Raw genomic sequence first — 57,671 nt, 5'->3', positions numbered from 1 at the left:
GATCTCCGCACCAGAGGTGCCGATGTTGATGTTGGCGATGCCGCAGTCGCTGCCGGCGGCCGACAGGAATTTCTCGGCGGTTTTCAGGTTCTGGGTGAAGATCGACGACGACAGGCCCTGCGGCACGCCGTTCTGCATGTCGATGGCTTCATCGATGCTGTCGTACGGCATCACGTACAGGATCGGCGCGAAGGTCTCGTGCTGGACCACGGCGTCGCTGTTCTTCAGGCCGGAGACAATCGCCGGCAGCACGAAGTTGCCGGCGCGGTCGATGCGGGTGCCACCGGCTTCGATGGTGCCGCCGGCGGCCTTGGCCTGGGCGATGGCATCGAGGAACTGCTGCACGGCGGTGTCGCTGTTCAGCGGACCCATCAGGTTGGCAGCGTCGGTCGGGTCGCCGATCTTGCCTTCCACCTGCTTGTACGCCTTGACCAGGGTGGCCAGCACGTCGGCGTAGATCGAGCGGTGCACGATCAGGCGGCGGGTGGTGGTGCAGCGCTGGCCGGCGGTACCGACCGCACCGAACACGATGCCCGGCACGGCCAGCTTCAGGTCGGCGCTTTCGTCAAGGATGATGGCGTTGTTGCCACCCAGTTCCAGCAGGCAGCGGCCCAGGCGACGGGCGACCTTCTCGTTGACGGTGCGGCCGACCTGGGTCGAGCCGGTGAAGCTGATCAGCGGCACGCGGCGGTCATCGACCATTTTTTCCGACAGCGCGGTGCCGGCGTCGTTGATCAGGAAGAAGATGTCCGGGAAGCCTGCTTCGCGGAGGGCATCGTTGCAGATCTTCAGCGAGGCGAGGGCGGTCAGCGGCGTCTTGTTGGACGGCTTCCAGATGCAGACGTCGCCACAGATGGCGGCCAGGAACGAATTCCAGCTCCACACCGCGACCGGGAAGTTGAATGCCGAGATGATGCCGACCAGGCCCAGCGGGTGGTACTGCTCGTACATGCGGTGGCCGGGGCGCTCGGAATGCATGGTGTAGCCGTACAGCATGCGGCTCTGGCCCACGGCGAAATCGGCGATGTCGATCATCTCCTGCACTTCGCCATCGCCTTCGGGCTTGCTCTTGCCCATTTCCAGGGCGACCAGCGAACCCAGGGCGTCCTTGTGCCTGCGCAGCGCTTCGCCGCACAGGCGCACGGCTTCGCCGCGGCGCGGCGCCGGCGTGGTGCGCCAGACCTTGAAGGCTTCCTGGGCGCGGGTGACGACGGTCTCGTACTCGGCCTCGGTGGTCGCGCGGACCTGCGCGATCGGCTCGCCGGTGGTCGGGTTGACCGGGGTGATCAGCTCACCGCTGGTCGCGCTCGACCACTCCCCGTTGCCCAGGTACGTGCCAGCGTTGATCGCGTCCAGGCCAAGGGATTTGAGCAGCTCGGAAGACATGCAGACTCCTGTGTTTCGTTACGTTGTTTGGCGCCATCGCAGGCAGGTGGGGGACGCGATGAACTGAATCGCCGATGGTAGCAGAGCGCCCCGTCGGGCCATGGTGCAACGCGCCAGCGGAGCCGGGCTGAACATGAATGCTTGGAGGGTAGGGTGCGTTGGCTGTAAACTTCCCGGCTGCATGGCCCCGTAGCTCAGCTGGATAGAGCGTCCCCCTCCTAAGGGGAAGGTCGCCCGTTCGAATCGGGCCGGGGTCACCATGAATCAAAGACTTGTGCGCGCATCTCGTGTTCTCCAAGCGAGAATGCCAGATGACCTGCCGCAATAGATCCGCGCTTACATAGACCTGGCGTCCCCGTAACGGACACCTCGAAGGTGCCCGAGGGACGCTCAGGGTAGCGCTGCCAAGTGTTCTTTCTCGATCGGTCGCCCGCACCCGGCACGTCGCCCATTTCCCTGGGTGGGCCAAATGTGCAGCCTGCTAACGGTCCCGTTGTGGCAGAAGTGTCTGTGCTGGAGCATCCAGGCGGATGGCGTGGATTGTGAACTGTTCATTTGGTTCATCCGCCTGGAGGGGCGCCACTCGGAGGATACTCGTCGGGATGAATCAGAGGACATGCTCTTGAACGCCTCCATGCTTCCCAGAATTATTGGCTTCGATGTCCCGCCGCTACATGAGCATGTTGACTCGTCTGCGGACGAGGCAATCACTGTTCTGTTGGATTCGGAGCCAGGTGCGCACTGGGCTGAATTGTTCGTCATCAAGTGCGAGGCCCTTGCCTCTCAGCTCTCTCTGGCCGAGGTTCGCATTGAGGGCTCGAAAATCTACTTCTTCGGATCAATCAGCGATGCACGGGAGCTCGCTGATGCCGTCATATCCATCGTTAACGTGCTGAACGATCAGTTGATGCGGGAAGGGAATGACGCCGCCAGTCGAGATCGTGGCTCTTGAACGCGTAATGCATCTGCATCTGCTAAAGGTCAGAAAGAATGGTCCAGCATTGGCGGGCAATCTCCTCTGCGCCAGGGTGACCGCGGAGGCTTGGCCGGGTCGCAAGTCTTTCCTTCAAATCATCCAGCCAGGCTCCGCGTGCTCCGTGGGGATCTCTGACATAGATGTCACAGGCTAGTCGGATGACCGGTGCCACTTCGTGTCGAAAGCTGATTGCAGGGAGTTGTCCCAGATTGAACGCGATCTGCCAGTGAGCCAGTTCGCGATCGACATCGACAAAGTGCTTGCATCTTCCGCGCTCCACTACCGTTCTCCTATCTGGAGATCCACTGTACACGGTTCTTCCTGTGTGCCTGTTCATGGCGTCCGTTCACGTTGGAGGGATCCCCGCACGTCTGCGTAACACAGGAAGGGCCACTGTCGATTGGCAGCACACTCGCTGCGATGGAGCAACGAAATGAACATCACTTCCGAACAGAACAAGAATGATCGCTCCAACTCTTTCGCCGACGTGAAGCAGCCTGTGCAGCAGGGGCCGGTTGATGGGGATGAGCAGGGCGGCAAGGAGCCCGGCAAGCAAGGACAGCAACAGCAGCAGGACGACAAGGATCGTGGGCAGCCGAAGCCGGGGCAGGATCAAAAGAGCGGCCCCGGCGGCGATCCCCGCCGCTGAGGCATGAGAAGAGGCCGCGCCTGGCGCGGCTCCTTCGGACCATGAAAGGGAATTGGCATGTCGTCCAGATCCCAGGCTGTAAGCCTGATGGCGAAGATCATGTATCAATGTCGTCCGGAGAAGACCACAACAATGGCTCAGTGTCGTTCCTGCCATGCGGCAAGTCCTGGTGGAATGGAATGCGCGCGGTGCCTGACGGAGACGCTGGGCAAAGCAATTGGAAATCGAGGGGCAGCGCTGAGCTGGCTTGAGTCGTTTCGAAGAGTTCAGCAGGACGAAGCGCATGTGTTCTTCTGTGCGAAGAAGATGGACACTTCGAGCCGGTAACGGTCGCATCCTGTCCTGACATCGGCTTGGCGTACGCTCGGACAATTCAGGAGCCGGCGCCATGTCTCTCAATGTATGCATCTACGATAGAACGGGAGCCGATCTCCGTCCTCCACTTGGGTGGTGGATTGATCTCCAATCCGACCTGCCCGCATGGGTGAATGGGGTCACCCGCATCGATCTTCCTCGCTCCTCCGTTGATGAGCACCCGTGCCTGGATCCTGCGGTTCGCAGGGATCTTTCTACGCGTATTGGAGGATCGCAATGGCTCGTCTAGATCAGATTCGACCGTTGGGTGTGCGGTGGCTTTTTTTTCGCCTCCGGAATGGGCAGTCAATTGGCCCCGCCAGGTTGATGTCTGTGTGGTGCGAAGCTACCGAGTCAAGCGAATGCGCTGTGCGGCGAGAGATCATTGACGGCGCCGGCTACGTCTATGCCCTGTATGCTCCGAACGGCCTGCGCTCGCCTCGCCGTGTGGAGCTGCGTATGAGGGCGCTTCTGGAAGAGGCCGGGTACGCCTTCACAATGGGGACGTTGGCCGGCAGGCATCCGGGCGACGACTGATGCCTCTTGCCGGGGCGGGTCCATCTGGTCCACGAGTCATGAAATAGTGTCCCCGCTCTCGCGGGGACGGTTGGACCAGTAATGTCCAGGCGCGGATCAGTGGCCGCAGAAGTAAACCAGCTCTGCACGCCGCATGTGGCTGATGGCGTAGGTCCCAGGCGTGCTACATGTCGCTGGTTCTGCGCCCGTGTACGTCTGGCCGCTGAGCGTGTGCAAGTACCCGGTGCAGCGGTGGCCGCCACCCAGATGTTCGGGTTCGGGTCTGCAGTAGCCAATGCTACCGACCATGTTTGCTGCCCAGCCCGTGTTCGCATCAGACGGGCATGAGCCAAGTCCCTCCGGACCCCAATCCCCGTAGGTGTAGAGACCCGAGGGTGCCTCCACTCCGCCTTGGGTTGCGCATCATCCGAGCCTGCCTGCCTGGATGATTGCATTGCGTTTGCAACTGCGCCGAAGGTGGAGACACGGGCGCTGTACCTGGCTTCGAGGCTCAGACCGCCGAGCCCGTCATATTCACCGCCGGGCGGGCTGGGTAGACTCGGGCGGCACGCATGATGCGTGCACTACGCCAATTCCGAGGACGATAGTCATGTTGAAAGGATTGAACTCTCTCACCGCAGCCGCACTGTGCCTGCTCGGTCTTTCCGCCTTCGCCCAAGACGCCTCCGCCGCGCAATGGGTCGAGAGCGGTCGTACCGCGTACTTCAGATACAGCGCCTACGTCGGTGTCAACGAACACACCTGTAGCGCCGGCGCCGCGCCGATTGCGGGCTTTCCGGGCAGCTGTGCCAACGATCCGTTCAGTGGCTGGACGGCCAACTACAGTGCCGCCAGCGCACAGTCCAACGATCAGCTCCTGGCCTGTCCCCACAATCCGCACCAGATCGGCTCGGCCTGCTACGGCCTGGCATATGCGATCAACGGGCATGCCTATGCTGGCGGGCTGCCAGCCGCGTGCAGCGTCGGTGCGCGCGCGGTGCTCAGTTCGAGCCGCGTGGAAACCGTTGAGATCGAACACGAAGAGCTTGACGTAGATCAGGTCCAGTGGGCGAGCGAGTACGTCTGCCAGTAAACCTGTTGCAGGACGCCGCCGCCGAGTGTGGCGGCGTCCTGCATATTCCTTGTTGCGGCCGTGCACTAAACCTTTTGGCCGAGTGGAGCATCCAAGGCATGCCGCCCGCATGCCCACCTCAATGGAAGGATTCGATGCCCATGCCTTATCGTGCCCCGCTTGCCGTTTCCGTGGTACTGGCGATCCTCACCAGCGTTCCCTGCGTTGCCGCCGAGACGATTGCCATCCCGTTCGAGCAGGGGAAGGACCATCGGATATACGTCGAAGGCACAATCAATCAGTCGCGTCCCCTCCGCTTCCTCGTGGATACAGGGGCGGATGCGATGGCTGTGTCATTTGCCACGCGTGAGGCGGCCTCGATGAAGATCGACGATACATCCGAGAACACCGGTGCCGATGGCGTAACGTCGGTGAACTACAGCACGAACAATACTGTCACTGTGGGCGGCGTGCGCAGAGCGCTGGGGGCAGCAGTCATCGATTACCGCAATCGACCGTTCGACGCAGTACTGGGCTGGAAGTTTTTCGAAGGGCGTGTTGTCGAGATCGACTACGACAAGAAGACCCTGTTCGTTCACGATCGCTTGCCGAGTACCGCCGGCTACACCCGATTGAACACGCGATGGATTGACAACACGCCCGCCATCGAAGTGATCATGCGTACCGGATCGGCCGCACAACGGGCGTGGCTTTGCCTGGATACGGGAAGCAACGGCACCATCGATCTGACCTACGCCTACAGTTCCCGCCACCGGCTCAAGGACGTGTTCACCGAGACTATCGGAACGTCGCAGTTCAGTGGTAGCGCGGGCAAGAAGATTCGCGCGATCGACGCTCGCATTTCTTCGGTGGAGTTCCAAGGGCTGCAGTTGAACGGGCCCAAAGTGTCTTTCACCATTGATGAAGATGGCTCCAGCGGTGACGGCACCATCGGAAGCGAAACCCTCCAGAACTTCAACATCCTGCTGGACACGAAGACCGGCGACGTATACCTGCGCCCGAATGGAAATTCCAGTGGGGGTTGATGCCACCGTGCCGGGGCTACCGCAGCCCGAGCTCGCCCAGCACCTGCGCCACCTGCGCCCGGTCTTCGCCGCGCAGCCCCAACAGGGGCCGTGGCAGGCAATCTTCGCCACACACGCCCAGCAGCGATGCCGCGCATGCCACGACGCGGACGCCGCCGAAACGTTCATACAGCGCCCAGAGCGGTGCCAGCCGTTCCGACAGCACCTGCGCCGTGGCCATGTCCCCGTTGCGTGCCGCGCCGATGATCTGCAGCGCGACCTCGGGGAACAGGCCGGCGGTGCCCGAGTACCAGCCGTCACAACCGGCGGCCAGCCCGCGCGCGGCCCCGGCATCGCCACTGATGCCCAGCGTGATGTGCGCCGGAATGCAGGCGCGCAGGGCGGCGATACGTGCGGTCGCTTCGGCCGGATTGTCGGAGAGGCGGGGAAGTTTGATCGACGCGATGTTGGGCAGTGCGGCGATCCGTGCATGCAGTGCATCGGAGAACCGGAAGTGGGTAGTGCCCGGGTTGTCATAGACGCAGATCGGCGTGCGCACTGCGCTGCAGACCGATTCGAAGAGCGTGTAGACCTCATGCTCCATCAATGGCTGATAGGACACCGGAGCCAGCAGCAGGCCGGCTGCACCTGCATCTTCAGCATCCCTTGCCAGTTCCAGCACATCGCGGGTGCGTAGCGCACCGATGCCGACGATGACCGGTACCGCACCCGAATGGGCCAACGCTTCGCGCAACACGCGCTTGCGTTCGGCCTTTTCGAGGTAGGCGTAGCTGCCGGTGGAGCCGAGAATGCCCATCGACTCCACACCGGCCGTCGCGAGGCGTTCAATCAGGCCGGCGAAGGCGTGCAGGTCCACGCTGGATTCGGTAAGCGGTGTGAGCGGGAAGGCGCTGAGACCGTGGATCATGGTGAACCCCGAAGTCGAAGAGCGGAGTCGAGCGCCTGGCGTGGCGACCGTGGACGGTTGGCATTGTTTATTGTCCTAGGACAAAATTCAAGCGTCGTCCTCCAGCGTGATCCAGGCGTCGGGATCGCGCATCATGGAGGGCATGCCCGAACCCATGGTGTGCCGTGACCGAACACCTGCAGCCCGTACAGCCCGAGCACCACGCAGCCATCGCCGCGTGGCTGGATTCGAGCGACGCGACCCTGCGCTGGGCCGGGCCCGGCGTGGCGTTTCCACTGCCGCCGGGCCAGTTCGCGCAGGCGTTGCAGCTGGCCGAACGCCCGGGCTGGGTGCTGCTGGATGAGCACGGTCAGTGTGTTGGCTTCGGCCAGTTCTGGCCCACGACATCCGGCACGATGCACCTGGGCCGCATCATCGTTTCGCCGCAGGTGCGTGGGCGTGGCCTGGGGCGGGCACTGATGCAGGCGCTGGCCGCGCAAGCGTCGGGGTCGGCTGCGGTCGAGCGGCTGACCCTGCGTGTCTACCGGGACAACACCGCCGCCATCGCGCTCTACAGCGGCCTGGGCTTCCAGCCGGTCGATGCGGATTCAACCGGTGAATTGCTGTTCATGGCGTGCAGCCGCCCCTGAGCGCACATCGGGCTGAGCCTTGATGATTCCGGTACTTTTCACAACCCACCCCGGGTGCCCGCTATGCTGTGAGGGCAAACCCAGGCGGAAAACAGTCCGATGGACCGTGTGCCCCAGCTTCTGGACCAGGACGAATCGATGCGGCTTGAGGTCAGTACGCTTGCCGAAGGGCTGGGCGTGCCGCTGTCGTTCGGCCATGCGTACATGGTGGTACTGGTGTGCGTGGCCGGCTGTGCACGCTTCGCACTCAACTTCCGCGAGGTGGCCGTGCAGCGGCACGACGTGCTGGTGCTGGCCCAGGACACCCTGGCGCTGCTGCGGCGGCGCTCGCGCGGATTCGCGATGGTGGCCTGCCTGATGCCGAAGGCGCTGGCCTCGGAGGTGGCGTATGTGTTGCCCAATGCGTTGTTCTCGTTCCTGCACGCGCAGCCGCACAACGTGCCGTCGCCGTTGGACGTGCCCTTGCTGCAGGGCTGGCTGCAGCAGGTGATGGATGCCGAGCACAACGGCGGGCGCCATCGTCATGTAATGCAGCGCAACCTGTTGCAGACCTTCTTCCTGAAGTTCGCCACGCTGCTGCCGACGAAGCAAGCCGTCGCAACGCAGGTCAGCCGGCATGAGCGCCTGGCCTGGAATTTCTGGGAACTGGTCGGCCAGCGCAGTGCACGCCAACGCGATGTGCAGTCGTATGCCGAGGCACTGTGCATTTCGCCGTTCTATCTTTCACAGTTGACCCGCGAGTGCTTCGACCAGACCCCCAAGGCGCTGATCGACCGCCAGGTGGTGCTGCAGATCAAGGCACTCCTGACCTATAGCGAGCTGCCGATCGGAGGCATCGCCGAACGCCTGCAGTTCGAGGATGCGTCCTACCTGTGCCGCTACTTCCGGCGCCACACCGGGCAATCACTGACCGGTTACCGTCGCGCAGGGCAGGGCGGTGCTAGTGGGAAACGAACAGCGGAGCCGGCACCTCGGCCAGCAGATCCTCGGTGACGCCACCCAGCACGCGCTCGACCACCCGGCTGCGGCTGTAAGGGCCCAGCACAAGCAGGTCGGCCTCCGCATCCAGCACGTGCTTGCGGATCGCGCTGGCGACGCCGCCCTGGCTGGAGGTGATCGCTTGGATGTCCACATCCACGCCATGCCGCGCCAGGTGCTGTGCCATCTCCGCGCCGGGGGCCGCCTCGGCCTTGGGCGTATCGACCATCAGCAGGTGCACCGCCTGGGCGCGCGCCAGCAGGGGCAACGCATCCGCCACGGCGCGGCGAGCCTGCTTGCTAGCGTTCCAGGCCACCACGATGCGCCGGCCGACCTGCTCGCCCCGCCAGTGCGGTGGCACCAGCAGCATCGGCACGCCGGTCTGGCGGAGCGTGCCCAGCGGATGCCAGCCGGTGGGGGCGCCGGGTGTATGTGGATAGCCGGCGATGATCAGATCGCAGTACAACGATTGCAGTGCCAGATCGGCGCCGCCCAGGTAGTCGGAGACGATGCGCAGTTCGCTGCTGACCTGCAGCGGTTCGGACAGCGTGCGCAGCGTCTGCATCAGCTGGGCGGTGCAGGCGGCGTCGGCACGTGCCTGTTGATCGAGCGCCGCGGCAATGCCGGCGCCGCGTGCGAAACCGTTGGCGATGTCGGTGGGGTGCTGGGCGGTGGAGACCGCGACCAGGTGTGCTTGCTGCGCCTGCGCCAGGTGGGCGGCGATGCGCAGGACGCGCTCGCCGATGTCACTGGCATCGAACAGTACGGCGATATCCCGCAGTGGATGCAGCATGGCACTCCTCCTTCGATGCCTGTGACGCGTTCCCTGGCATGCACCGACCCGGGTGCACCGGACGCAGGTCTGTTGTAACGGATCTTCGATTCCAATGAATCATTTTTGATTCAGTTTATTAATTGATGATTCATGCTAGCGTGGCAGGACCCCGTTCCCAGGCCCATCCATGCGACCTGCTGCTGCACGCACGCGCCGCGATCTGCACCACGCCTTGGCGGCCACTCTGGTCAGTCACCCGCGCTGCACGCTCAGTGAGCTGGCCGGTGGCGCCGGTATCAGCCGGGCCACGCTGTACCGGTTCGCGCCAACCCGCGAAGCGATCAACGAGGCATTGTTTGCTGCAGGCTTCGAACGCTTGGAAGCCGCTGCCAGGTGGTTCGACGCGGATGCCGATGCGATACAGGTCTTGGAGCAGGTGACGCGGGCCCTGCTGGCCGATTGGGAGCTGGTGACGCTGGTCTTCGCGCGCATGATGGAAGAGCAGCAGCGCCAGGGTGACCTTCATCTGCTGCCTGAGCGCTGGGCGCCGATCGGTGAGCGTTTCGAGGCGTTTTTCCTGCGCGGCCAGAGGGTGGGCGAGTTCAACGTCGAGTTCACCGCGGTGTGGTTGGCTGACTTCTACTGGACCTGCTTCTACGGCATCACCTGGTCGCTGGCACGTGGCCGTCTTGCCCCGGCAATGGCGGCGTCCACGCTGTTGGCCTCGTTCCGACATGGGGCGATGAAGGGGTGATCGTGGGGCCCATGGCGCATTTCATGCCGACGCAGGGCACACGAAAACGCGCGCCGAATTCGCTTGACGTCTTGCCGGAAAGGGCGTTCGCGCTGCCGGAATCGTGCACGGTGTCGCACTTCCGGATTGCTACAACTGTGGTCGTCGAACAACGCCGAAATCGGCATAACTAAATGAGACGTTCATCACACTTTTGTTGCAGTGCGGTATCTTAGTCGCTGAACTTCATACCTGACCAACGAGGTCCAGGGACGGTTGTAGTGGCCATCGAGCCCGCAGGACGTGCTTCGCGCGCGTTGCGAGGCTGATGAGTTCGTCCCAGGCGACCTACTGAACAGCGGCTCCTGCGCGGGCCGCCCGGGGAAATCACCATGTGGCAGTCGACGACGTCGCGCATTCGCGCGGGCGGTGGATGCGTTCATCCCAAGAAAAACACCCGCTGCGTGCGGCCTGGCCGCTGGAGCGCGGTTGCCCTGATCCTGCTGCTGTCGATGGTTGCGCCATCGCTGGCCTGGGCAGCCGCCTACGCCACCGGTGGCAGCAGCCCGTACCGCAATACGGTGTTGTGGTTGACCTGGGGAGGCGGTGCCAACGGCGTCGACAACGTCGTGCTCAATGATGGGGCGCTGTCGTCCATCGACATGCCGATTGCTGCGGGTATCAACCTGCGCGTCGATTGCCGCTTGAATACGCCCGAAACCGGTGTGCTGCGCAGCTACCGTCCCGGCAACTTCAGCGGCGACAGTCTCGACGATCTGTACAACATCGGCGGAACCGGCACCAGCAACCAGCTGATTGCCGGCATCGCGCGCGCCAGTGGCACCTCCAGTTTCAGCATCACCTGTACGTCGACCCTGGGCGGTGCACCGTACCGCCTGCGTGGCGTGGTGATGGCCGACGCCGAGTCGATCAACAACAGCGGTGAATTCGTCGAAGCCAGCGCGCAGGGCACCTGGAACGTGGTCGAGGTCCGCAAGAACCTGTCCAATGCCACGCCCTATCTGGTGAACAAGACGACCAGCGGCGCCAATCAGGTGATCCGCTTCGGTCCCGGCAACGACGACAACACGGCCGCCGTCACCTTCCTCGCCTTCGACAACGCTGCGCACGCGCCGGGTAACCTGGCGGTGAACATGGGCTTCTCGATGCGTGGCGGCGGTACCACCGCCATTGCCATCGGCCTGCTGGTGCCCTACGCCGACTTCGGTGACGCGCCGCAGAGCTATGGGGACGCCATGCATGTGGTGGACGACCTGCAGTTCCGCTCCGATGGCATTCCGCAGGGCGCCAGCAACTTCAACATCAACACCGCCGGCTACACGCCCGGCGGTCTGGCGCCACCGCTGACCGATTTCCTCGGCAGCCTGGGCCCGGACACCGAGCAGAGGAGCAGCTACAGCGCGGACGCGCTGGGCGATGACAATTTCCCGCAGGCCGGCAGTCGCGAGGAAGACGCCTGGCCGACCAGTTACCGGCTGACGGTGATGCAGGCCGGCACGCAGATCAGCCAGCCAGTAGCCTGCGTGGGCAATGGCAGCGTTGCTGGCTGGATCGACTTCAACCGCAACGGCCAGTTCGATGCCAATGAGCGCAGCAATACCGCGCTGTGCAGTGGCGGCCAGGCCAATCTGAGCTGGACCGTACCGGCAGTCGTCAGCGCTGGCACCAGCTACGTGCGCCTGCGCTATGCCACCATCGCCACGCAGATCCAGAACCCGACCGGCGTAGCCGATGATGGCGAGGTGGAAGACCACCGGATCACCATCACCGCACCGGCGCTGAAGGTGGTCAAGAGCAACAACGCCACCGGCGGCATCTGGAACTACGGCCAGGCGGGCACGACGTACACCCTGTCCGTGAGCAACACCACCGATGTGCCGACCGGCAATCCGCCGAATGTGCCGGCGGGTGTGATCACGGTTCGCGACCAGTTGCCGGCCGGCATCGTGCCGAACTGGACGGGCACTCATGTGAGCGGCAGTTGGAGTTGCACCGCCAGCGGCCAGGATGTCACCTGTACCAGCAGCACGGTGCTGGCGGCGACCGGCAGCCCGGCGGCCACTTCAGTGTTCACGCTGCCGGTGACGGTCACCGCAACAGCAACCGGTGTGCTGACCAACCATGCCAGCGTGGGTGGCGGCTACGATCCGTTCAATGGCGGCAATCCGCCTGCGCCCGGCACCGCCTGCACCGACACCAACCACTGCACGCGCAGCGATGTGACCGTGCCGGCAACGCAGGTGCGCTACAGCAAGCGCTCCAACACCACTGGCCCGGTTGCGGTGGGTGCGACCGTCAGCTACACCGTGGATGTCACGGTGGCCGATGGCAACAGCCGCGATGTGCTGACCCTGACCGATACCCTGGGCACCGGCCTGGATTTCGCCAGCGTCAGCAGCCCCGGCGCATTCACCTGCAACGCAGCCAACCCGCTGGTGTGCACGCTGCCGGCCGGCACCGTGCCCGGCACTTACAGCCTGAGCTACACGGCCACGGTCAATGCACAGGCCAGCGGCCAGGTGGTCAATACCGTGGTCGGCACCGGTACCGATACGCCCACCTGCAGCAGCACCTGCACCACCACCACGCCGGTGGCGGTGCCGCGCGTCTCGGTGTCGAAGGCCAGCAGCACCGCCGGTCCGGTTGCCATCGGTGACAGCGTCGCCTACACCGTGACGGTGCTGGTGGCCGACTCGCGGACCACGGCGGTGACTACGCTGACCGATACGCTGGGCACCGGCCTGGACTTCGGCAGCGTCACCAGCGCCGGCAGCTTCAGCTGCGTGCCGGGCAATCCGCTGGTCTGCACGCTGCCGGCCGGCACCGTTCCAGGCAGCTATGCGTTCTCCTACACCGGCGTGGTCAATGCACAGGCCAGCGGGCAGGTGCGTAATGCCGTGGTGCCCAGTGGCACGGACAATCCGTCCTGCGTGGGTGCGTGCGATACCACCACGCCGATGGCCGCCGCGCAGGTGGTCTATGCCAAGCAGGCCTCCACCGGTGGTCCGGTGCGGGTGGGTGACCGCATCGACTACACCTTGACTGCAACGGTGGCGCGCGCGCGCACCAGCGCCGTGGTGACGCTGACCGATACCCTGGGCAGCGGTCTCGATTTCACCGGCGTCAGCAGCGCGGGCGTCTTCACCTGCAACGCCGCCAATCCGCTGGTGTGCACGCTGCCGGCCGGCACCGTGCCGGGTACCTACAGCCTCACCTATGGCGCCATCGTCAACGCGCAGGCCAGCGGAAGCGTGCGCAACGCCGTGCTCGGCAGCGGCACCGACAACCCATCGTGCAGCGTGAACTGTGACACCACCACCCCGGTGGCGACGCCGGGCGTGAGCTATGCCAAGTCGGTGAACAGCGCCGGTCCGGTCGCGGTGGGCGATCGCCTGACCTACACGTTGACGACGGTGGTGACCAACTCGCGCACCACCGATGTAGTAACCCTGACCGACACCCTCGGTACCGGCCTGGACTTCGGTGCGGTCACCAGCGCGGGCGCCTACACCTGCAACGCCGCCAACCCGCTGAGGTGCACCCTGCCGGCCGGGATCGTACCAGGCAGCTACAGCCTGACCTACACCGCGGTGGTGAACGCACAGGCCAGTGGACAGGTCACCAATGCCGTGCTCGGCAGCGGTGGTGACAATCCGTCGTGTACCGCCAACTGTGGTACCAGCACGCCGGTGACCGGCAGTGCGATTGACTACCACAAGACTTCGGCCGCGGCCGGTTCGGTGAAGGTGGGTGACAGCATCGCCTACACACTGACCGCCGTGGTCAGCAACTCGCGCACCACGGCGGTGTTCACCCTCACCGATACGATGGGCCCCGGCCTCGATTTCGGTGCGGTGACTGCCAGCCAGGGCTTCAGCTGCAACGCCGCCAATCCGCTGGTCTGCACGCTGCCGGCCGGCACGGTGCCGGGCACCTACACGGTGAACTACACCGCACGGGTGAACGCGCAGGCCAAGGGTAGTGTCAGCAATGCGGTGCTGGGTAGTGGCACCGGCACCAACACCTGCACTGCCAACTGCGGCACCACCACGCCGGTGCAGGCCGCCGTGGTGACCTATCGCAAGCGGTCTCCCACCGTCGCGCCGGTGGGGGTTGGTGATGCAGTCGACTACAGCGTGGAAGTGACCGTTGCGAACTCGCAGACCGTCGATACGCTGACCTTGACCGATACCCTGGGCGTCGGCCTTGACCTGCAGTCGGTGACCCAGCCGGGGCCGTTCACGTGCAACGCCAGCAATCCGCTTGTCTGCACGCTGCCGGCCGGCACTGCGCCGGGGACCTATACGCTGGGCTATCGCGCGCTGGTGAATGCACAGGCCAGTGGCAGCGTGCGCAATGCGGTGCTTGGCAGTGGCGGTGATACGCCCACCTGCAGTGGCGATTGCAGCACCGAGCATGCGCTGGCCGAGCCGCGCGTGGTGCTGGAAAAGCAGGCCGGCCCGGCCAGTGGCACCGAAGTGCGGCCGGGCGACCGCCTGCGTTACACGCTGGTAGCCACCGTCGAGCGCGCGGCGCTGCGCCGCCCGCTGCAGCTGGTCGATACGCCCGATGCTGGCCTGAGCATCGAGAGCCTGCCGGCCGGGTGCGTCCAGCAGGGTCCTGAAATTGTCTGCACGGTGCCGGCGGGTACCGCTATCGGTCGCCACGAGTTCGCCTACCAGGCCGTGGTCAACCAGGAAGCACGTACCGAAGTGCTGAACCGGCTGCGCGGGCAGTATCCGGACGGCTCGCCGCCGCCGGAGTGCACGACCTGCGAGACGCGCCACAAGGTAGTGTCCGACTTCGCGCTGCGTATCACCAAGACCGCCAGCCCGCGCCGGGTGAAGGTCGGCGATCTGGTGCGCTACCAGTTGGTGGTGGAGAACGTGGGCAGCAGCCATTGGCGTAACGGCGTGGTGGTCGATACGCCGCCGCCGGGGTTCAGCTATGTCGACGGTTCGATGCGGGTGGCGGACGACGACGGTGCGTTCGCGCTGGCCAGCAGCCAGTCGCCGTTGCGCATTGGCGCAGTGGATATCGCGGTGGGCCGCAGCGCGACCATCACCTACCTGTTGAGGGTGGGCGCCGGCGTGCGCGCGGGCAACCACGTGAACCAGGCCGTGGCGACGGCCGACGACGGCAGCCCGCTGTCGAACATCGCTACCGCCGAAGTGGCCATGGACACCGACCCGCTGCTGGAAGACAGCCTGGTGTTCGGTACCGTGTTCGATGACCGCGACGGTGATGGCTGGCAGGACAGTGCCGAGCTGAGCGGCGTGCGCGTGCAGGGTGGTTTCGCGGCTTCGGCCTACGTGCCCGGCTCGACCACGCTGGACCGCGGTGACGGCCCGCAGCCGCTGGCCGATGCCAGCGCGCCGCTGCTGCACGGAGTGCAGATCGGCGTGGTGCATGGCCGTGCGTCGACATCCGACACCGCCGAAGCGCATCAGGTGGTACTGCGCCAGCGCCTGCGCGAGCTGTCCTTCACTGATGAGTTCGTGCTGGAAAGCGCCCAGGGCCATCAGCTGCGCATGGATGCACAGGGCGCCACCCGGGTGCAGCGCAGTGGCGAGGCCGGCAAGGGCCTGACCGCAGCCGAACCGAGCGTGCGTCGCGAGATCGCCCGTGTCGCCGAGGGTTATGAAGTGGCCTATGTGATCGGCAACGAGGGCATCCAGGAGCAGGGCATCCCGGGTGTACGCCTGGCCACGGTGGAAGGCCTGCTGGTCGAGACCGACCCGTTCGGCCGTTACCACCTGGCTGACGTGCACGGCGGAGACGCGCGCCTGGGCCGCAATTTCATCATCAAGCTGGATCCGGCGACGTTGCCGGGCGGTGCCGAACTGACCACCGAAAATCCGTTGCTGCGGCGGGTCACCCAGGGCGTGCCTACCCGCTTCAGCTTCGGTGTGCGCCTGCCGCCGTCGCCGCAGGCCGCCGCTGAGCGCATGGAGATCGCGTTGGGCGAGGTGCTGTTCGCGCCGGGCAGCAGCGAGCTGCAGGCCAGCTACCACCCGGTGTTGAAGAAGATGGCCGAGGTGGTGGACCGCTACCAGGGCGGTGACGTGGTGATCGCTGCCAATGGCGAGAGCCAGGCGCTGGCCTTCGCCCGCGCCGGGGTAGTGCGCGATGCACTGCAGGCCGAGGTCGCTGAAAGTGCGCGCGCTGGCCTGACCGTGCAGCTGCGCACCGACGTGCGCGATCCGCACTCGCTGCTGGCCGGTGTGGATGCCGAGGGCGCGCTGCTGGGCAACGTACTGTTCGACACCGACAAGGCCACTGTGCGCGAGGAGTTCAAGCCGCTGCTGGCGGCCATCGCCGCACGCCTGGAAAAGCTGGGCGGCGGCCAGGTCAGCCTGGTCGGTCACACCGATGTGCGTGGCAGCCATGCCTACAACCAGGCGCTGGGCCTGCGCCGTGCCAACGCCGTGTTCGAGGCGCTGCGCAGCCAGCTCAGCCCCGCCGTGCAGCAGCGCCTGCGCGTCCGCAACGAGGAGAGCCCCGCCACCCGTGCGGCCGCTCGCCAACAGGAGGCCCGCCGATGAGCGCGCATCACTCTGCCGCCCGCCGTGCAGCCCGCCTGCCGCGCGCCGTGCTGTATCAGGCACTGCTGCTCGGCCTGGCCGGCACCGCCCAGGCCGCGCCGCCCGCCGCCGAGCCTGCACCGATCCGTTGTGACGGCAACCAGTGCGACGCCGAGGGCGAACTGCTGTTCAGCCTGCGCTCGCGCAGCTACGACGAACCCGTCACCGAAGGCACCTCGACGCGTTCCGGCTCGCAGGCGCTGCAACCGGATCGCCGGGTCAGCCTGGCGATCGATGCGCCGGGCAAGGCCACGGTGCGCGGCGAGTTCATGATCCGTCTACCGGAGGGCGGCGCGATCTGGGCCACCGAAGATCCAGCGATGGGCCAGCCCGAGCTGTCGGTGTCGGCGCCGGGGATGGTGGCCTTCGACGAAGGGCGCATCGTGCGGCCGGTCGAGTTCTACGTGCGCGGCAATTACACCGCGTTCATCCAGCGCCTTGAAGTCAGCGTCTACCGCGGCAGCGACACGGATCGTGTGGCAGCACTGGCAACGTTCGAACTGCCGGTGGCCGCCGTTGCCCAGGGCGTGTGGGATGGCGCACTGCCGGCCTCGACGCCGCTGCGCCGGGGTGACCGCCTGGTCTATGTGCTGCGCGCCTTCGATGCCGAAGGCAATGTCGATGAAACCACCGCGCAGTCGATGCAGCTGGTGACGCCGGCGGAATTCGAGCGCGGCAACCAGCAGTTGCGTGACGCGCTTGAAGACCGTCGCGGCACCTCGGTGGATGCCAGCCAGGCCGCCTCGCTGTCGCTGCTGCAGCAGGTGTTCGATGGCAATGGCCTGCGCCAGCAGAACATCCCGGTGTATGGCTCGCGCGTCCGCCTGCGCGGCCGTGACCTGCCGCTGGGGGCGTCGCTGAAGATCAATGGCGACAGCTACCCGCTGGACCAGGATCGCAAGTTCGCCGCCGAGTACCTGATGCCGATCGGCCACCATGCCTTTGACGTGCGCGTGGAGCGGCCGGATGCGCCGGCCATCGCGCGTACGCTGGAGGTCGATGTCACTGGCCAGTACCTGTTCGGGGTCGGCCTGGCCGATATCACCGTGTACCAGAACAAGGCCAGTGGGGCAGGGCAGGACCTGGCCCGTGGCGAGCGCAACGATGATGTGCTCAGCGACGGCCGCCTGGCCTTCTACCTGAAGGCCAAGACCCGCGGCCGCTACCTGCTGACCGCGCAGGCCGATACCCAGAACCGACCGCTGGACGAACTGTTCACCGGCTTCACCACGGCCGACCCGCGCGACCTGTTCCGCAGCCTGGACCCGGACCTGTACTACCCCACCTATGGTGATGACTCGCTGACCCAGCGCGATGTCGACAGCATGGGCCGGTTCTACCTGCGCATGGACTGGGACAAGAACCAGGCGCTCTGGGGCAACTACAACACCGGCCTGACCGGCACCGAGTACGCGCAGTACGTGCGTTCGCTGTACGGTGCGGCGCTGTCGTGGCGCTCGCGCGGCGCCAACGCCTGGGGTGATGCCAGCAGCGAGCTGCGCCTGTTCGGCTCACAGGCCGAGACGGCGCCAGGTCATAGTGAGTTCATCGGCACCGGCGGCAGCCTGTATTACCTGCGCCACGCCAGCATCCTCAGTGGCTCGGACCAGGTGGTGCTGGAAATCCGTGACCGCACCACCGGCCGTGTAGAGCAGCGCGTGCCGATGGTGCGCGGTGCCGACTACGAGATCGACGCCTTGCAGGGTCGCATCCTGCTGACCCGGCCACTGGCCCAGGTCAGCCGCGAGAACCTGCGCCGGATCAGTCGCGACGTGCCGCTGGACGGCTACGAGCAGCGACTGATCGTCGACTACGAATGGGTGCCGACCGGCTTCGACAGCGACGACATCACCGCCGGCGTGCGTGGCAAGCACTGGTTCGGCGACCACGTGGCAGTGGGCGCTACCTACGTGGACGAGCAGCGTGCCGGCCAGGACTACTCGCTGAAGGGCGCCGACCTGACCCTGCAGGCCGGACGCGGCACTTACCTGAAGGTCGAGCACAGCCGCAGCGAGGCCACCAGTGCGCCGGTGTTCTTCTCCGACAATGGCGGCCTCAGCTTCAGCCGCCTCAACCCGGACGGGCCGCGCGAAGGCGAGGCGACCGCCGTGGAAGCGCGCGTCAACCTGCGTGAGCTGGGCTGGACCCAGCGTGATTGGAGCGCGGGCGCCTGGTGGCGCCAGGTTGATGGGGGTTACTCGGTGGGCCGCTTCGATACCGGTCAGCGCGTACGCGAACAGGGTGCCGAACTGCTCGGTTACGTGACCGACGACTTCAGCCTGTACGCCCGTTACAGCGAGGCCCGCCGTGGCAGCGAGTCGTTGATCCAGGCACAGGCCACCGCCGAATGGCGGATTGGCGAGAACGACCGCCTGTCGGCCGAGCTGCGTCGTGTGCAGGAAGATCGTGGGGCTGGAAGCAACGTGGCCGGCGTGCTGGCGGCGGCGCGCTACACCCATCGCATCGGCACCTCGCTGGATGTCTACGGTGGCGGCCAGCTGACGGTGGACGACGACCATGGCCGCTATGCCGACAATGATGCGGTGGTGGCGGGCGGCACATGGACCTTCGCCAACCTGTCCACCGTCGGTGCCGAGGTGAGCGATGGCGACCGTGGCACCGCTGCGCAGGTCAATGCCGAGTATCGGCTGACCCCGCAGCACAGCTTCTATGGTGCGTTCACCCAGTCCACTGATCGCAGCGAGTACGACCCCCTGTTCAGCCCCAATGCGCAGGATGGTTGGACGCTCGGCCAGCGCTGGCGGTTGTCCGACCAGGTGAACGTGTTCAATGAAAGCCAGTTCCTCAAGTCCGGGCAGGAGTCCGGGCTGGCGCATACCTTCGGCATGGACTTCTATCCGGCGGTGGGCTGGAACGCGGGCTTCACCCTGAGCAACGGCAAGCTCGATGCCAGCAGTGGCCAGGTGGATCGCAAGGCGGTCAGCCTGTCCGGCGGCCGCACTGCGCCGGGCACCGAGTGGCAGAGCAAGCTGGAATGGCGTCGCGATACCGGCGCCGAGCGGCGCACGCAGTGGGTCAGTACCAACCGCCTTAGCCATCGCCTCAACGACAGCTGGCGCATCGCGGCGCGCTTGAACTACGCCGACACCGACGATGCGATCAATCCGGTGGCGGGTGCGCGCTTCATTGAAGGCAACCTGGGCTTTGCCTATCGCCCGTGGCACAACGACCGCTGGGCGCTGTTCGGTCGCTACAGCTATCTGTACGACCTGTCGACGATGGGCCAGGTCAACGGCGTGGACTACGACCAGCGCACCCAAGTGCTTTCGCTGGAAGGTGTGTACCGCATCGACCAGCGCTGGGAAGTGGCGGCCAAGGCGGCCCGTCGCGAGGGTGAGGTGCGCTATGGGCGTGGCACCGGGCCCTGGTTTGACTCAGCCACCAACTTCGCTGCGGGACAGCTGCGCTATGACCTCTACTACCAATGGCATGGTCTGCTGGAGTACCGCCTGCTGGACGTGCGCGATGGCGGCAGCAGGCAAGGCTGGCTGGCCGGTGTCGACCGTGATCTCGGGCGCAATTTCCGCGTCGGCGTGGGCTACAACTTCACCGACTTCAGCGATGACCTGACCAAGTTCGATTACACCCACCGCGGCTGGTACCTGAACCTGGTGGGGCGCTATTGAAGGGGCGGCCGGGCAGGGGGAGCGGCGCTACACAGGCGAAACGCCGGGCCAGCCCCAGCGTTTCGTCAATCCTGCTTCAACAGCTCCACCAGCTGGCGCAGGCGGTAGGGCTTGGGCAGGAATTCCACCTGCTCCGGCAGTGGGGGCAACTGCGAACGGGCATAGCCGGACGACAGGATCATGCGTGCCTGTGGCTGCTCGCGGGCGACGTGCTCGCTCAGCTCGATGCCCGACATGCCATTGGGCATGCTGATGTCACTGAATACCACGTCGAAGCGTGCATCGCCCTTCAGCAGTGCGGCGGCTTCATGCGCGTCGGCCGTCGTGGCCACCTCGATGCCGAAATCGCGCAGGGCCAGGCCGATCATCTCGCGCAGATCGGTCTGGTCCTCCACCATCAGTACGCGGATCGGTTCATCGGTCATGGGCGGGGTCCTCTAATGCAGGGAGCAGCAGGCTGACCGTGGTGCCGACACCGGGCGTGGTGGACACATCGACGAAGCCGCCGCTCTGGGTGGTGAATCCGAACACCTGGCTCAGGCCCAGGCCGCTGCCCTTGCCGATGTCCTTGGTGGTGAAAAACGGTTCGGTCGCGCGCTCGGCAATGTCGGCCGCCATGCCATGGCCCTCGTCGCAGACGCGGAGGGTGACATAGCCGCGTTGCAGTGCGGTGTCCGCATCCGGGTCGAGGCGATGCTCGAGCGTGGTGCCGATCTGGATGCGGCCGCCGTCCAGGGTCGCCTCCACCGCATTGGCGACCAGGTTGGCCAGCGCGGTCTGCAACTGCATCGCATCGGTGCTCACCTCCGGCAGGCCGGGGGCCAGGCTGGCCTCCAGCACCACCTGCGGCGGGCAGGCGCGTTGCAGGTCCGGCAGCCATTGCACCAGTAGCGCATTGAGGTCCAGCGGTTCACGGATGAGGGTCTGGCCGGTGCTGAATGCCAGCAGCTGGCGGGTCAGCAGGGCGCCGCGATCGGTGGCGGACTGTGCTGCGTCCAGCAGCTCGGTTGCGCGCGCATCAGCGGTGACGCGCAGCGACAGCAGGTCCAGCGCATTGCCGATCGTGGTCAGCAGATTGTTGAACTCATGCGAGAGGCCGCGGCTGAGGCGGCCGACCGTTTCGAACTGCTGGGTATGACGCAGCGCACGCTGGGCGTCGCGCAGCAGCCGCTGCGCCTGCCATTGTTCGGTGATGTCGCGGGTGATTTTGACAAAGCCCAGCAGCTCACCACTCTCGACCACCGGCTCGATGACGATGCTGGCGCGGAACGTCGAGCCGTCACGGCGCATGCGCCAACCTTCACTGGCGTACTGGCCCTGCTGCGACGCCAGTCGCAACAGGCGCTGAGGCTCGCCGGCCTCACGATCAGCGGGCAGATAGAAGCGGCCGAAATGAGTGCCGATGACGTCCTCGGCCGAATATCCCTTGATCCGCTGCGCTCCGGGATTCCAGCTGCAGACAATGCCATCAGGATCAAGCAGGTACAGCGCGTGGTCGCGCACGCTGTCGATCAGCAGCCGCAGCTGGCGGGAAGGGTCCGTCAGCACGGACGTCGTAGATGCGGCTGCGTCCACCTGGAAATGAGCGTTACCCCTGAGAGGGACGAGAAGCTAGGCATTGAAGTGTGAAGATCATGTGCAGACGCGGCGCGTGCCATTTGTCCTGTGCGGCTGAATACGACAGCGAGTACCATCACCCACCCTATTGTGCTCTGGAACCGACCTGCATGCGTCCTGGTGCGACCACGCGTGACCGCTGGATCTGGATGACCTCCGCTGTATTGCTGGCCTCGACCATCGCGCTGGAACTGGTGGTTCCGCTCGGTTATGCGGTCTGGCTGGCCTACTTCCTGGCCGTCGGTGTGACGGTGTTCCAGCGTAGTGCGCGGGCCCCATTCATTGTGGCCGTCATTGCCTGTGTGCTGCTGGTGGTCGGCTTCAACGTGGCACCGGCCAGCAACAATTCATCGTTCTCGCTGGTGAACCGGAGCATCGGTGGCTGCGCGTTCCTGATGATCGCCCTGATCGTCTCCCGTGCCATCCAGGCGCGGCGCGAGGCGATGCGCGCGCTGTGGCTGCAGGAGGCGGAGAATGCCGTGGCGATGAGTCTGCGCGGTGATCTTGGCCCGGAACAGATCGCCGAGGCGGCGATGTCCAGCATCTGCGAGCAGCTGCAGGCAGACGTCGGCACCCTTTATCGCCTGGAAGGCGGCCGGTTGCAGCTTACGGGTGGTCTGGCGCTGCCTGCGGGCACGCCGGCCTCGCTGGCGATGCAGGAGGGCGTGCCGGGACAGGTCGCCCGCGACCAGCGCATCCGCCATCTGCTCGGCGCCGACGCCGCCGTGCTGGAACTGCAGACGAGTCTGGGCCGGCTGCCGGTGCGCGAACGCATCCTGGCGCCGATCAGCAGCGATGGCGTAGTGGTCGGTGTGATCGAGCTGGGCCGGGCCGCCCTCGGCGACCAGCGCAGCCTCGATGAAGAACTGCTGGAACGCTGTGCCGAGACGATCGGCATGGCACTGCGTACTGCGCTGCTACGCGCGCAGCTGATGGCGCTGCTGGAGGAATCGCAGCGCCAGGGCGAGGAATTGCAGGCCCAGCAGGAAGAATTGCGGGTGGCCAACGAGGAGCTGGAAGAACAGAGCCGCAGCCTGATGCAGTCGCAGGCGCATCTGGAGCAGCAGCAGGCCGAGCTGGAACAAAGCAATGTGCAGCTGGAAGAACGTACCCACGAGCTGGAGGCACAGAAGCAGGCGCTGCTGGTGGCGCAGGGCCAGCTGGTGCGCAACAGCAACGAGCTGGCGGCGACCTCGCGCTACAAGTCCGAGTTCCTGGCCAACATGTCGCACGAGCTGCGCACGCCACTCAACAGTTCGCTGATCCTGGCCAAGCTGCTGGCCGACAACAAGGACGGCACGCTCACCGAAGAACAGGTGAAGTACGCACGCGCGATCCTGTCGTCCAACAACGATCTGCTGGCGTTGATCAACGACATCCTGGACCTGTCACGCATCGAGGCCGGCCATGTCGAACTGGCCGATGAAGTGGTGGTGGTGGACAGTGTGCTGCAACGCCTGCGCGAGACCTTCGAGCCGATGGCGCGGCAGAAGGGGCTGACGCTGCAGATCGAAGCCGATGCGTTGGCACCGAGCCAACTGGTGGCCGACAACCAGCGCCTGCAGCAGATTCTGAAGAACCTGTTGGCCAACGCGGTGAAATTCACCGAACACGGCAAGGTCAGCCTGCAGGTGAGCGCCGCAGGTGCTGGACGTGTGCGCTTCGAGGTCTGCGATACCGGCATCGGCATCGCCCGCGAGCAATTGCCGGTCATCTTCGAGGCCTTCCGCCAGGCTGATGGCAGCACCCGGCGCCGTTATGGCGGCACCGGCCTGGGTCTGTCGATCTCGCGTGACCTGGCCGAACGCATGGGTGGCGACATCCGGGTCGACAGTGAGCCGGGCCGCGGCAGTTGTTTCATCCTCGAGCTGCCGTTGCAGGGCGCACCGGCCGCGGAAGCGGCTGATGTCGCCGGTGTCGCAGTGATGCCGTCGATCGCCGCGGCACCCGCTGCGGTGCCTACCGTGGCGTCCATGGCTGCGGCGGCGCCTGTGACGGCTGCCTCCCGCGTGACCGACGATCGCAGTCGCCGCGAGCGCGCCGGCCGTCTGATCCTGGCCGTGGAGGATGACGCCACCTTCGCCGAGGCACTGGTGACGCTGGCTCACGAGCTGGATTTTGACTGCGTGGTGGCCGGCACGGCGGAAGAGGCCCTGGCATTGGCCACTGAGCTGCGCCCGAACGGGATCCTGCTCGACATCGGCCTGCCCGATGTCTCCGGCCTGAGTGTGCTGGAGCGGCTGAAGCGCAATCCGGAGACCCGGCATATCCCGGTGCATGTGGTCTCGGCGATGGACCGAAGCCAGGTCGCGCGCGAACTGGGCGCGATTGGCTTTGCGATCAAGCCTACCACCCGTGAGCGGCTGGTGGCCGCCATCGAGCAGCTGGAACAGACCAGCCAGCGCGACGTGCGCCGCCTGCTCATCGTCGAGGACGACAACGAACTGCGGCACAACCTGGAGCTGCTGCTCGGCCGCGATCAGCTGCAGATCGTGGCGGTGGGCACCCAGGCTGGAGCGCTGGAACAGCTCAGCACGGTCACCTTCGACTGCATGGTGATGGACCTGTCGCTGCCTGACGGCAGCGGCTATGACCTGCTCGAGCACATGGCCGGCAACGATGACGTCGGCTTCCCGCCGGTGATCGTCTATACCGGCCGCGCGCTCAGCCGCGAGGAAGAGCAGCGCCTGCGCCGCTATTCGAAGAGCATCATCATCAAGGGCGCACGCTCGCCCGAACGCCTGCTGGACGAAGTGACCCTGTTCCTGCACAGCGTGGAGGCCAGCCTGCCCAGCGACCAGCAGCGCCTGCTGCGCGAGGCACGCCGCCGCGACACGGTGCTTGATGGCCGTACCGTGCTGCTGGCCGAAGACGATGTGCGCAACATCTTCGCGCTGTCCAGCGTGCTCGAACCGCTGGGTGTGACTCTGGAAATCGCCCGCAATGGCCAGGAAGCCGTGGACCGGCTGGCCGAGCGCAGCGTCGACCTGGTGCTGATGGACATCATGATGCCGGAGAAGGACGGCCTGGCCGCGATGCGCGAGATCCGTGCACAACGCCACCTGCAGGACCTGCCGATCATCGCGCTGACGGCCAAGGCCATGCCGGATGATCGTGAGCGCTGCCTGCAGGCCGGCGCCAATGATTACATCGCCAAGCCCATCGACGTCGACAAGCTCGTCTCGCTGTGCCGGGTCTGGTGTTCGCGGCAATGAACGAGCAGGCGCTGTTCGATCTGGAACTGAAGGTGTTGCTGGAAGCGCTGTACCAGCGCTACCACTATGACTTCCGCAGCTACGCGGTGTCGTCGCTGCGGCGGCGCATCCGTCAGGCCATGCAGCGTTACGAGTGCGAGCGCCTGGCCGACCTGCAGCACCGCCTGCTGCATGAGCCGGACCTTTTCGCACAGGCGATGCAGTTCTTCACCGTACAGGTGTCGGAGATGTTCCGGGACCCGGCCTATTTCCGTGAGCTGCGCGAACAGGTGGTACCGGTACTGCGAACCTATCCCTCGGTGAAGCTGTGGGTGGCCGGTTGCAGTACGGGGGAGGAGGTCTGGTCGCTGGCGATCCTGCTGCACGAGGAAGGGCTGCTCGAGCGCAGCATCGTCTATGCCACCGACATCAATCCAGCGGCGCTGGCCACGGCCGAAGCCGGGGCCTATGGCATCGATCGGATGGCCCAGTTCAGCCGCAACTACCTGGCAGCGGGCGGCACCGCTTCGCTGTCCGACTACTACGCCACCGCCTACGATGGCGCGGTGTTTGATCGCCAGCTGCGCCGCAACGTGGTGTTCGCCGACCACAGCCTGGCCACCGATACCGTGTTCTCCGAAGTGCAGCTGGTGTCCTGCCGCAACGTGCTGATCTATTTCAACCGCGACCTGCAGGATCGCGCGGTGGGCCTGTTCCGCGAGGCGCTGGTGCACCGTGGGTTCCTCGGCCTGGGCAGCAAGGAGTCGCTGCAGTTCGGGCGCCATCACGATGCCTTCGAGGTCTGCTCGCGTGAGCATCGTCTGTACCGGAAGGTTGCCTGATGGCAACGTTGATACGCCCGGGGCTGGTGGTGGTGGGAGCATCGGCCGGGGGCGTTGCCGCCCTGCAGGCCGTGCTGGGTGCACTGCCTGCGACGCTGCCGGCGCCGGTGCTGGCGGTGCTGCACCTGCCGCGCGACCGCTCCAGCCGTATTGCCGAAGTGCTGGCACCCTATTGCGCGCTGCCGGTGCGCGAGGCCGAGGACAAGCAGCCGTTGCAACCGGGCACGGTGACCTTCGCGCCCCCCGATTACCACCTGCTGGTGGAGGACGCCGGCTCGGTGGCTCTGTCGGTTGATGCGCCGGTGCTGTTCTCGCGCCCGGCCATCGATCCATTGTTTGAATCTGCCGCCGCGGTGTTCGGCCGGCAGGTGCTGGCGCTGTTGCTGACCGGGGCCAGCAGCGATGGCAGCGATGGCGTTGCCGCGGTGCGCGCCGCCGGCGGCCGCGCATGGCTGCAATGCCCCGAGGAGGCCGAGGCATCGATGATGCCGGCCTCCGCCCTGCAGCACGCTGGCGCCGACGCCGTGCTGCCCCTTGAACTGATGTGTCGTCGCCTGAAGGAGTTGTTTGCATGAACCTGCTGCCACCGGACCCTGCACAGTCGCAGACCCCGGTCAACCTGCTGATCGTCGATGACGTGCCGCAGAACCTGGTAGCCATGCAGGCGCTGTTGCAGCGCGAAGGCGTGACGCTGCTGCTGGCCGGCTCGGGCGCACAGGCGCTGGAGCTGCTGCTCGAGCACGAGGTCGCGCTGGCGCTGCTGGATGTGCACATGCCGGAGATCGATGGTTTCACCCTGGCCGAGCTGATGCGTGGTTCGCACCGCAGCCGCGATGTGCCGATCATCTTCCTGACCGCTTCGCCGGACGACCCGGTGCGTGCGTTCAAGGGCTATGAAACCGGTGCGGTGGATTTCCTCCACAAGCCGGTGGCGCCGCAGGTGATCCTGAGCAAGGTCAACGTTTTTATCGAGCTCTACCAGCAGCGCCAGCTGCTGAAAGCACGCAACGAAGCGCTGGAACGTTCGCTCAAGCTCAACGAGACGATGGCGGCCGTGCTCACCCACGACCTGCGCACGCCGCTGTCGGCGATCCTGCTGTGTGCCGACAAGCTGGCACTGGAGCTGCCGGGCGACAACGCCGGTGCCCAGCAGACCCTGAAGTATCTGGAGGCCAGCACCCTGCGCATGGCGCGCATGGTCGAACAGCTGCTGGATTTCTCGCGGATCCGCAGCGGTGGCCTGCGCCTGCAGGCCAGTGCCTGCGATCTGGCCGAAGTGACCCGCGCGGTCATCGCCGAGGCCGGCGGTGCCCGCGGCGGCGCCACGATCAATCTGCACACGCACGGCGATACTGGCCTGCAGGGGGATCTGGATCGTCTTGGCCAGGTGGCGGCGAACCTGGTCGGCAATGCGCTGACCCATGGCGGCGAGGCGAAGGTGGAGGTGGATGGTCGTGATCCGCGCAGCGTGCTGTTGCGGGTGAGCAACGCCGGCCATATCGATGCGGCATTGCTGCCGCGGTTGTTCGAGCCGTTCAAGGCCAGCTTCCATCCCAGCAACGGGCTGGGCTTGGGCCTGTACATCGTCGATCAGTTCGTCCGCGCCCATGGCGGCCACATCGGCGCACGCAACGAGGCAGGGCAGGTGGTGTTCGAGGCGCGGTTGCCGCGACGTTGCGACGGGCCGGCGGCAGCCTCAAACTGAACTCTTCAGCAAGTGCCCCGGGGTTCTGAGACGGGCTCGTCCGCAACTGCTACCGTGGCCGCACATACTGCCAAGGAAGCACCATGCCACTGCGTGCCATCGCCTACGTCAGCCAGGCGCTGCCGGGTCTTTCTGCCGAACGCGAGCGCGCGCTGGTCGACGACGCGGCCCGCTTCAACAAGCTGGCTGGCGTGACCGGCGTGCTGCTGCACGATGGCGGGCGCTTCCTGCAGTACATCGAAGGCCCGCCGGACGGCATCGACTCGGTGTACGAGCGCATCCTGCAGGCCGGCAGCCACGTCGACATCGTCGAGCTGGCACGTGGCCGGCTCGGCCAGCGCCAGTTCCCGTACTGGGCAATGCGCGCCTTGCCGGTGGAGCCGGCATTGCTGCGCCAGCTGTCGGCCAGTGACTGGTCGGGCTTCTCGCGCGCCCTGCTGGGCGATCGCTCGGCGCCAACGCCGGTGGACCTGCTCGACAGGGTCGTGCAGCCCGTCCTGCACGCAGGCTGAGCCTGTCCTGGCGTCAGCGCGACGCACCGCCACAGTACGCCGCGTGCAGGGCCTGCAGCACGCCCAGTGCCGGGCCTTCCAGCAGTCGGTAGTGGATGGCTTGCGCCTCGCGCCGCGTCGCCACGATGTCCAGTTCGCGCAGCACCGCCAGATGCTGCGACAGGGCCGAGCCACTCAGGCCGGTCAGCGCCTGCAGTTCCGGCACCGGCGCCTCACCTTCCACCAGGCGGCACAGCACTTTCAGGCGGGCGGGGTGGGCCAGGCGCTTGAGCAGGTCGGCAGCCTGGGACGCGTGCCTTGCCATCGCTGCACTGTCGAGAACGGAGCGGGGCATGGTTGACCTTTTTGTTTAGTAGAAGCTAATTTAGAAAAAGCTAAATAATAAGGCAAGCCAATGACGGGTTCGAAGAAGAGGAGTGGGGCGTGAACGTGCCTTGGGCCGCGGTGGCGGGTGGGGCGCTGATCGGCGCCGCAGCCGTGCTGTTGCTGGCCACCCTCGGGCGGGTGGCGGGCATCAGTGGGATCGCCGCCGCCAGTCTGCACGCGTCGCGGGGCGAGCGCGGCTGGCGCTGGGCGTTCCTGCTGGGGCTGCTCGTTGCCACCGGGCTGGTGCTGTGGTGGCAGGCCGCACCAGGGCAACCACCGCATGCCTTGCTGCGTGACACGCTGCCGGCCTGGCAGCTGGCTGGCGCCGGTCTGCTGGTTGGCTTCGGGACCCGCCTTGGCAATGGCTGCACTAGTGGGCATGGCGTGTGCGGCCTGGCGCGAGGCTCGAAGCGGTCGCTGCTGGCAGTGCTGATCTTCATGGCCTGCGCGATGCTGACCACGCTGCTGCTGCGCCATGCGGGAGGCCTGGCATGAGCCGTGCCGTATGGGCGGCGGCCATCGCAGGTGCCTTGTTCGGCGCTGGGTTGGCGCTGGCCGGCATGACTGATCCGCGCCGCGTGCTCGGATTTCTTGACGTGACCGGTGATTTCGATCCGACCCTGGCCTGGGTGCTGGCCTCGGCGCTGCTGGTCAGCGCGGTCGGGCAGCGCTGGGCGCTGCGGCGTGCGCAGCCGCTGTGCGCACCGCGCTTCCAGTTGCCGGCGCCGCGTGGCATTGATCGCCGCCTGTTGCTGGGCGCGGCGCTGTTCGGCATCGGGTGGGGTTGGGCGGGCTACTGCCCGGGTCCGGCCATCGCCGGCCTGGCCGTGGCATCGCGCGAAGCGCTGTGGTTCGTTCCGGCGATGCTTGCAGGTTTCTGGCTGCACGATCGCGTCGTACGCTGAAGCTTCACTGCTGTGTCACCCCGCATGGCGTCAGATCGCCGGATCACGGGGAACGGAGCGCAATGGCATGGTACGGATGACGTGGTCGGGCGGAATGATGCTGGCAGTGGTGCTGGCAGCGGTGGTGACGCCGGTCTGGGCGTGCACGCGCGCGGTGTACCTGGGCGACAACGGTGATGTGATCACCGCGCGCTCGATGGACTGGAAGGTCGATGTGGCGACCAACCTTTATGTGCTGCCGCGCGGCATTGCACGCACTGGCCTGGCTGGGCCGAAGTCGTTGGCCTGGACCGCGCGCTACGGGTCGGTGGTGGCCACCGGCTATGACGTGTCGACCACCGACGGCATGAACGAGAAGGGCCTGGTCGCCAACCTGCTGTGGCTGGTCGAATCGGAGTATCCGAATCAGCGCGGCAACAAGCCGGGGCTGGCGATCTCGCTGTGGGCACAGTACGTGCTGGACAACTTCGCCACGGTGGATGAGGCAGTCGCGGCATTGAAGCGTGAGCCGTACTCGATCGTCACCGACAAGGTCCCCGGCGAGGACCGGCAGGCGACGCTGCACCTGTCGCTGTCCGATGCAACCGGTGACAGCGCCATCGTGGAATACATCGGTGGCCGCCAGGTGATCCACCATGACCGCCGCTACCAGGTGATGACCAACTCGCCGATCTTCGAACAGCAACTGGCGCTCAACAGTTATTGGCAGCAGATCGGCGGCACGGTGATGCTGCCCGGTACCAACCGTTCGGCCGACCGCTTCGCGCGCGCTTCGTTCTACATCAATGCGATTCCCAAGGCCGAAGACCCGGTGGTGGCGCTGGCCAGTGTGTTCAGCGTGATCCGCAACACCTCGGTGCCCTACGGCATCACCACGCCGGGTGAGCCCAACATCTCTTCCACGCGCTGGCGCACGGTGGCCGACCACAAGCGGCGGCTGTATTTCTTCGAATCGGCGCTGACCCCGAACACGTTCTGGGTCGATCTGAACAAGGTCGACTTCGGCGGCAAGGTACTCAAGCTTGATCTCGGCCCGGACCAGCGCAATACCTTTGCCGGCGATGCACTGGGCCACTTCGTGCCCAGCGCACCGTTCACCTTCCTCGGCGTCGGCGGTTAACGCGACGCCTGGTCCGGCAGGTCCTTCGGATAGACGGCCAGTACGCCGCAGCTTGGGCGGGCGAAGCGTGGCGTGCTGGCGCGAAGGTCTTCACCGCCGAATGGAGAGGGCAGCATGACCATGCGGTCGCCTGGGTTGCCGCAGATCAGGCCATTGCCAAAGCCGGATTCGAAGTTCACTTCCTGCGCACCGGCCAGGATCGAGCAGCTGCCGGCCAGTTCGACCCGGTAATAGCGGATGCCACCATTGCGGCGTGGGTTGGTTTCCACCACCACGCCCTGCGAATCCTCGCTCCAGCCGCGCACGTGGCGGGTGGCGAAGCAGAACGCCGGCGAGGTCTGGAACGTATGACGCGGGCTGCTGCCGCCGCGGTTGGGCTTGCCCTTGGCGGTCACGTCCACGCGCGGCAGGCTGGAGGCATACAGGCGACCGCTCTGGCGTGCGGTGCTGGCGAACTCCCGGCTATCAATAGGAGTGACGCTGCCGACGCCGCAGCGACGCCCATCCACCACCACCTGCTCGCTGGGCCGCCCGCAGGCCCAACCTGACGGCGCTTCCAGGCGCAGCGTGCTGGCTTCGTTGATACCTGGGCAGGCGGCGCTGAAATCGATGCGGTAGGCCTGGCCCCGGCCATCACGGACGGCGATGGCGGTCGGGGTCTGCTGCTCGACCTGGTGCACGTCGCGTGCGTCCAGGCAGTGCGGGGCGGGCGCGATGCGCTCGCCGGCCGATGGCGTGGACTGGGCCTGTGCGGCCAGCGGCAGCAGGCTGGCCAGTGCCAGCGGTAGCATGCAGATCGTCGTGTTCACGTTGCCATCCCTGCGTCTGGAACCGGCTGGAACATAGCATGGCCGGCAGCCGGGCTGCGTTGCAGGGAAATGTCGGCACGCGCACACTTGTCACATGGGCGCGATCTTCCACCTGCGGCACTATGGCCAGGCCACCGGGCTGGACCGCCACGACTATGCGCAATGGGTGCTGCCGCTGCAGGGCGAACTGCAGTTCGAGATGGAAGGACGCGGTGGACGGCTGGATCTGCTGCAGGGCGCCTTTGTCGCGGCCGGTGAGGCACATGACCAGATGGCCGATGGTCCCAACGGTTTCGTGATTGTCGATTGCGCGCCCGGCGTGCTCGACGACGGTACCCAGGAACACCTGCGCCGCCAGCGATGGCTGCACCTGCCGCTGGCCTTGCGGCAAGGTCTGTCACAGGTGCGCGAGGGGCGGCCGTTGCCGCTGCTGCTGCCGCACCTGTTGCAGTTCTTCGCACCGGCAGGCAGTGGTGCGCGCATGCAGGGCCTGTGTGCGGCGGTACAGGTCGATCCCGGGCAGGCCTGGCCGGTGGCGCGCATGGCCGGCGTCGTCGGTGTCAGCGAGAGCCGGTTGCATGCGTTGTTCCAGAGGGAGTTCGGGCTCAGCCCGCAGGCCTGGCTCAGTGCGTGCCGGCTGCGCTGGGCCAAGCACCAACTGCGCGTGAGTGCGGCACCGATCAGCGAGATCGCGCTGGCGGCAGGCTATTCCGAGCAGAGCGCACTGACCCGTGCCCTGCGCCGCGAGTGTGACCAGACGCCGGCCGCCTGGCGCAGGGGTGCGGATCTGTAGCGTCGAGCCATGCTCGACGGCCGTTCGCGAAAGGTGCGGTGCAAGAGCAGTCGAGCATGGCTCGACGCTACAGGAGCGTTTGCGGGGCAGGACAGTAGCCTGGGTCAAGCGCGCCCGCCATGACGGCGCTTACACTGCGCGGCCCGTTCTCTCCCCCGAAGAACCCGAATGCGCAACAACCCGATAGCCCTGGGCATCGCCAATGGCGTTGCCGCTGGCGCGCTGTGGGGCGTGGTCTTCCTCGCGCCCGCCGTGCTGCACTCGTTCAACGCCCTGCAACTTTCCGCCGGTCGTTACCTGGTCTATGGCCTGATTGCGGTGGTGTTGCTGTTGCCGCGCTGGAAGCGGCTGGCGCCGCAGCTGGGCCGAGCCGAATGGTCTGGCCTGCTGTGGCTGAGCCTGGCCGGCAACCTGGTGTACTTCCTGCTGCTGGCCACCGCAGTGCAATGGGCCGGTGGAGCGGCGGCGTCGCTGATTGTCGGCCTGATTCCGGTCGTGGTGACGCTGGTTGGCGTGCGCGAGCGCGGTGCGGTGCCGTTGAAGCAGCTGTTGCCCGCCTTGGGCCTGTGCGTGCTGGGTGTTGCCCTGGTCGGTTGGGAGTCGCTGATGTCCGAGCACCTGGCCACGCCGTGGCGGCAGCGCGTGATCGGACTGTTGTGCGCGTTCGGTGCGCTGTTCTCGTGGGCGCTGTACTCGATCGGTAACAGCCGCTGGTTGGCGCGCAGGCCGGATCTGTCCAGCCATGACTGGTCACTGCTGACCGGCGTCACCACCGGTGGCCTGGCCCTGCTGCTGGTGCCGATGGCCTTCATCGGCCACACCGGCACCCATACCGCAGCGCAGTGGAGTGGCTTCTGGGCGATCAGTGCGGGCGTGGCGGTAGTGGCCTCGATCCTCGGAAACGCGTTCTGGAACCGCGCCAGTCGTCTGCTGCCGTTGACCCTGACCGGGCAGATGATCGTGTTCGAGACCCTGTTCGCGCTGCTGTATGCCTTCGCCTGGCAACGGCGCTGGCCGACCCTGCTGGAAGCACTGGCGATCGTGTGCCTGGTGGCCGGGGTGATGCTGTGTGCGCATGCCCACCGCACACCGAGGGCGATCGCCGAACATGCCGGCTGAATGCGCTCGTCAAGCGTGCCGATGTCGGCTTGGTCTCAGTTGCAACCAAATGCCGGCATGTTGGCCGATGATCGCCGCAAAAATTTTTGCAGCGCAGCACTTGACAGCGGCCCGGCGCACGGTGTTTTCTGTGCGTCATGGTCTTTGATGCCGCCCACGCCAGCCTGATCGCTCCCGCCACTGCGGGCGGTTCGACTGCGCCGGTCGCCATCACCACCATTACCACCACCACCGTCACCACTGCCCTGGTGCGGCCCGTCGTCTTCGTGTAACTCCCGAAAACCACGGCCCCGCACCATCCAGGTGGCGGGGAAACTCGACACCTGCATGCGACGGGGCCTCCTACCGAGGTCTGCATGTCTTCCCACGCCCCCGCCCATCCCGTTGCTCCGGCCGATCTGGCTGCACCGTCCACTGTCGTGCACAAGTTCGGCGGCACCTCGGTGGCCGATGCCGAGCGCTACCGCCATGTCGCCGGCCTGTTGCTGGCCCGTCCCGAATCGCTGCAGGTCACTGTCGTGTCTGCGATGAAAGGCGTTACCGACGCGCTGATCGAGCTGGCGCAGCTGGCGGCCAGGGGCGATGCCGGCTGGCGTGAGGCCTGGCATGCGTTGCGTGCGCGCCATCGCGGCGCCGCCGTGGCGCTGCTCGGCGAGCAGGTGGGCGACACCGTGGAATGGATGGATGCCCGCTTCGATCAGCTGGCCGACGTGTTGGCGGCGCTGGCGGTGATCGGTGAGTTGCCGCGCGAAGTGCTTGATCGCGTGCAGGGCCTTGGCGAAGTGTTTTCCGCACAGCTGCTCGGCACACACCTGCGTGCTCTGGGCGAAGACTGCGCGGTGCTCGATGCGCGCGACGTGCTGGTGGTGGGGCACGGCGAGCTGGGCGTGGATGTTGACTGGGAGGCCAGTGCCGACCGCCTTGCGCAATGGCGGCTGCGGCATCCGCAGTCGCGGCTGGTCGCTACCGGTTTCGTCGCCCGTGATCGCCACGACCGCATCACCACCCTCGGCCGCAACGGCAGCGATTACTCCGGCGCGATCTTCGCCGCGCTGTTCAACGCGGACGAGCTGCACATCTGGACCGATGTCGATGGCGTGCTGTCGGCCGACCCGCGGTTGGTCCCCGAAGCGGTACAGCTGGAATCGCTCAGCTACGACGAGGCCTGCGAACTGGCCTATTTCGGCGCCAAAGTGGTGCATCCGCAGACGATGTCACCAGCGATCCGCCTCGGCCTGCCGATCTTCATCCGCAACACGTTCCAGCCGGCGCATCCGGGTACGCGCATTTCTGCTGAGCGCTCGCCACGCGGGCCGGTGAAGGGCTTGACCCTCAGCCCGGGGCTGGCCCTGTTGAACCTGGAAGGCACCGGCCTGATCGGCGTGCCCGGAACCGCCGAGCGTGTGTTCTCCGCATTGCGCCAGGCGCAGGTGTCGGTGGTGATGATCTCGCAGGGCTCATCGGAGCATTCGATCTGCTGCGTGCTGCGCGCAGCTGAGGTGGCACGTGGGCGCGAGGCGTTGCTGCATGCGTTTGCGCACGAGCTGTCGGCGGGCCAGGTGCAGCGCGTGCAGGTCAGCGAGGACGTCAGCGTGCTGGCCGCGGTCGGTGATGGCATGGCAGGCCAGCCCGGCGTGGCCGCGCGCCTGTTCGAGGCGCTGGGCCGTGCGCAGGTGAACATCCTGGCGATCGCGCAGGGCTCGTCCGAGCGCAACATCTCGGTGGCGGTGGACAGTGCCGATGCGACCCGCGCACTGCGCGCGGCGCATGCCGGATTCTGGCTGTCGCCGCAGACGTTCGCGGTGGGCGTGATCGGGCCGGGCAACGTCGGCGCCGCGCTGCTGGACCAGTTGCTGACGGCGCGGCCACAGCTGCTGGCCAAGGCCAATGTCGACCTGCGCCTGCGCGCGCTGGCCTCGCGATCGCGCATGCGGCTGGACGCCGATGGCCTGCACGCAGACTGGCGCCAGGCGCTGCAACAGGCCGGCGACGCCAGTGACCTGGACCGCTTCACCGAACACCTGCTGGCCGCACACCTGCCGCATGCGGTAGTGATCGACTGCAGTGGCAGTGCCGAGGTGGCCGAACGCTATGAGGGCTGGCTGGCGGCCGGCATCCATGTGGTCACCCCGAACAAGCAGGCCGGCGCTGGCCCGCTGCCGCGCTACCAGCGCATCCGAGCCGCCGCGGCGTCCAGTGGCGCGCGCTTCCGCTACGAGGCGACCGTCGGCGCTGGCCTGCCGGTGATCACCACGTTGCGTGATCTGGTCGATACCGGTGACGAAGTGCTGGCCATCGAAGGCATTTTCTCCGGCACGCTGGCTTGGTTGTTCAACCGTTTCGATGGCAGCCAGCCGTTCTCTTCGCTGGTCGCGCAGGCGCGTTCGATGGGCTACACCGAACCCGACCCGCGCGACGATCTGTCGGGTGTGGACGTGGCGCGCAAACTGGTGATCCTCGCCCGCGAGGCCGGGCACACGCTCAGCCTGGAGCAGGTGCAGGTGGAAAGCCTGGTGCCCGCCCTGTTGCGCGATGGCAGCGTGGATGACTTCATGGCGCGCCTGGGCGAGTCCGACGCCAGCCTGCTGCAGCGTCTGCAGGATGCGCGCGCGCGCGGGGCAGTGCTGCGTTATGTCGCGCAGTTGGGTGCTGATGGCGCATCGGTGGGCCTGCAGGCGTTGCCGGCCGATCACGCGTTCGCGAACCTGCGGCTGACCGATAATGTGGTGCAGTTCCGCACCCGCCGCTATTGCGACAACCCTCTGGTAGTGCAGGGCCCGGGTGCCGGCCCGGAAGTGACCGCTGCCGGTGTGTTCGCCGACCTGCTGCGGGTGGCGGCGGGTGAAGGGGCGCGCCTGTGATTGCACGAGCGTTCGCGCCCGCTTCGGTGGCCAATGTTGCGGTCGGCTTCGACATCCTGGGCCATGCCATTGCAGGCATCGGCGATACGGTGAGCGTGCGGCGCATCGATGAGCCGGAGGTGCGCATCGAAGCGATCCGGGGCAGTGCGGTCGAACTGCCGCTGGAGGCGGCCGGCAATACCGCCGGTGCGGCCCTGATCTCGCTGCGCGAGGGGCTGGGCCTGGACTTCGGCTTCGCGGTCGAAATCGACAAGGGCATTCCGTTCGGCTCGGGCATGGGGGGCTCGGCGGCCTCCTGCGTGGCGGCGCTGGTCGCCGCCAATGCGCTGCTGGAGGTGCCGCTACCGCGTGAAGCGTTGTACCCGTTCGCGCTGGATGGCGAGGCGGTGGCCAGTGGCGGCCGCCACGGTGACAACGTGGGCCCGCTGTTGCTGGGCGGCCTGGCGTTGTGCACGGCCGATCGTCTGCTGCCGATTCCGGTGCCTGCCAACTGGCACAGCCTGCTGGTGCATCCGCACGCGGTGCTGGAAACGCGCCGCGCACGCCAGGCGTTGCAGGGCAGCTACACATTGGGCGAATTCGTGGCGCAGAGCGCAAACCTCGCGCTGGTGCTCAGTGGCTGCCATCGCAGCGATGCCACGCTGGTGCGGGCTGGACTGCGCGATGTGCTGGTGGAGCCGCGACGGGCCGGTTTGATTGCGGGTTTCGGGGCCGCTCGTGATGCGGCGCTGTCTGCCCATGCAATGGGTGCCGGCATCTCCGGCGCCGGCCCCAGCGTATTCGCCTGGTTCGAAGATGCGGACCAGGCCCATGCTGCCGCCGCGCCGGTGCAGGCGGCCTTCGCCGCTACCGGCTTCGACAGCGACGCCTGGGTGTCGCCGCTGGATGCGCCAGGAGCCCGCCTGTGCTGAATCCTCCCCCTCGACTGGATACCGAACCCATGCAATTCGTTTCGACCCGGGGCCAATCCCCGGCCGTTGGCCTCAGTGCGGCGATCGCTGCGGGATTGGCGCCTGACGGTGGGCTGTATGTGCCCGAGATGTTGCCGGTGCCGCGTGAACTGCAGGCCGGCGCGACCCTGGCCGACACCGCCACTGATCTGCTGGCACCGTTCTTCGCCGGCGACGCGCTGGAGGCGGCGTTGCCGTCGATCTGCCACCAGGCGTTCGACTTCCCGGTGCCGCTGCGCGCGCTCGGCGACAGCGATTACATGCTGGAGCTGTTCCATGGGCCGACCGCGGCCTTCAAGGACATCGGTGCGCGCTTCCTGGCCGGTACGTTGTCGCGGCTGCAGGCCGGCAGGGACCAGGACCTGACCATTGTCGTCGCCACCTCAGGCGATACCGGTGCGGCGGTGGCGGCGGCCTTCCATCGGCAGCCGGGTGTACGGGTGGTGGTGCTGTATCCGGATGGCCGCGTGTCACCACGCCAGGCGCACCAGCTGGGTTGCTTCGGTGACAACATCCAGGCGCTGCGCGTGGCAGGGGCATTCGATGACTGCCAGGCCATGGTCAAGCAGGCATTGGGCGACCGCGAACTGCAGGCGCAGGTGCCGTTGAGTTCGGCCAACAGCATCAGCCTGGGGCGCCTGCTGCCGCAGATGAGCTACTACGCGCATGCGGCACTGACCCATCACGCCGAACATCGGCGCCGGCTCAACCTGGTGGTGCCCACCGGCAACCTGGGCAATGCGATGGCGGCGGTGCTGGCGCGCGCGTTGGGTGTGCCGATCGGACAGATCGTGCTGGCCACCAATGCCAATGCAGTCCTGCCGACCTACTTCAATGGTGCTGACTACCAGCCCCAGGCCAGTGTGGCCACCGTTGCCAATGCGATGGACGTGGGTGCACCAAGCAACTTCGAGCGCCTGCGCTGGCTCTACCATGGTGATGATGCCGAGCTGCGCGCGGCCTTCCGCGCATTCGCGGTGGATGATGTGACCATCCGCGCGATGATTGCGGCGGCGCACGCCAGCAGCGGCGAGCTGTTATGCCCGCATACGGCGACGGCGGTGAAGGTACTGCAGGACCTGCGTGCGCGGGGTGCCAAGGGTGACTGGGCGGTGGTGGCCACCGCGCATCCTGCCAAGTTCGAAGCAGTGGTGGAGCCACTGATCGGCGGCCCGGTGGCCGTGCCGCCAGCGCTGGAGGCGCTGCTGCAGCGGCCGGCGCACGCTGAACCGCTGTCCGCCGACTATGCGGCGCTGCGCGAGGTGTTGTTGCGTTGATCGAAGATGTCTGGGGTTGCCGGCCAGCGGCCGGCACTACCAGGAGAATGCAACGTGGGTTGGGCGCGACCGGATGGACGCCGCCCGCTAGTGCCGGCCGCTGGCCGGCAACCCCATGAACTGCGAAACCCTCAGATCAACCCTTCACCAGCCAGCCCGCGCAGCCCATCCTCGTCGAGGATCTCCACCACGTTCAGGTGGGGCAGGGCGATCAGGCCCTGCTGGCGCAGCTTGGTGAAGGTGCGGCTGACGGTTTCCATGGTCAGGCCCAGATGGTCGGCGATATCACCGCGGCCCATCGGCAGCGACACGCGCAGGCCGTTGCCGCCAAGCTTGGCCTCGCGTGCGGCCAGTCGCAGCAGGAAATCGGCCAGCTTCTCGGCCGGCTGCAGGCGGGCCAGCGCCAGCGCGGCGTCCTGCGCGGCATCCAGTTCCTGGCAGGCGCGCTGCAGCAGCTTGCGCTCAAGGTGCGGGAAGCGGCTGCGCAGTGCCTTCATCTGCGGCAGCGCGACGCGGCACACGCGGCTGTCAGCGATGGCCTCGATGTCGTAGCGATGGTGGTCGCTGCCACTCAGGCCCAGGTAGTCGCCGGGCAGCACGAAGCCGTTGATCTGGCGGCGACCATCGGCCAGCGTGCGCACCAGGCGTAGTGCACCGCCGGTCAATGTATAGACATGCTGGCGCTCTTCGCCGGTGCGGGCCAGGGTGTTGCCCATCGTCACCTGCTGCGAAACGGTGACCTGTTCCAGTGCCTGCACTTCATCGGGCGACAGTGCCGAGCACACCGCAAGGTGGCGAACCGAGCAGTGCAGGCAGTCCAGCGTGGCGCAGGACGGCGTGGCGGGGTCGTGGGTGGCGGGCGGAGCGCCGGAAGGCCGGGACATGTTGCGGGGGGCGGATCACGGGCGGGGAGGGCCTTATGATACTTCAAGCGGCCGTTCGACCCTGCCCGAGGCGGGGGCGCTAGAATGTTGCCCCCTCCCACGTCCCGTTCCAGCAGGAGTTCCGCCCGTGATCAAGCCCCGTACCCCGCCCGGCACCCTTGAACTGCTGCCGCGCGAGCAGATTGCGTTCCAGCGCATGCTGGATGTGATCCGCCGCAACTACGAGCGCTTCGGGTTCCTGCCGGTGGAGACGCCGGTGTTCGAGCTGTCCGATGTGCTGCTGACCAAATCCGGCGGCGAGACCGAGCGCCAGGTGTATTTCGTGCAGTCCACCGGCGCGCTGGCCAATGCGGCTGAATCGGGTGACCGTTCGCTGCCGGAAATGGCGCTGCGCTTCGATCTGACCGTGCCGCTGGCGCGTTACGTGGCCGAGCACGAACACGAACTGACCTTCCCGTTCCGCCGTTACCAGATGCAGCGCGTGTACCGTGGCGAACGCGCCCAGCGCGGCCGTTTCCGCGAGTTCTACCAGTGTGATATCGACGTGATCGGCAAGGACAGCCTGAGCGTGCGTTACGACGCCGAGGTGCTGGCGGTCATCCACGCGGTGTTCGCCGAACTTCGCATCGGCGATTTCAGCATCCAGTTGAACAACCGCAAGCTGATGCGCGGCTTCTTCGAAAGCCTGGGCGTGGCCGAGGGCGAGCGCCAGCTGGCAGTGCTGCGTGAAGTGGACAAGCTGGACAAGCGCGGTGCCGACTACGTGCGCGAGACGCTGGTGGGCGAGGGCTTCGATATCCCGGCCGAGCAGGTCGAGAAGATCCTGGCATTCGTCGCCGTGCGTTCGCAGGGCCATGCCGATGCGCTCGCGCAGCTGGCCGCGCTGGAGACCAATGCAGCCTCGTCGGAGACGCTGCGTACCGGTGTTGCCGAGCTGCGCGAAGTACTGCAGCTGGTGCAGGCACTGGGTGTGCCGGAGACTGCGTACTGCCTGAACTTCTCCATTGCGCGCGGCCTGGATTACTACACCGGCACGGTGTACGAGACCACGCTGACCGACCACCCGCAGATCGGTTCGATCTGCTCGGGCGGCCGCTACGAAGACCTGGCCAGCCACTACAGCAAGTCCAGGCTGCCGGGCGTAGGAATCTCCATCGGCCTGTCGCGCCTGTTCTGGCAGCTGCGCGAAGCGGGCCTGATCGACGGCATCGAAGGCAGCAGCGTGCAGGCGCTGGTGGCATTGATGGACGAGCAGGGCATGCCGCAGTCGCTGGACATTGCCCGTCGCCTGCGTGCCGGCGGCATCAACACCGAAGTGCAGATGGAGCCGAAGAAGATCGGCAAGCAGTTCCAGTACGCGGCCAAGGCCGGCATCCGCTTCGTGGTGCTGGCTGGCGAAGACGAGCTGGCACGCGGCGTGGTGGCAGTGAAGGATCTGTTGCGCGAGCAGCAGTTCGAAGTCTCGCGCGATGAGCTGGCCAGCACCCTGCAGGTCGAAGTGGAACAGTCCCGGGTCATGGCGTGAAGGCTGCCGCCGCAGGGGCGCTGCTGATGCTCCTGCTGGCGGGCTGCCGCAGCGACCCGGCGCTGCACAGCGCCCGGATCGGACCTGCGCAGTACCGGTTGCAGGTCGATCGCTGCCATGTGATCGACCGCGCCCAGCTCGAACAGGATCTGCAGGCCTTGGCCGTGCAGAAGTGCCCGCAGGGGGGGGGCGAACTGGAAAACATCCAGTCGCTCCCCAGCCGGCAGGGCAGCCTGTTCGGTGAGTGCCTGCGGCGCGGGGCGCTGCAGGCCGAGGTGCGCTGCCCGGCGCCGTGATTCAAGCCAAGCTGATGATTCTGAAAGAAAACGCCCGCCCCTGGTGGGCGTTTTTCGTTTCCGGCTTCCTGACCCCATTCCTTCCCGGATTTGACGCGCTGCGCAAGAGTGCGTTAACGTAATAGCGCGCTATTACATTGATGCATGGAAACGACCCCGTGAAAGCCCGCCCTGAGATTGCCGCCAAAGACCCGAAGGCCGACCTGGAAGCCCTGGCCCAGGCCTTTGCCGCTCTGCGCGAGCCCGAACAGGTGGAGGCCTTCCTGCGTGACCTGTGCACGCCGGCCGAGCTGGAAGCCATGGCCGACCGCTGGAAGGTGGTGCCGCTGCTGCAGCAGGGCATGCCCTACCGCGAGATCCATGAGCGCACCGGGGTCAGCGTGACCACCACCGGGCGGGTGGCACGCACGCTCGAGCATGGCCATCGAGGCTATGCCGCCGCCATCGACCGCCTTGCTTCGCGCTGATCCGCGCCCCGTTCCGAACTTCGAGACTTCCTCCATGAGTGCAACCCAGGCAGCGCCGGCACGAGACCGGCTGCGCATCGCCATCCAGAAGAGTGGCCGGCTGGCCGAGCCCGCCCGCACCCTGCTCAGTGCCTGCGGCCTGAGCTGGCGCGAGAGCCGCGACAAGCTGTTCTGCTACGGCGAGTCGCTGCCGGTGGACCTGCTGCTGGTCCGCGACGACGACATTCCCGGTCTGATCGCCGATGGCGTCTGCGACCTCGGCATCGTTGGCCGCAACGAGCTGGATGAGCAGGCCGCAGCACGTCGTCAGGTCGGCCTGCCCGATGCCTACCAGGCGCTGCGCGGGTTGGGCTTCGGCCAGTGCCGGCTGATGCTGGCCGTGCCCGAGGAGTGGCAATGGCAGGGTCCGGCACAACTGGCCGGCACCCGCATCGCCACCAGCTATCCGGCCATCCTCAAGCAGTGGCTGGCCGAGCAGGGCGTGCAGGCACAGGTGGTGGAGCTGTCTGGTTCGGTGGAGATCGCACCGCGGCTGGGCACGGCCGACCTGATCTGCGACCTGGTATCCAGTGGCGCCACACTGCGCGCCAACCAGTTGAACCCGGTGCACAACCTGCTCGACAGCGAGGCGGTGCTGGCCGGAGCGGTGCGCGTGCCCGACGATGCCCGCGCCGGGCTGCGCAGCATGCTGCTGCGTCGCCTGGACGGCGTGGTGCAGCGCCAGGACCGCAAGCTGCTGATGTTCCGCGCCAGTGAGGACCGCGTCGATGCGTTGGCGCAGCTGCTGGCCGATGCCGAGCCGCTGGTGCGGCTGCCGGCAGACGGTGGCGCGCTGCGCCTGCAGACCATGTGCCCGGGCCCGCTGAGCTGGCAGCGCATGGAGGAACTCGAGCGTGCTGGCGCGCAGGGCCTGATGGTGTTGAGCGTGGAGCGGTCGCTGGCATGAATCGTCTGATCTGGTCGCAACTTGATGAGGCCGCGCGCAACGCGGCATTGACCCGCCCGGTGCAGACCGTGGCGCAGCAGACCCGCGATGCGGTGGCTGCGCTGATCGCACAGGTGTGCGCACAGGGCGACGACGCGTTGCGTGCGATCACCGCGCGCTTCGATGGTGTTGAGCTGTCGTCCTTCGAAGTGTCCGATGCCGAGTTCACGGCCGCCGAAGCGGCCGTGCCGGCAGAACTGCGCCAAGCGATGGTGGAGGCCGCCGAGCGCATCATGCGCTTCCACGCCGCCGGCATGGGCACCGGTTACGCCGTGGAAACGGCGCCTGGTGTGGTCTGCGAACGCATGCTGCGGCCGATCGGCCGGGTCGGACTGTACGTGCCGGCGGGTAGTGCACCGTTGCCGTCCACGGCGCTGATGCTGGGCGTGCCGGCGCGGCTGGCCGGGTGCCCGCAGGTGGTGCTGTGCACGCCGCCGCGCACCGATGGCAGCGCTGATCCGGCAGTGCTGGTGGCCGCGCGCCTGACCGGCGTGCAGCGCGTGTTCAAACTGGGTGGTGCGCAGGCGATCGCCGCGATGGCCTATGGCACCGCCAGTATTCCTGCCTGCGACAAGCTGTTCGGGCCGGGCAACAGTTTCGTCACTGAAGCCAAGCAGCAGGTGGCGCAGAGCGGGGCGGCGGCCATCGACATGCCGGCCGGCCCGTCGGAAGTGCTGGTGATCGCCGATGCCGGCGCCAATCCGGCGTTCGTGGCGGCCGACCTGCTGTCGCAGGCCGAGCACGGCCCGGATTCGCAGGTGCTGCTGCTGACCGATGATGCGGCGATGCTGGCTGCGGTCGAAGCCGAGGTGGAGCACCAGGTCGCGCTGCTGCCGCGGCAGCCGATTGCGCGCCAGGCACTGTCGGCATCGCAGCTGATCCTGGTGGAATCGCTGGCCGATGCCTTTGCGATCAGCAACCGCTATGCGCCCGAGCACTTGATCCTGGCCCTGCGCGAACCCCGTGACTGGCTGGACCAGGTGCAGGTGGCCGGTTCGGTATTTCTCGGCGATTACACCCCTGAGGCATTGGGTGACTATTGCAGCGGTACCAACCACGTGTTGCCGACCGCAGGCGCGGCACGTGCCTACAGCGGCGTCAGTGTGGCCAGCTTCCAGAACCTGATCAGCGTGCAGAGCGCCAGCGCCGCAGGCCTGGCGGCGATCGGTGGCTGCGCGCGCATCATCGCCAGCGCTGAAGGCCTGGATGCACACGAACGTGCGGTGGCACTGCGCATGGAGGTGGCGGCATGAATGCCATCGACGATGTACTGGCCCTGGTGCGCCCGGACCTGCAGGCCTTCGCCGGCTACAGTTCGGCGCGCAGCGCGGCAGTGCAGGGTGAGGTCTGGTTGAATGCCAACGAATCGGCCTGGGCCAATCCGGCTGATGCTGCGGGCAGTAGTCGGCGCTATCCGCAGCCTCAGCCGCTGGCGCTGCGCGAGGGCCTGGCCGCGCTGTACGGCGTGCAGCCGCCGCAGTTGCTGATCGGTCGCGGCAGCGACGAGGCCATCGACCTGCTGGTGCGTGCACTGTGCGTGCCCGGCCGCGATGGCGTGCTGGTCACCTCGCCGGTGTTCGGCATGTATGCCGTCTGCGCACGCCTGCAGGGCGCGCCGCTGATTGATGTGCCGCTGGTGGATGGCGAAGATGGCCTGGACGTCGATCTGGATGCCGTGATCGATGCCGCCAGGGCGCGCAATGCCAAGCTGGTGTTCCTGTGCGCGCCCTCGAATCCTGCCGGCAGCGATATCGCGCTGGATGACATTGAGCGCGTGGCGGTTGCCCTGCGCGGTCAGGCGTTGGTGGTGGTGGACGAAGCGTATGTGGAGTACGCCGGGCGCACCTCGGCGACCACACTGCTGGCTGCCCATGCCAATCTGGCGGTGCTGCGTACCTTGTCCAAGGCGCACGCCTTGGCAGCGGCGCGCATCGGCACATTGATTGCCGCTCCGGAACTGATTGCCGTGCTGCGCCGCTGCCAGGCGCCGTATCCGGTGCCGACCCCGTGTGCCGAACTTGCCGTGCAGGCGTTGCAACCGGCCGCGCTGGCGCGCACGGCTGAACGCGTGGCCACGGTCATCGCCGAGCGCGATCGCTTGCGCGCAGTCCTGCCGGGCCTGCCCGGCGTGCGCCGGGTGTACCGCTCGGCCGGCAACTACCTGCTGGTGCACTTCGCCGATGCCCAGGCCGCATTCGACACGCTGCTGGACGCGGGTGTGGTGGTACGCGACCAACGCGCCGCGCCGCAGCTGAGCGACGCACTGCGCATCAGCATCGGCAGTCCCGAAGAGAATGACCGCGTGCTTGCGGTCCTGTCGGCACGGAGGGCCGCCGCATGACCCCGATCCTGTTCATCGACCGTGACGGCACCCTCATCGAAGAGCCGGCGGACTTCCAGATCGACGCCTACGAGAAGCTGCGCTTCGTGCCGCAGGTTATCCCAGCGCTGTTGAAGCTGCGTGATGCCGGCTACCAGTTCGTCATCGTCAGCAACCAGGACGGCCTCGGCAGCGACAGCTACCCGCGCGCCAGCTTCGATGGCCCCAATGATCTGATGCTGCAGATCTTCGAAAGCCAGGGCATCACCTTCCGTGACGTGCTGATCGACTGCAGCTGGCCGCAGGACAACGCACCCACGCGCAAGCCGGGCATCGGCCTGATGACCGCCTACCTGCAGGACCGCAGCATCGACTGGGCACGCTCGGGCATGGTCGGCGATCGCATCACCGACCTGCAGTTTGCCGACAATCTCAACATCCGCGGCTTCCAGCTGCGCACCGAGCAGTTCGGTGGCGAGTGGGACTGGCCGGGCATCGCCCACGCGCTGGCCGACGCACCGCGCACCGCGGTGGTCCAGCGCAACACGAAAGAGACCAGGATCCGTGTCGAGCTGGATCTGGATCGAGCGGGTGATGCGCACGTCTCCACCGGCCTGCCGTTCTTCGACCACATGCTGGAACAGATCGGCAAGCACGGTGGCTTCGCCCTGGACATCCGGGCCGAGGGCGACCTGCACATCGACGAGCACCACACCATTGAAGACACCGGGCTCGCGCTGGGCCAGGCGCTGCGTGAGGCGCTTGGGGACAAGCGCGGCATCGGTCGCTACGGCTTCACCCTGCCGATGGACGAAACCCTGGCCAGTGCGGCGCTGGATTTCAGTGGCCGCCCGTACTTCGTGTTCGAAGGCGAGTTCAAGCGCGAGCGTGTGGGCGACATGCCAACCGAACTGGTGCCGCACTTCTTCCGTTCACTGTGCGATGCCAGCGGCTTGAACCTCAACCTGCAGGTGCACGGCGATAACGACCACCACAAGGTGGAGGCCTGTTTCAAGGCACTGGCGCGCGCCTTGCGCCCGGCGCTGGCGCGACAGGGCACGGCACTGCCGAGCACCAAGGGGGCGCTGTGAGCGATGTCGCGCTGATCGATGCCGGCGGTGCGAACCTGGGCTCGGTGCGTTATGCGCTGGAGCGCCTGGGCGCGACGGTGCGCCTGGTGCGTGATGCCGATGGCCTGGTCGGCGCGCAGCGGGTGATCCTGCCTGGCGTCGGTGCCGCCGGTCCCGGTATGCAGCGGTTGCATGCGCAGGGCCTGGTCGAGCCGTTGCAACGGCTGGAAGTACCACTGATGGGTATCTGTCTGGGCATGCAGTTGTTGTTCGAGCGCTCCGAAGAAGCCGGCGTGGAGACGCTGGGGCTGATTCCCGGCGTGGTGCGCAAGCTGGTGCCGGCCTGCGGTATCCGGGTGCCGCACATGGGCTGGAACCGGCTGCTGCCGATGCGCCCGTCGTCGCTGCTGCAAGGCGTTGCGGAACGCGCCAGCGCGTACTTCGTGCATAGCTATGCCGCGCCGCTCAACGCCCACACGGTAGCCGCCTGTGACCATGGCGGCCTGTTTACTGCAGTGGTGGAGCAGGGCCGCTACTTTGGCGCCCAGTTCCATCCCGAGCGTTCCGGCGAAACCGGTTCGCTGATGCTGCGCAATTTCCTTGAGGGCACCGCTGCATGAGTTTCATCGTCTACCCCGCACTGGATATCCGTGACGGCCGCGTGGTGCGGCTGCGCCAGGGTGACTACGCGCAGGAGACCGTCTATGGCGACGATCCGCTGCCGCGCGCGCAGGCCTTCGCCGCGCAGGGCGCACGATGGATGCACCTGGTCGACCTGGATGCCGCGCGCGCCGGGGGCTACACGCTGGCACCGCTGCTGGCCGCGATCCACGCGCAGACCCCGCTGCAGGTGCAGACCGGCGGCGGCGTGCGTGGCCGCGATGATGTGGCACGCATTCTCGACGCCGGCGCCGGCCGCGTGGTGGTCGGTTCGCTGGCGGTGCGCCGTCCCGATGAAGTCGTCGGCTGGCTGGAAGAGTTCGGCGCCGAACGCATCACCGTTGCACTTGATGCCCGCCAGGACGCCCTGGGCCAGTGGCAGTTGCCGGTGCATGGCTGGACCGAGAACGCCGGGGTGACCCTGGATGACCTGGCCCAGCGATACGCGCGCGCCGGCATGCGCCACCTGCTGTGTACCGACATCGCCCGCGACGGCATGCTGGCCGGCCCCAACATCGGCCTGTACGAACATCTGTCGGCGTTGTTGCCGGGCGTGGCGGTGCAGGCGTCGGGTGGCATCCGCGATGTGGCCGACGTCGCCGATGCACGCGCTGCGGGCTGCGGTGGCGCGATTCTCGGCAAGGCATTGCTGGAACAGCGCATGGACCTGGCGGAGGCACTGGCATGTTGAGCCGGCGCATCATTCCCTGCCTGGACGTGCGCGATGGCCGCGTGGTCAAGGGCGTGCGCTTCCGCGACCATGTCGACATGGGTGACATCGCCGAGCTGGCACAACGCTACCGTGACCAGGGCGCCGATGAGCTCGTGTTCTATGACATCGGCGCCAGCCCCGAGGCGCGTTCGGTGGACGTGGCGTGGATCGAGCGCATCGCCCGCTTGATCGATATTCCGTTCTGCGTGGCCGGTGGTATCGGCAGCGTGGAAACTGCGCGCCGCGTGTTGTTTGCCGGCGCGGACAAGGTATCGATCAATTCACCGGCGCTGGGGCGTCCAGCGTTGATCAGCGAACTGGCCGAAGCGTTCGGCGTGCAATGCGTGGTGGTCGGCGTCGATTCGGTGCGCGAAGCCGATGGCCAGTGGCGGGTGCGCCGCTTCAGTGGTGACCCGGACAAGACCCAGGCGGTGCCATTGCGCACCCTGGACTGGATCGTCGAGGCGCAGCGGCGGGGTGCCGGTGAGATCGTGTTGAACTGCATGGACAGCGATGGCGTGCGCCGCGGTTACGACATTGCGCAGCTGCAGCAGGCGCGGGCGCTGTGCCAGGTGCCGCTGATCGCTTCCGGCGGTGCCGGTGCCATGGAACACTTCGCCGAGGCCTTCGACCAGGCCGATGTCGATGGTGCACTGGCGGCCAGTGTGTTCCACAGCGGTGCCATCGCCATTCCGGAATTGAAGCGCTACCTGCGCGAGCAGCAGATCGAGGTGCGGGATGTCTATTGAAGTGAGGCCGTCGCTGGACGCGCTGCAGATGCTGGACTGGGGCAAGGGCGAAGGCCTGCTGCCGGCGGTGGTGCAGGATGCCGACACCCTGCAGGTGCTGATGCTGGGCTATGTCAGCGCCGAATCGCTGGCGGCGACGCTGGCGATCGGACACATGACGTTCTTCAGCCGCAGCAAGCAGCGCCTGTGGACCAAGGGCGAACAGTCCGGCAACGTGCTGGTGGTGCAGTCGATCCGTGTCGACTGCGATGCCGACAGCCTGCTGGTGATGGCGCGCCCGGCCGGACCGACCTGCCACACCGGCGCCGAGAGCTGTTTCGATGGCGCGCCGAAGGATTTCATTGGCGGGCTGAACCAGCTGGTGGCGATGCGCGAGGCACAGCGGCCGCCGGGCAGCTACACGACGAGCCTGTTCGAAGGCGGGATCCGCCGCATCGCGCAGAAGGTCGGCGAGGAGGGCGTGGAGACGGCACTGGCGGCGGTGGCTCAGGATGACGAAGCGCTGCTGGGCGAGGCCTCGGACCTGCTGTATCACCTGCTGGTGCTGCTGAGGGCGCGCGGGCTGTCGCTGGACGATGCGCGGGCGGTACTGGAAAGGCGCCATCGCTGAGCTGCGGTAGTGCCGGCCGCTGGCCGGCAAGCCCCAGATGCCGAACGATCATGAGGCTGCCGACCAGCGGCCGGCACAACCAGCAATGCGCCACCGCGTGCGCGATGTCATCAACGGAATCTACAATGGGCGGTCTTTCTTTCCCGGACCGCCCCCATGAAACTGCCTGCCGCCTGGCTGTGCTGCCTGTTGCTGACCTCGCCGGCCTGGGCCGCGGACACCGTGGTCACCGGCAAGGTCTATCTGGAGCGCGATGGCAAGCCAGGCCGTGGTGCGACCGATCCGGGTCTGGCCGGGGTACAGGTGTCCAACGGCGAGACCATCGTCAAGACCGCCGCCGATGGCAGCTACAGCCTGCCGGTACGCGACGGCCAGACCATCTTCGTGATCAAGCCCGATGCCTATGCCTTCCCGAAGGCGGATGATGGTCTGCCCTCGTTCTGGCGCCACTATCGCCCGAGTGGTTCGCCGGCATTGAAGTACGGCGGCATCGCTGCCACCAGCAACGTCACCCGCAACTGGGATTTCGCCCTGCAGGCGGACCGCCACGACAGCCGTCGGGGCTTCCAGATGCTGGTGTTCACCGATTCGCAGACCGCCAGCCTGAAGGACATCGGCTACTACCAGCAGTCGATCGTCGCGCCGCTGGTCGGCCAGACCAAGGCGCGTCTGGGCACCACGCTGGGCGACATCGTCAACGACGATCTGACCCTGTATCCGGCAATCAACAAGGTCACCACCTCGCTGGGCGTGCCGTGGTTCCATGTGCCGGGCAACCACGACCTCGATTTCGATGCGGCCAGTGACGATCATTCGCTGGACAGCTGGCGCAACATCTATGGCCCGGACACCTACGCGGTGGAAGAGGGTGGCGCCAGTTTCGTGTTCCTCGATGACGTGGTCTACGACCCGAAGGCGAAGCCGAAGTACATCGGTGGCCTGCGCCAGGACCAGTTCGCATTCCTCGCCAGCTATCTGAAGGGCCTGCACAAGGACCGCCTGCTGGTGCTGGGCATGCACATCCCGCTCTTCGATGCGGCGCCAGGTCGCGAGACGTTCCGCCACGCCGACCGCCAGCGCCTGTTCGACCTGCTCAAGGACTTCCGCAACGTGCTGGTGCTCAGTGGCCACAGCCACACCCAGCAGCACGTCTACCATGGCAGGGCCGACGGCTGGAACGGCAACAAGCCGCTGCACGAATACAACGTCGGCGCCAACTGCGGTGCGTTCTGGTCGGGTGTGAAGAATGCCGCCGGCGTGCCGGACAGCACGATGAGCGATGGCACGCCCAAGGGCTACGCGCTGCTGGATGTAGCCGGCAATGGCAGCTACAAGCTGCAGTACCGCGTGGCCGGCAAGCCGGCCAGCGAGCAGATCGGCCTGCACGCGCCGAAAGTGCTGCGCCAGGGTGCCTACCCGGCGTGGGGCATCTATGCCAACGTCTACATGGGCGAGGACGCCAGCGTGGTCGAGTACCGCGTTGACGGTGGCGCCTGGCAGGCGATGAAGCAGGTCAGCCAGCCCGATCCGCGCCTGATGGTGGAGAACGTGGCCGACGACCTGGCCGGCACGCTGCGTGGCTACGACCGTTCGCCGGAGGCCACTGCGTCGCCGCATCTGTGGCGGGGCGCGCTGCCGACCGACCTGGCGGTGGGCAGCCACAAGGTTGAAGTGCGTTCGACCCAGCCCGATGGCGCGGTGTTCACCGCCACCACCAGCTACAGTCTGCAGACGGCCCAGCCCTGAGCCTGGCGGTTCAGGCCGGCGGTTTACCATCACGCAAAGGATGCAGCATGGATATCCGTTTCATGGCCGGCACGACGCCGGTGACCCTCAGCCGCCATTGGTTCACCGGCGCGATGCTGCTGCAGAGCGCCACCGAGAAGGTCTGGGTGCAGCATCCGTGGCATCCGGGCACGCATTTCTCGTTCTCGCTGGTACAGTCGTGGCTGCGCCGCATCGGCGGCCACGAAGTGCTGGTCGAGCGCACCCGGCCGCTGCTGTTCGCCGGCTTCCGCCCGCAACGCCTGCGCGTGCTGGTGGATGGTGTGCAGGTGGCCGAACAGGAAGGCATGTAGGCCAACCTGAACCACCGACGCGCTAGGCAAAGCCGCCCCGATGCCTGAGAATCGGGGCGATTCAATCGATCCAAGCAGGCCAGCGTGACCATCGCAGCAGCGTCCCCGGTTTCCTCCGACTCCGCCCGCGGCGGTCTTCCGCGCAGTCTGGTCGTCGCCGACGTCGGCGGCACCTTCGCCCGCCTGGCCCTGGCGGAAACGCACCCCAGCCACGCGCCGCGGCTGGGTAGTTACCGCACCTACGCCTGCGCCGACCACCCCAGCCTGGCTGCGATCCTCGCCGATTTCACCGCGGGCCTCGGCCAGCCGGTGCAGACCGCAGTGGTGGCCATCGCCGGCCTGCTCGATGGCGATGTACTGATCAACGCCAACCTGCCGTGGACGGTGTCACTGTCGAGCACGCGCGCGCAGTCCGGCCTGCAGGAACTGCAGCTGATCAATGATTTCGAAGCGGTGGCGCTGGCCATTCCGTACCTGCAGGCCGATACGCTGGTGCCGTTGAACGGCGAGGCGGATCCGGCGCAGGCGTTCCCGGCGCTGGTGCTCGGCGCCGGTACCGGCCTGGGTGCCGCGCTGCGCTTCGCCGATGGCGAACGCCCGGTACTGCCCAGCGAGATCGGCCATGCCGCACTGGGCGCAGGCAATGCGCTGGAGCTGCAGGTGCTGGGCAAGCTGCTGCAGCGCTGGCCGCACGTGGACAACGAGCGGGTGCTGTCTGGCAGCGGACTGATGAACCTGTACCCGTGCCTGTGCGAGCTGCGTGGCGTTGCGCCGGTGTGGACCAGCACCGAGGCGCTGATCGGCGCCGCCCGCAGTGGCGAGGATGCGCTGGCCGTGGAAACGCTGCAGGTCTTCTGTGCCTGGCTGGGCAGCCTGGCTGGCGACGCGGCGATCGCCGTCGGCGCCCGCTCGGTGTACCTGGCCGGTGGCATTTCCGCGCACGTGCAGGATTTCCTGGCCGATGGCCGCTTCCGTGAGCGCTTCCTCAACAAGGGGGTGCTGACCGAGGTGCTGCGCCAGGTGCCGGTGTGGCGGGTGGAACATGGCCAACTGGGTGTGCTCGGAGCAGCCGTCTGGCATGCCGCGCGGCAGCCCATGCACGACTGATCGCCGCAGCCGGCATCGGGCCGGCCGCGCATTGCAGACGGGGAGAGGAAAATGGTGGATCGCAGGCAGTTCCTGCAGGCCGGTGCACTGGCCGCAGGCATGGCGGCGTTGCCGGGCGTGCAGGCGCGTGTGCAGCGCGGGGCCAAGGTCGTTTCAACCTGGGACTTCGGCGTGCCGGCCAACCAGGCCGCATGGAAAGTCCTCGCGCAGGGGGGCAGTGCGCTGGATGCGGTCGAAGCCGGTGCACGCTGGGCCGAGAGCGAACTGTGCAACCCGACCGTCGGCCATTGCGGCAACCCGGATCGCGATGGCGTGCTGAGCCTGGATGCCAGCATCATGGACGGCGATGGCCGCTGTGGTGCGGTGGCGGCGCTGGTCGACGTCCTGCACCCGGTGTCGGTGGCTCGCAAAGTGATGGAGAACAGCCCGCATGTACTGCTGGTGGGCGAGGGCGCGCAGCAGTTTGCCGTGCAGCAGGGCTTCGAACGGCAGCACCTGCTCACGCCGCAGGCGGAAGCGGCGTGGCGCGAATGGTTGAAGACCGAGAAGTACCAGCCGCAGATCAACGCCGAGCGCCGCGGCATCCCCGGTAACAGTGACAACCACGACACCATCGGCATGTTGGCGCTGGACGCGAAGGGCAATCTGGCCGGCGCCTGTACCACCAGTGGCATGGCGTGGAAGCTGCACGGCCGGGTCGGGGACAGTCCGATCATCGGTGCCGGCCTGTATGTCGACAATGAGGTGGGCGCGGCCACGGCCTCGGGCGTGGGCGAGGAGATGATCCGCAACGCCGCTTCGTTCCTGGTGGTGGAGCTGATGCGCCAGGGCCGCTCGCCCGCGCAGGCCTGCCGCGAGGTGATCGACCGCGTGGTGCGCAAGCGCCCGGAAGCGAGCAAGACGCTGCAGGTGTGCTTCCTGGCCATGAACAAGCAGGGCGAGGTCGGCGCCTACGCGCTGCATCGCGGCTTTGTCTACGCCGTGTGCGATGCGCGGCGCCAGGATGACCTGCGCGATTCGCCGTCGATCTACACGAGCACCCAGGCGTGAGTACGGGGCTCGTCCTGGAGATCGCCAGCAACTCGTTGGCCTCGGCGTTGGCCGCACAGGCCGGCGGCGCCGACCGCATCGAACTGTTCGACAACCTGGCCGAGGGCGGCACCACGCCGTCCTTCGCCAGTATCGCCATTGCCCGTGAACGCCTGTCGATCCCGCTGTTCGTGCTGGTGCGGCCGCGTCCGGGCGACTTCCACTACGACGCGCTTGAAACCGAACTGATGCTGCGCGATATCGCGCAATGCCGGGCACTGGGTTGCGACGGCGTGGTGATCGGCGCGCTGGATGTGCAGGGCGGCATCGACCTGCCGCTGTGCCGTGAACTGGTACAGGCGGCCGGTCCCCTGCAGGTGACCTTCCACCGCGCTTTCGATGCCGCCCGCGATCTGCCGGCGGCGCTGGAGCAGCTGATCGGGCTGGGCTGCCATCGCGTGCTGAGCTCTGGCGGCAAGGCCAGCGCCGAGGCCGGTGCCGATGTGCTGGCGGGGCTGGTCACACAAGCGGCCGGGCGCCTCACGGTGATGGCCGGTGCCGGGCTCGGTCCGGGCAACATCGCCGCCGTCGCGCGCCGGACCGGTTGCAACGAGATGCACGCGTCGGCCAAGGGTATCCGCCGCTCGGCCATGCAGTTCCAGAATCCGGCCCTGCGCGGGCTGGACCCGGACTGGAGCCAGACCGCCACCGCGACCGTGGCCGCGCTGCGCCAGGCGCTGGACGGCTGATCGCAAGGGCGGGGTCGGATCCCTTCGCAGAAGGGCCCCGACCCCAATCACGTGCCATTGGGTCAGAGCCCCTCTGCGAGGAGGTCCAACCCAGGTGCCGCTCTCTCCGCGGACAAAGCCGTTCCGCGCGTGATTGTCGCGATCGTGTCATGCATTCCTGCGTCGCGCTCTCAGCGATAGTCCACAACCCATTGATTTTTATCGATACCGGTGGCCAATAGCGGCACGCCGACGCGCAATGCTGCGTTGCCGCATGCCGGACGTGGTTCAGCTGTGCTTTAGTTTGGATCGATCCACAGGGGAGGGTGCTGCATCGGTCCTGGACCGATCCAGGCGCCCGGATCAGCCGTAGTGCCGCGCCACCGCCTATCCGTGCGTCCACACTTCCGAAGAGCAACCACCCATGGCTCAGCCCGTCCGCAAGCGTCGTCACCTGCTGTCCCAGGCCCTGGTCCTGGCCCTGTTGCCCCTGGCCGCCAGCGCGCAGGAGGCGGCCACGTCGTCCACCCAGGACCTCGACGCGGTGACCGTCACCGGTTCGCGCATCAAGCGCGCCAGCGTCGAAGGGCCGGCGCCGGTGAATGTGATCACGGCTGCGCAGATCCAGAAGGAAGGCTTCGTCAGCGTGTACGACGCGCTGAAGACTCTCACCGAGGCCACCGGCACGGTTGAAGCCGCGTCGCAGTGGGGCTCGCATACACCCAATGCCAGCGGCCTGAACCTGCGCGGGATGGGCCCGAACCGCTCGCTGCTGCTGGTCAACGGCCGACGCGTGGCCGACTACCCGCTGCCCTATGGTGGCGAGACCAACTTCTCCAACTACGGCAACATTCCGGCGGCGGCGGTGGAGCGCATCGAAGTGCTGACCGGCGGCGCCTCGGCCATCTATGGCTCGGATGCGATCGCCGGCGTGGTCAATGTCATCCTGAAGACGAACTACGACGGCGACGAAGTGCGCGTACGGGGAGGCACCTCCACCGAAGGTGGGCGCGACACCTGGGATCTGTCCTGGGCCGGGGGCAGGACCGGTGACAACTGGAGCGTGACCTACGCGCTGCAGTACACCAAGCGTGATCCGTTGTTCGGCCGCGACCGCCCGCAGATGGACGACGCCGACGACGCGCCGTACGCATCCTGGAACATGGAACAACGCAAGGTCGGCTTCCGTCCCACCGCCGGCCTGGCGCTGATCGATCCGAGCAACGGCCGGCGCCTGGCGCCGCCGCCCGGCACTTGCGAGAAGTTCAATGGCGAGTACTACACCGCCGATCGACTGGTCTACAACTACGCGGCCAACACCATCACCAATACCGGTCGCCTGTGCGGGATGAGCGCCGACTATGCCAACTGGCTGCTTACCGGCGGTGCCGAGAATGTGTCCGGCAACCTGTACGCCACCTTCGATTTCAACAACGACCTGCAGGCCTGGACCAACCTGGCCGTGTACCGTTCCGAAGCGATCTGGGGCACCAATCCACCCAGCGTCTCGCTGATCGACGATGCCAATGGCTACTACTGGGATGCCAACCGCAACCGCCCGATCCTGGGCGTGCGCCAGTTCACCCCGAACGAGGTTGGTGGCCTAGATACGCTGCGCAACACCAACCGCGAGCTGTCCTGGGACTGGAGCGCCGGCCTGCGTGGACGCCTGGCCGACCGCTTCGACTGGAGCGCGACGGTAGGGCGTTCCTACTACCGCGTGGAAGAACGGCAGAACGTGGTCGACAAGCAGAAGTCGTACGACTACTTCCTCGGCCCGCGGCTGGGCACTACGGCCGATGGCGAGGCGATCCATGCACTGAACGAAGCGCGCTGGTGGAATCCGCTGACGCCGGACCAGTACTGGCAGATGGGGACCGTTGCGAAGAACCGCGCAACGTCCTGGGTCAACCAGGCCTCGGCGGACATCACTGGCGAGTTGTTCCAGGGCTGGGCCGGCCCGATCTCGTTCGCGGCGGTGGCTGAGGTGGCGCAGCAGGGTTACCACCTCAGCCCCGATCCGCGCGCCGGCATCGACTTCGACCTGCAGAACGTCGATCGCGGTGGTGGCGAGCGCACGCGCTACTCGGCGGGCGTTGAACTCAAGATTCCGCTGCTGGACAGCGTAATCGCCACGGCGGCGGCGCGTTACGACCGTTACGGCAACTACAAGGCCGATGACAGCAGCGAAGCGCTGAACATCGGCAGCCAGAAGGAAACCACCTGGAACGTGGGACTGGAATGGCGGCCGGTGGAATCGCTGCTGGTGCGTGGCTCGTACGCCACCAGTTTCCACGCACCGGACATGCACTACCTGCTGGGCCAGCCAAGCAGCTCCGAAGTGCAGACCTATGACCGCCTGCACTGCATCCAGAGCGGCGCCTATCTGGTCAACAACTGTGGCGTGGGCAATACCGATGTCTGGTACACCTTCGACGTGAACCGACGCGGCACGCCGCTGCTGCGTTCGGAGACCGGAGATTCCTGGACCGTCGGCTTCGTCTGGGACGTGCTGCCGAATCTGTCGGTCAGCGCGGACTACTGGGCGATCAAGCTGGAAGACATGATCGTCGACGTGGGCTCCGACGAAGTGCTGGCCAGCGAGGCCGGCTGCCTGACCGGAAAGAACATGGACGGCACGCCGTGGGCCAACCCTGCCGGTGCCGACTATTGCGCCGGTATCCTTGCCCGCGTGAACCGGGACAGCAACGGTCGCCTGGTATCGATCGAGCGCGGCCCGTTCAACCTGGCCAGCCGCGAGGTACGCGGCATCGACCTGACTGCACGCTACCGGTTGGAGACCGCTCAATGGGGCAGTTTCCAGCTGGGCGTGAACTACACCAACCAGCTCTCGACCAAGGAACAGCGCTACGCCGCTGATCCCAACCCGCAGCGCCGCGACCGCGACCTGCGCAGCAAGCTGCGCGCCAGCCTGGCCTGGCAACGCGGCAACTGGAACGCCAATGTCTATGCCGACCGTATCGGCTCGGTGCCGGGCGTGCGCTATCACTGGGGAACCGATCGCCTGGACAACCCCGGCGGCTGCCTGCCGTTCGCCGATGGCTACGTGCCCAGTGACAGCCCGTCGCTGAACTGCCTGGAACCGGCCCGGTTGCCGGATGGTTCGGTCAACCCGAACCCGAACGCCGGGCAGCAGACCTCGCGCTACTTCGGCCGGGTCGGACCGTTCATCACCTGGAATTTCAACGTGGGCTACCAGGTGACCGAGCACGCCAAGGTCAACGTATACGTCAACAATGTTTTCAACTCCGCCAGCTGGAACCACAAGGACCCGTACAAGCTGGACTACGACTTCGCCCCGACCCGCCTGCTCGGCGCGGTGGGCCGCGAGTTCGCATTGGAATACGTGTTCACCTTCTGAGGGGAACGGCGGGGGCGCCGCGCCTGGATCGGCCGGGCATGCCCCGGTGCTACCGGGCGGACGGGGGCGGCTGGATTTGACCTTCCCACGATGGCAAGGTTTAGCCTGTCCGCATCCAGAAGGAATCCGGGAATCCGATCATGAGCACGTCGCGCGCCACTGCCGTCCCCACCAGTCCCTCCATCATCAGCCTGCCCATCGAGGGCATGACCTGCGCCAGCTGCGTCGGTCGCGTTGAAGCGGCGCTGTCCAAGGTCGAAGGGGTGGGTAGCGTCTCGGTGAACCTGGCCACGGAGCGTGCAGACATCCGTCCGTCCGGGCCGGTTGATCGCGCTGCATTGATCCAGGCGGTGGAGCGGGTGGGCTATGACGTGCCGGCTGCCACGGTCGATCTGGCGGTGGAAGGCATGACCTGTGCCTCCTGCGTCGGCCGTGTCGAGCGCGCGCTGCAGGCCGTGCCGGGTGTCAGCCAGGCCAGCGTCAACCTGGCCACCGAACGCGCAACCGTGCGTGGAGTGGCGGACGTGGCAGCGCTGGTCGCCGCCATCGACAAGGCCGGCTACGACGCGCGCGTGATCGAGGCCGGCGTGCAGTCCGATGACGAGGCCTCCGAAAAGAAGGATGCCGAGCGTGCCGCGCTCAAGCGTGACCTGATCCTGGCGAGCGGGCTGGCATTGCCGGTGTTCGTGCTGGAGATGGGGTCGCACCTGATTCCCGGCATGCACC

50 protein-coding genes and 1 tRNA gene (2 of these 51 only partly in view) are annotated in these 57,671 nt (G+C 66.7%); 43 read left to right on the top strand and 8 right to left on the bottom strand.

Features of this window, described 5'->3' with window-relative positions; all coding sequences use genetic code 11:
- Positions 1 to 1,386 carry the 5' portion of an L-piperidine-6-carboxylate dehydrogenase gene (gene amaB, locus ABH900_RS03195; protein WP_429621200.1) on the bottom strand. The gene continues 147 nt to the left of window position 1, outside the view, so the window shows 1,386 of its 1,533 coding nt (coding positions 1-1,386); its start codon is at positions 1,384 to 1,386; its stop codon lies beyond the left edge, outside the window.
- Positions 1,387 to 1,569: 183 nt separating this feature from the next.
- Here amaB and ABH900_RS03190 point away from each other — a divergent pair.
- The 6 genes from ABH900_RS03190 to ABH900_RS03165 all read left to right on the top strand — a co-directional run bounded on the left by ABH900_RS03190 (position 1,570) and on the right by ABH900_RS03165 (position 5,999).
- Positions 1,570 to 1,646: transfer RNA gene (locus ABH900_RS03190), tRNA-Arg, on the top strand.
- Positions 1,647 to 2,002: 356 nt separating this feature from the next.
- On the top strand, positions 2,003 to 2,338 hold the full coding sequence (locus ABH900_RS03185; RefSeq protein WP_429621198.1) for a hypothetical protein: 336 nt from the start codon (positions 2,003 to 2,005) through the stop codon (positions 2,336 to 2,338).
- Positions 2,339 to 2,795: 457 nt separating this feature from the next.
- Positions 2,796 to 3,011 (top strand): hypothetical protein, encoded by a 216-nt coding sequence (locus ABH900_RS03180; protein ID WP_429621196.1) that lies wholly within the window; start codon positions 2,796 to 2,798, stop codon positions 3,009 to 3,011.
- Positions 3,012 to 3,602: 591 nt separating this feature from the next.
- Positions 3,603 to 3,902: a hypothetical protein gene (locus tag ABH900_RS03175; RefSeq protein ID WP_429621194.1), complete on the top strand. Its 300-nt coding sequence runs from the start codon at positions 3,603 to 3,605 to the stop codon at positions 3,900 to 3,902.
- Positions 3,903 to 4,491: 589 nt separating this feature from the next.
- A complete protein-coding gene (locus tag ABH900_RS03170; protein ID WP_429621192.1) occupies positions 4,492 to 4,974 on the top strand; it encodes a hypothetical protein in 483 nt (160 codons plus the stop codon).
- A 140-nt stretch (positions 4,975 to 5,114) separates the two neighbouring features.
- Positions 5,115 to 5,999 carry a retropepsin-like aspartic protease gene (locus ABH900_RS03165; RefSeq protein WP_429621190.1) on the top strand — a complete coding sequence of 295 codons (885 nt, stop codon included), beginning with the start codon at positions 5,115 to 5,117 and terminating at the stop codon, positions 5,997 to 5,999.
- 16 nt (positions 6,000 to 6,015) lie between these two features.
- On the opposite strand, the gene ABH900_RS03160 is transcribed toward ABH900_RS03165, so the two are convergent.
- Positions 6,016 to 6,906, bottom strand: a complete 891-nt coding sequence (locus tag ABH900_RS03160; protein WP_429621188.1) for a dihydrodipicolinate synthase family protein — start codon at positions 6,904 to 6,906, stop codon at positions 6,016 to 6,018.
- 164 nt (positions 6,907 to 7,070) lie between these two features.
- On the opposite strand from ABH900_RS03160, the gene ABH900_RS03155 reads away from it, so the two are divergent.
- On the top strand, positions 7,071 to 7,535 hold the full coding sequence (locus tag ABH900_RS03155) for a GNAT family N-acetyltransferase (RefSeq protein WP_429621186.1): 465 nt from the start codon (positions 7,071 to 7,073) through the stop codon (positions 7,533 to 7,535).
- Between the two features lie 99 nt (positions 7,536 to 7,634).
- Complete coding sequence (locus tag ABH900_RS03150) at positions 7,635 to 8,528, top strand: helix-turn-helix domain-containing protein (protein WP_429621184.1); 894 nt, start codon at positions 7,635 to 7,637, stop codon at positions 8,526 to 8,528.
- Here the strand turns inward: ABH900_RS03150 and ABH900_RS03145 are convergent.
- The gene (locus ABH900_RS03145; RefSeq protein WP_429621182.1) at positions 8,476 to 9,306 is read right to left on the bottom strand and encodes a universal stress protein; all 831 of its coding nucleotides are present in this window, start codon (positions 9,304 to 9,306) and stop codon (positions 8,476 to 8,478) included. The genes ABH900_RS03150 and ABH900_RS03145 overlap by 53 nt on opposite strands.
- Before the next feature lie 169 nt (positions 9,307 to 9,475).
- On the opposite strand from ABH900_RS03145, the gene ABH900_RS03140 reads away from it, so the two are divergent.
- From ABH900_RS03140 to ABH900_RS03130, 3 genes are all read left to right on the top strand, one after another.
- Entirely contained in the window at positions 9,476 to 10,042 is a 567-nt protein-coding gene (locus ABH900_RS03140; RefSeq protein WP_429621180.1) for a TetR/AcrR family transcriptional regulator, read from the top strand.
- A gap of 443 nt (positions 10,043 to 10,485) precedes the next feature.
- Positions 10,486 to 16,587 carry a CshA/CshB family fibrillar adhesin-related protein gene (locus tag ABH900_RS03135; RefSeq protein WP_429621178.1) on the top strand — a complete coding sequence of 2,034 codons (6,102 nt, stop codon included), beginning with the start codon at positions 10,486 to 10,488 and terminating at the stop codon, positions 16,585 to 16,587.
- Positions 16,584 to 20,273, top strand: a complete 3,690-nt coding sequence (locus ABH900_RS03130; protein ID WP_429621176.1) for a hypothetical protein — start codon at positions 16,584 to 16,586, stop codon at positions 20,271 to 20,273. The genes ABH900_RS03135 and ABH900_RS03130 overlap by 4 nt, the downstream gene beginning before the upstream one ends.
- Before the next feature lie 65 nt (positions 20,274 to 20,338).
- Here ABH900_RS03130 and ABH900_RS03125 read toward each other — a convergent pair whose 3' ends face one another.
- Both ABH900_RS03125 and ABH900_RS03120 read right to left on the bottom strand, forming a co-directional pair.
- On the bottom strand, positions 20,339 to 20,698 hold the full coding sequence (locus ABH900_RS03125; RefSeq protein WP_429621174.1) for a response regulator: 360 nt from the start codon (positions 20,696 to 20,698) through the stop codon (positions 20,339 to 20,341).
- The gene (locus ABH900_RS03120) at positions 20,688 to 21,848 is read right to left on the bottom strand and encodes a two-component system sensor histidine kinase NtrB (RefSeq protein ID WP_429621172.1); all 1,161 of its coding nucleotides are present in this window, start codon (positions 21,846 to 21,848) and stop codon (positions 20,688 to 20,690) included. The genes ABH900_RS03125 and ABH900_RS03120 overlap by 11 nt, the downstream gene beginning before the upstream one ends.
- 152 nt (positions 21,849 to 22,000) lie before the next feature.
- Here ABH900_RS03120 and ABH900_RS03115 point away from each other — a divergent pair, with 152 nt between their 5' ends.
- The 5 genes from ABH900_RS03115 to ABH900_RS03095 all read left to right on the top strand — a co-directional run bounded on the left by ABH900_RS03115 (position 22,001) and on the right by ABH900_RS03095 (position 28,143).
- Positions 22,001 to 25,105 carry a response regulator gene (locus ABH900_RS03115; protein WP_429621170.1) on the top strand — a complete coding sequence of 1,035 codons (3,105 nt, stop codon included), beginning with the start codon at positions 22,001 to 22,003 and terminating at the stop codon, positions 25,103 to 25,105.
- Positions 25,102 to 25,926, top strand: coding sequence for a CheR family methyltransferase (locus ABH900_RS03110; protein WP_429621169.1), 825 nt, complete (start codon positions 25,102 to 25,104; stop codon positions 25,924 to 25,926). The genes ABH900_RS03115 and ABH900_RS03110 overlap by 4 nt, the downstream gene beginning before the upstream one ends.
- Positions 25,926 to 26,501, top strand: coding sequence for a chemotaxis protein CheB (locus tag ABH900_RS03105; protein ID WP_429621167.1), 576 nt, complete (start codon positions 25,926 to 25,928; stop codon positions 26,499 to 26,501). Before ABH900_RS03110 ends, ABH900_RS03105 begins: the two co-directional genes overlap by 1 nt.
- Complete coding sequence (locus ABH900_RS03100; protein WP_429621165.1) at positions 26,498 to 27,631, top strand: hybrid sensor histidine kinase/response regulator; 1,134 nt, start codon at positions 26,498 to 26,500, stop codon at positions 27,629 to 27,631. The genes ABH900_RS03105 and ABH900_RS03100 overlap by 4 nt, the downstream gene beginning before the upstream one ends.
- Positions 27,632 to 27,714: 83 nt before the next feature.
- Positions 27,715 to 28,143: a BLUF domain-containing protein gene (locus tag ABH900_RS03095; protein ID WP_429621163.1), complete on the top strand. Its 429-nt coding sequence runs from the start codon at positions 27,715 to 27,717 to the stop codon at positions 28,141 to 28,143.
- Positions 28,144 to 28,156: 13 nt separating this feature from the next.
- Here the strand turns inward: ABH900_RS03095 and ABH900_RS03090 are convergent, their stop codons facing one another.
- Positions 28,157 to 28,477, bottom strand: a complete 321-nt coding sequence (locus ABH900_RS03090; RefSeq protein WP_429621162.1) for a metalloregulator ArsR/SmtB family transcription factor — start codon at positions 28,475 to 28,477, stop codon at positions 28,157 to 28,159.
- Between the two features lie 89 nt (positions 28,478 to 28,566).
- On the opposite strand from ABH900_RS03090, the gene ABH900_RS03085 reads away from it, so the two are divergent.
- The 3 genes from ABH900_RS03085 (at position 28,567) to ABH900_RS03075 (ending at position 30,534) form a co-directional block, all read left to right on the top strand.
- Positions 28,567 to 29,004 (top strand): YeeE/YedE family protein, encoded by a 438-nt coding sequence (locus tag ABH900_RS03085; protein WP_429621160.1) that lies wholly within the window; start codon positions 28,567 to 28,569, stop codon positions 29,002 to 29,004.
- Positions 29,001 to 29,414: a DUF6691 family protein gene (locus tag ABH900_RS03080; protein WP_429621158.1), complete on the top strand. Its 414-nt coding sequence runs from the start codon at positions 29,001 to 29,003 to the stop codon at positions 29,412 to 29,414. Before ABH900_RS03085 ends, ABH900_RS03080 begins: the two co-directional genes overlap by 4 nt.
- 67 nt (positions 29,415 to 29,481) lie before the next feature.
- Positions 29,482 to 30,534 (top strand): linear amide C-N hydrolase, encoded by a 1,053-nt coding sequence (locus tag ABH900_RS03075; protein WP_429621156.1) that lies wholly within the window; start codon positions 29,482 to 29,484, stop codon positions 30,532 to 30,534.
- On the opposite strand, the gene ABH900_RS03070 is transcribed toward ABH900_RS03075, so the two are convergent.
- Positions 30,531 to 31,343, bottom strand: a complete 813-nt coding sequence (locus ABH900_RS03070; RefSeq protein WP_429621153.1) for a DUF6491 family protein — start codon at positions 31,341 to 31,343, stop codon at positions 30,531 to 30,533. The genes ABH900_RS03075 and ABH900_RS03070 overlap by 4 nt on opposite strands.
- A 94-nt stretch (positions 31,344 to 31,437) precedes the next feature.
- Here ABH900_RS03070 and ABH900_RS03065 point away from each other — a divergent pair, with 94 nt between their 5' ends.
- The 6 genes from ABH900_RS03065 (at position 31,438) to thrC (ending at position 38,343) form a co-directional block, all read left to right on the top strand.
- Positions 31,438 to 32,136, top strand: a complete 699-nt coding sequence (locus ABH900_RS03065; RefSeq protein ID WP_429621151.1) for an AraC family transcriptional regulator — start codon at positions 31,438 to 31,440, stop codon at positions 32,134 to 32,136.
- Between the two features lie 168 nt (positions 32,137 to 32,304).
- Complete coding sequence (locus ABH900_RS03060) at positions 32,305 to 33,255, top strand: DMT family transporter (protein ID WP_429621149.1); 951 nt, start codon at positions 32,305 to 32,307, stop codon at positions 33,253 to 33,255.
- Between the two features lie 137 nt (positions 33,256 to 33,392).
- Positions 33,393 to 33,527, top strand: coding sequence for a hypothetical protein (locus ABH900_RS03055; RefSeq protein WP_429621146.1), 135 nt, complete (start codon positions 33,393 to 33,395; stop codon positions 33,525 to 33,527).
- Between the two features lie 84 nt (positions 33,528 to 33,611).
- Positions 33,612 to 36,116, top strand: coding sequence for a bifunctional aspartate kinase/homoserine dehydrogenase I (gene thrA, locus ABH900_RS03050; protein WP_429621144.1), 2,505 nt, complete (start codon positions 33,612 to 33,614; stop codon positions 36,114 to 36,116).
- Positions 36,113 to 37,027, top strand: coding sequence for a homoserine kinase (locus tag ABH900_RS03045; RefSeq protein WP_429621142.1), 915 nt, complete (start codon positions 36,113 to 36,115; stop codon positions 37,025 to 37,027). Before thrA ends, ABH900_RS03045 begins: the two co-directional genes overlap by 4 nt.
- Before the next feature lie 29 nt (positions 37,028 to 37,056).
- Positions 37,057 to 38,343 carry a threonine synthase gene (gene thrC / locus ABH900_RS03040; RefSeq protein ID WP_429621141.1) on the top strand — a complete coding sequence of 429 codons (1,287 nt, stop codon included), beginning with the start codon at positions 37,057 to 37,059 and terminating at the stop codon, positions 38,341 to 38,343.
- Positions 38,344 to 38,474: 131 nt separating this feature from the next.
- On the opposite strand, the gene ABH900_RS03035 is transcribed toward thrC, so the two are convergent.
- Positions 38,475 to 39,227: a Crp/Fnr family transcriptional regulator gene (locus tag ABH900_RS03035; protein WP_429621139.1), complete on the bottom strand. Its 753-nt coding sequence runs from the start codon at positions 39,225 to 39,227 to the stop codon at positions 38,475 to 38,477.
- A gap of 127 nt (positions 39,228 to 39,354) precedes the next feature.
- Here ABH900_RS03035 and hisS point away from each other — a divergent pair, with 127 nt between their 5' ends.
- The 18 genes from hisS to ABH900_RS02945 form a co-directional block, all read left to right on the top strand.
- Complete coding sequence (gene hisS / locus ABH900_RS03030) at positions 39,355 to 40,752, top strand: histidine--tRNA ligase (RefSeq protein ID WP_429621136.1); 1,398 nt, start codon at positions 39,355 to 39,357, stop codon at positions 40,750 to 40,752.
- The gene (locus tag ABH900_RS03025; RefSeq protein ID WP_429621134.1) at positions 40,749 to 41,048 is read left to right on the top strand and encodes a hypothetical protein; all 300 of its coding nucleotides are present in this window, start codon (positions 40,749 to 40,751) and stop codon (positions 41,046 to 41,048) included. Before hisS ends, ABH900_RS03025 begins: the two co-directional genes overlap by 4 nt.
- 158 nt (positions 41,049 to 41,206) lie before the next feature.
- Entirely contained in the window at positions 41,207 to 41,515 is a 309-nt protein-coding gene (locus tag ABH900_RS03020) for a YerC/YecD family TrpR-related protein (RefSeq protein ID WP_429621132.1), read from the top strand.
- A gap of 34 nt (positions 41,516 to 41,549) precedes the next feature.
- Positions 41,550 to 42,461: an ATP phosphoribosyltransferase gene (hisG, locus tag ABH900_RS03015; RefSeq protein ID WP_429621130.1), complete on the top strand. Its 912-nt coding sequence runs from the start codon at positions 41,550 to 41,552 to the stop codon at positions 42,459 to 42,461.
- Positions 42,458 to 43,753, top strand: coding sequence for a histidinol dehydrogenase (gene hisD, locus ABH900_RS03010; protein ID WP_429621128.1), 1,296 nt, complete (start codon positions 42,458 to 42,460; stop codon positions 43,751 to 43,753). The genes hisG and hisD overlap by 4 nt, the downstream gene beginning before the upstream one ends.
- Positions 43,750 to 44,841: a histidinol-phosphate transaminase gene (gene hisC, locus ABH900_RS03005; RefSeq protein ID WP_429621126.1), complete on the top strand. Its 1,092-nt coding sequence runs from the start codon at positions 43,750 to 43,752 to the stop codon at positions 44,839 to 44,841. The genes hisD and hisC overlap by 4 nt, the downstream gene beginning before the upstream one ends.
- Entirely contained in the window at positions 44,838 to 45,911 is a 1,074-nt protein-coding gene (gene hisB, locus ABH900_RS03000) for a bifunctional histidinol-phosphatase/imidazoleglycerol-phosphate dehydratase HisB (RefSeq protein WP_429621124.1), read from the top strand. Before hisC ends, hisB begins: the two co-directional genes overlap by 4 nt.
- The gene (hisH, locus tag ABH900_RS02995; protein ID WP_429621122.1) at positions 45,908 to 46,510 is read left to right on the top strand and encodes an imidazole glycerol phosphate synthase subunit HisH; all 603 of its coding nucleotides are present in this window, start codon (positions 45,908 to 45,910) and stop codon (positions 46,508 to 46,510) included. Before hisB ends, hisH begins: the two co-directional genes overlap by 4 nt.
- Positions 46,507 to 47,241 carry a 1-(5-phosphoribosyl)-5-[(5-phosphoribosylamino)methylideneamino]imidazole-4-carboxamide isomerase gene (hisA, locus tag ABH900_RS02990; protein WP_429621120.1) on the top strand — a complete coding sequence of 245 codons (735 nt, stop codon included), beginning with the start codon at positions 46,507 to 46,509 and terminating at the stop codon, positions 47,239 to 47,241. The genes hisH and hisA overlap by 4 nt, the downstream gene beginning before the upstream one ends.
- The gene (gene hisF, locus ABH900_RS02985) at positions 47,235 to 48,011 is read left to right on the top strand and encodes an imidazole glycerol phosphate synthase subunit HisF (protein WP_429621118.1); all 777 of its coding nucleotides are present in this window, start codon (positions 47,235 to 47,237) and stop codon (positions 48,009 to 48,011) included. Before hisA ends, hisF begins: the two co-directional genes overlap by 7 nt.
- The gene (gene hisIE / locus ABH900_RS02980; protein ID WP_429621116.1) at positions 48,001 to 48,621 is read left to right on the top strand and encodes a bifunctional phosphoribosyl-AMP cyclohydrolase/phosphoribosyl-ATP diphosphatase HisIE; all 621 of its coding nucleotides are present in this window, start codon (positions 48,001 to 48,003) and stop codon (positions 48,619 to 48,621) included. The genes hisF and hisIE overlap by 11 nt, the downstream gene beginning before the upstream one ends.
- Before the next feature lie 156 nt (positions 48,622 to 48,777).
- Positions 48,778 to 50,367, top strand: coding sequence for a calcineurin-like phosphoesterase C-terminal domain-containing protein (locus tag ABH900_RS02975; protein WP_429621115.1), 1,590 nt, complete (start codon positions 48,778 to 48,780; stop codon positions 50,365 to 50,367).
- Positions 50,368 to 50,414: 47 nt separating this feature from the next.
- A complete protein-coding gene (locus ABH900_RS02970; protein ID WP_429621113.1) occupies positions 50,415 to 50,699 on the top strand; it encodes a hypothetical protein in 285 nt (94 codons plus the stop codon).
- An 84-nt stretch (positions 50,700 to 50,783) separates the two neighbouring features.
- Positions 50,784 to 51,806, top strand: coding sequence for a glucokinase (locus ABH900_RS02965; RefSeq protein ID WP_429621112.1), 1,023 nt, complete (start codon positions 50,784 to 50,786; stop codon positions 51,804 to 51,806).
- A gap of 51 nt (positions 51,807 to 51,857) precedes the next feature.
- Positions 51,858 to 52,856, top strand: coding sequence for a N(4)-(beta-N-acetylglucosaminyl)-L-asparaginase (locus ABH900_RS02960; RefSeq protein ID WP_429621110.1), 999 nt, complete (start codon positions 51,858 to 51,860; stop codon positions 52,854 to 52,856).
- Positions 52,853 to 53,584, top strand: coding sequence for a copper homeostasis protein CutC (locus tag ABH900_RS02955; protein WP_429621108.1), 732 nt, complete (start codon positions 52,853 to 52,855; stop codon positions 53,582 to 53,584). The genes ABH900_RS02960 and ABH900_RS02955 overlap by 4 nt, the downstream gene beginning before the upstream one ends.
- A gap of 403 nt (positions 53,585 to 53,987) precedes the next feature.
- Entirely contained in the window at positions 53,988 to 56,945 is a 2,958-nt protein-coding gene (locus ABH900_RS02950; protein WP_429621106.1) for a TonB-dependent receptor plug domain-containing protein, read from the top strand.
- A gap of 140 nt (positions 56,946 to 57,085) precedes the next feature.
- On the top strand, positions 57,086 to 57,671 hold the beginning of the coding sequence (locus tag ABH900_RS02945) for a heavy metal translocating P-type ATPase (RefSeq protein ID WP_429621104.1). 1,916 nt of this gene lie beyond the right edge of the window; 586 of the gene's 2,502 nt are visible here — the first part of the coding sequence; its start codon is at positions 57,086 to 57,088; the stop codon falls past the right edge of the window.

It is taken from the genome of Stenotrophomonas sp. AN71, from assembly GCF_050435725.1.
Taxonomy (GTDB): domain Bacteria; phylum Pseudomonadota; class Gammaproteobacteria; order Xanthomonadales; family Xanthomonadaceae; genus Stenotrophomonas.
Note: the sequence above shows the minus strand (reverse complement) of the source record. Positions and strands in the feature narration are given on the sequence as shown.

Coding starts and splice junctions, on each gene's coding strand:
- ABH900_RS03185 (WP_429621198.1), top strand. CDS start 2,003: ATGCTCTTGAACGCCTCCATGCTTCCCAGAATTATTGGCTTCGATGTC.
- ABH900_RS03180 (WP_429621196.1), top strand. CDS start 2,796: ATGAACATCACTTCCGAACAGAACAAGAATGATCGCTCCAACTCTTTC.
- ABH900_RS03175 (WP_429621194.1), top strand. CDS start 3,603: ATGGCTCGTCTAGATCAGATTCGACCGTTGGGTGTGCGGTGGCTTTTT.
- ABH900_RS03170 (WP_429621192.1), top strand. CDS start 4,492: ATGTTGAAAGGATTGAACTCTCTCACCGCAGCCGCACTGTGCCTGCTC.
- ABH900_RS03165 (WP_429621190.1), top strand. CDS start 5,115: ATGCCTTATCGTGCCCCGCTTGCCGTTTCCGTGGTACTGGCGATCCTC.
- ABH900_RS03160 (WP_429621188.1), bottom strand. CDS start 6,906: ATGATCCACGGTCTCAGCGCCTTCCCGCTCACACCGCTTACCGAATCC.
- ABH900_RS03150 (WP_429621184.1), top strand. CDS start 7,635: ATGGACCGTGTGCCCCAGCTTCTGGACCAGGACGAATCGATGCGGCTT.
- ABH900_RS03145 (WP_429621182.1), bottom strand. CDS start 9,306: ATGCTGCATCCACTGCGGGATATCGCCGTACTGTTCGATGCCAGTGAC.
- ABH900_RS03140 (WP_429621180.1), top strand. CDS start 9,476: ATGCGACCTGCTGCTGCACGCACGCGCCGCGATCTGCACCACGCCTTG.
- ABH900_RS03130 (WP_429621176.1), top strand. CDS start 16,584: ATGAGCGCGCATCACTCTGCCGCCCGCCGTGCAGCCCGCCTGCCGCGC.
- ABH900_RS03125 (WP_429621174.1), bottom strand. CDS start 20,698: ATGACCGATGAACCGATCCGCGTACTGATGGTGGAGGACCAGACCGAT.
- ABH900_RS03115 (WP_429621170.1), top strand. CDS start 22,001: ATGCGTCCTGGTGCGACCACGCGTGACCGCTGGATCTGGATGACCTCC.
- ABH900_RS03110 (WP_429621169.1), top strand. CDS start 25,102: ATGAACGAGCAGGCGCTGTTCGATCTGGAACTGAAGGTGTTGCTGGAA.
- ABH900_RS03105 (WP_429621167.1), top strand. CDS start 25,926: ATGGCAACGTTGATACGCCCGGGGCTGGTGGTGGTGGGAGCATCGGCC.
- ABH900_RS03100 (WP_429621165.1), top strand. CDS start 26,498: ATGAACCTGCTGCCACCGGACCCTGCACAGTCGCAGACCCCGGTCAAC.
- ABH900_RS03095 (WP_429621163.1), top strand. CDS start 27,715: ATGCCACTGCGTGCCATCGCCTACGTCAGCCAGGCGCTGCCGGGTCTT.
- ABH900_RS03090 (WP_429621162.1), bottom strand. CDS start 28,477: ATGCCCCGCTCCGTTCTCGACAGTGCAGCGATGGCAAGGCACGCGTCC.
- ABH900_RS03080 (WP_429621158.1), top strand. CDS start 29,001: ATGAGCCGTGCCGTATGGGCGGCGGCCATCGCAGGTGCCTTGTTCGGC.
- ABH900_RS03075 (WP_429621156.1), top strand. CDS start 29,482: ATGGTACGGATGACGTGGTCGGGCGGAATGATGCTGGCAGTGGTGCTG.
- ABH900_RS03065 (WP_429621151.1), top strand. CDS start 31,438: ATGGGCGCGATCTTCCACCTGCGGCACTATGGCCAGGCCACCGGGCTG.
- ABH900_RS03060 (WP_429621149.1), top strand. CDS start 32,305: ATGCGCAACAACCCGATAGCCCTGGGCATCGCCAATGGCGTTGCCGCT.
- ABH900_RS03055 (WP_429621146.1), top strand. CDS start 33,393: ATGGTCTTTGATGCCGCCCACGCCAGCCTGATCGCTCCCGCCACTGCG.
- thrA (WP_429621144.1), top strand. CDS start 33,612: ATGTCTTCCCACGCCCCCGCCCATCCCGTTGCTCCGGCCGATCTGGCT.
- thrC (WP_429621141.1), top strand. CDS start 37,057: ATGCAATTCGTTTCGACCCGGGGCCAATCCCCGGCCGTTGGCCTCAGT.
- ABH900_RS03035 (WP_429621139.1), bottom strand. CDS start 39,227: ATGTCCCGGCCTTCCGGCGCTCCGCCCGCCACCCACGACCCCGCCACG.
- hisG (WP_429621130.1), top strand. CDS start 41,550: ATGAGTGCAACCCAGGCAGCGCCGGCACGAGACCGGCTGCGCATCGCC.
- hisD (WP_429621128.1), top strand. CDS start 42,458: ATGAATCGTCTGATCTGGTCGCAACTTGATGAGGCCGCGCGCAACGCG.
- hisC (WP_429621126.1), top strand. CDS start 43,750: ATGAATGCCATCGACGATGTACTGGCCCTGGTGCGCCCGGACCTGCAG.
- hisB (WP_429621124.1), top strand. CDS start 44,838: ATGACCCCGATCCTGTTCATCGACCGTGACGGCACCCTCATCGAAGAG.
- hisA (WP_429621120.1), top strand. CDS start 46,507: ATGAGTTTCATCGTCTACCCCGCACTGGATATCCGTGACGGCCGCGTG.
- hisF (WP_429621118.1), top strand. CDS start 47,235: ATGTTGAGCCGGCGCATCATTCCCTGCCTGGACGTGCGCGATGGCCGC.
- hisIE (WP_429621116.1), top strand. CDS start 48,001: ATGTCTATTGAAGTGAGGCCGTCGCTGGACGCGCTGCAGATGCTGGAC.
- ABH900_RS02975 (WP_429621115.1), top strand. CDS start 48,778: ATGAAACTGCCTGCCGCCTGGCTGTGCTGCCTGTTGCTGACCTCGCCG.
- ABH900_RS02970 (WP_429621113.1), top strand. CDS start 50,415: ATGGATATCCGTTTCATGGCCGGCACGACGCCGGTGACCCTCAGCCGC.
- ABH900_RS02960 (WP_429621110.1), top strand. CDS start 51,858: ATGGTGGATCGCAGGCAGTTCCTGCAGGCCGGTGCACTGGCCGCAGGC.
- ABH900_RS02950 (WP_429621106.1), top strand. CDS start 53,988: ATGGCTCAGCCCGTCCGCAAGCGTCGTCACCTGCTGTCCCAGGCCCTG.